This is a genomic window from Paenibacillus paridis, assembly GCF_006345825.1.
GTDB classification, from domain to species: domain Bacteria; phylum Bacillota; class Bacilli; order Paenibacillales; family Paenibacillaceae; genus Pristimantibacillus; species Pristimantibacillus paridis.
Map to the genome: position 1 here is coordinate 1 of NZ_VCIX01000081.1, position 57,671 is coordinate 57,671.

The window sequence follows — 57,671 nt, forward strand, 5'->3', positions numbered from 1 at the left end:
GCTTATCCTAAACACGTTTACCGTGACCCATACATCCGGTAGACAGCAGCAACAAGGCTTCAGCAAGCCTGATCTTTCGTATCCAGTTTTCAGGGCGCAACTTGCTAATGCTTGCATTAGCAGTCGACTCACAACTGTGGGTTTTATTTTTTGTCTATGAGGCAGACGCTAATTAGACAAGGTACCTGAATATCATTATGGCGGTCGTGGCGAAGTGGTTAACGCATCGGTTTGTGGATCCGACACTCGGGGGTTCAATTCCCCTCGATCGCCCCATTCTTAAAATGATTATGACTACATAAATTGTTGGGGATTAGCCAAGCGGTAAGGCAACGGACTTTGACTCCGTCATTCTCAGGTTCGATCCCTGAATCCCCAGCCATTGTTATGCGGAAGTGGCTCAGCGGTAGAGCATCGCCTTGCCAAGGCGAGGGTCGCGGGTTCGATTCCCGTCTTCCGCTCCAATAAGTTGGCGCCATAGCCAAGTGGTAAGGCAGAGCTCTGCAAAAGCTCTACCCCTAGTTCGAGTCTAGGTGGCGCCTCCACCTTATGATTACAAAATGTGCCCTTAGCTCAGCTGGATAGAGCGTTTGACTACGAATCAAAAGGCCAGGAGTTCGAATCTCTTAGGGCACGCCATTATTTATTCTCCAAAATTGCCGATGTGGCGGAATGGCAGACGCGCGCGACTCAAAATCGTGAGGGAAACCGTGGAGGTTCGAGTCCTCTCATCGGCACCAATATTGTTAATAGTAGCTCATTAGGTTTGATACCTAATGAGCTTTTTTGTATTTTTAATCATACATTCATAGTTAGCGGAAACACAAAATTTTAAAGAATGAGGGGGGATTTAGGTTTACAGTTATTCGTATATTATTTAGTTTACCAATAAACCCTCAGCAAAATCTGGGTTCTCCAAAAAAGGGCTGCCAATGGCAATACAATCGGCTAATTGGTCTTCAATTATACGATTGGCAAGACTACGGGTATGAATTTTTCCCACAGCAATAATCGGGATATTCAAATGTTGTTTGATTACAGCAGCATAGGGCAGCTGATAAGCAGCGTACACTTCACTAGGTTTAATAGGAAGAAGCCCGCCTGTAGAGACATGAATCGCGTCTAACATCGATTCGAGAGGTTTTAGCATTTTCGCCCACTCTTCGGCAGTTAGGCCCCCTTGGCAATAGTCGGTTGCAGAAATCCTAATCATAACAGGATAGTCATGACCAACCTCGCTTCTGATTGTAGTGAGAACTTCTTTTAAAAATCTGGACCTATTTTCTGAATCGCCTCCATAACAATCCGTTCTTAGGTTAGATAAAGGGGATGAAAATTGGTGAATTAAAAAACCATGTGCGGCATGAACTTCAATTCCGTCAAACCCTGCTTCTATGCTCCGCCTTGCCGCCAGACGATATTCCTCAATGATGTTCTTAATGCCAGCAAGTGAGAGCGATTCTGGAGTGCCATAATGTTCGTCGAATGCAATTGCACTTGGGGCAACTAAGGAATGGGTAACTTCGGGTGATGATTTCCTTCCGCCATGGGATAATTGGATAAAGACAGGAGTATGATGTTCATGAATCGCCTCGGTAATTTTCCTAAGTTGCTCTACATGCGGCTCAGTAAAAATACCTATATCGTTTTTCCATAGCCTTCCGCTTGAAGATATTGCGGTGGATTCTAAAATAACAAGGCCTACATGGCCTGCCCTTCGCTTGTAATGTTTAATATGATGCCCTGTAGGTAATGCTTCTGGCGTACCTTTATATTGCTGAAGAGGTGCCATGATTAGCCGATTTCTCAATTTCAAGCTACCAAGGAATATAGGATCATTTAATGTTAAGGTCATCTGGATTCTCCTTTACGTGGGGATAGTGTCATTTTATTATGGAAAAGGAGTGATTTAAATGATATTGTTAAGCTGATTATGGGTATATAGCTAAAATATTTCGTTATTTTATCCAATAAACCTTACATAATGAGGTGCTTATATTTATGGATCAGATTGATGCTAAAATTTTGTCCTTGTTGCATGAAAATGCTAGAATGCCCATTTCTGAGATGAGCAGAATGATCGCAATGTCACAACCGGCCGTAACAGAGAGACTTCGGAAACTAGAAGAGCAAGGAATTATAAATGCTTATCGCGTGCAATTATCACCGCAAAAGCTTGGCATGCATACAACTGCCTTTGTTATGTTCAAAACGAATAGCTGCCCGGACTTCATCACGTTTTGCGAAGAATCTCCTGAGATTGTTGAGCTCTACAGAACTAGCGGAGAGTATAACTTTTTAATGAAGGTACTAACCGAAACGACAGCATCATTGGCCAACTTGCTTGATAAGAGTAATGTCTTCGGATTCTCATCGGTTTTAATTGTTCTCTCTACGGCTTTCGAAGACAAAAATCTTTTAAAACGCGATAAGTGATAGGCAACCTTCACTCGAATGACCGATCGCCATTCTCCCGACATCGCTCATGAACGATATCGCGCAGAATTGACCGTATAGCGGTTGGGCGGAATCGTGAGTCCCAAATTACCGCGCAGCGTGTCCTCCTCGTACTCGATCCGGTAGAGGCCCCTTTCCTGTAAGATGGGTACGACCAACTCGACGAATTCCTCCAGTGCCTTAGGCGTAACGGATTGAATGAAGAAGCCGTCCGCGGCCTCCTTCTCATAATAAAGCTGGATCAAATCGGCAATATGCTCCGGAGTTCCAATAAACTCGCCTGGCGGCGATACGGAGCGCAGGGCAACTTGGCGCAGCGTGAGCTTATTCTCCAGAGCGAGCCGTTTAATTCGATCGGCACTGCTTTTGTGGCTATTGTTCCCCAGTTCGCCGAGCTCAGGGAACTGTTGATCCAGCGGGTACTGCGAGAAGTCATGATGATCGAAGAATCTCCCCAATTGATCAAGCGCACGTTCGATCGTCACAAGATTCGCAATTTCCTCGTATTTGCTTACGGCTTCCTCCTGCGAGCGTCCAACGATGACCCCTATGCCATGTAAAATTGCGATATCATCCACTGCGCGTCCATAAGCCTTGGCGCGGTCCTTCACATCCCGGTAGAAGGATATAGCATCTTCGATACTCGCATGCTCAGTCAATACGGCATCGGCCGATTTGGCAGCCAGATTCTTGCCAGCCTCAGAAGAACCCGCCTGAAAAATGATAGGCTGCCCTTGTTTTGAACGTGAAATATTGAGTGGGCCTTGCACAGCGAAGAACTCGCCTTTGTGATGAAGGGTGTGCAGCTTCGACTGGTCGAAGAACTCGCCGGTTTCCTTATTACGAATAAAAGCGTCGTCCTCCCAGGAATCCCATAATCCTCTAGTAACTTCGATAAATTCCTCTGCAATACGATACCGCGTGGGGTGGGACGGATGTGACTTCTTGCCGAAGTTCCAGGCTGAGCCTTCAAGCGGTGAAGTGACGACGTTCCAGCCGGCTCTTCCGCCGCTGATATGATCAAGAGAAGCGAATTGTCTGGCCACGTTGAACGGCTCACTATAAGAGCTTGACAAGGTACCGACTAGTCCTATTTTACTCGTGACAGCGGCAAGCGCAGACAGAATCGTGACTGGCTCAAAACGGTTCAGAAAATGTGGAATCGACTGTTCGTTAATATAGAGCCCATCAGCGATGAAGACCAAATCAAATTTTCCCGCTTCCGCAATTTGGGCTTGCTGCTTGTAGAATTCGAGGTTGACGCTCGCGTCTGCTGGCGTATCTAGATGCCTCCATAAGCCAATATGTGCACCTACCCCTTGTATAATGGCACCTAATTTAATTAATTTTCTGCTGGACATCAATAATCACGCTCCAATTCTGATTTCAACTTAGTCGTGCCTTGATCTGCAGCTAAAGGAGAGAGTGGTGGAAAAAGAAAGTAGAACTTCCGGTAATTAGCATAAAGAGGATGGATATTGTAAATCCTTACACCCAAGATGAAGTATTGATTTTAATGAAGGTTTTCCTCCTTCTTATTTGGATTTCTATACTTTATTTATCCAATAGAATTAATGGGGTAATATATGGATTATCTTAGCACTGAGTCTTTGTAATGGTCTATTCGGTTTTAAAGGAAAATCCCCGATCAAAGTTGTGATATTTAGAAGGAATGATCATTTTACCTTAATGTAGATATGTTAAATGCTTTTCTCATCTGGTATAATATCGAATTTTTGGCGATTCAAAATGGTAAGGGTTTGAGTTCTCTCATGGGTCCAAATGGGCATTTGGAGTACACATGGCGTACACAAGAAAACTTTATACTTGGAAATGTAAACAAGAGACGGAGGTTAAGAAATATGAAGAAAACGATATTTTTAGCAAGCCTGACGATTGCTGCAACGACTTTGACGGGGCATGCTTGGGCCGATCAGAAAAGCACTACGATGAAACAGCACGCTGTTATTGCCCCGGCCACACAGCAAGGCACCAACCTTTCGGTTACTGTTGACTCGGCAGCTAATCCATACGAAATTGCCGGGATTGATGACCCGAAGGCGTTTATCGAGTTTTTCAATAAATTACAGAAGGCCGTAGCTGCAAACGACAAAAAGACGGTTGCCAATTTAATCGCTTATCCGCTCCGGGTCAACCATGATGGAACGTCGGTGGAAATTAAGTCGAAAAAACAATTTATCTCCAAGTATAATCAAATCATAACGGACCAAGTGAAGAAAAAGCTGCTTGCCCAGGACGTGGATAAAGTCTTTGTCAATTGGAAGGGGATTATGATTGGCGACGGTGAAATCTGGATCAGCGTATTTGATCATAAAATTGCAGTTTATGCTGTAAATCGATAAGGGTATAAACGCTGACAGGCAAACGCGTCTCATTTCCAGATGAAAGCGTGATGTCAGATAGATGTGGAGTGTTAAATCATGAAGAGAAACATCTTGCTGGTAGAAGACGATACGTTAATGCGCGAGTTCATAACGGATTATTTCAAGAAAGAACAATGGGAAGTGCACGAGGCGGAGAACGGGAGACAAGCGCTGGATATCTTCGAGCAGACGATCGTCGATTTGGTCGTGCTGGACATCATGATGCCAGAGGTGGACGGCTGGTCAGTATGCAGGCGTATACGCCAAAAATCGGATGTGCCGATTATTATCATCACGGCGAGAGCCGAGGATGACGATCAAATCATGGGCTTTGAGCTTGGAGCGGACGAGTATGTAACCAAGCCATTTAGCCCCAAGGTGTTGGTCGCCAGAGCGAATGCCTTATTAAAGAGAACGGAAGGGACACTTGGCCGTGAAGGCGATATCGTCTCATTCGGCGATTTGGCTGTCAATAAGCGAGCCCATGCGGTAACGGTTGGCGGAGAACTGGTCAATCTGTCCCCTAAGGAGTACGATTTGCTTATTTTTATGATGAAGCATTACGGTACCGTCCTGCCCCGTGACTACATTTTGAATGCGGTATGGGGATTCGATTATTTTGGCGATTTGCGTACCGTGGACACCCATATCAAAAAATTACGGGCCAAGCTGGGCAGCGAGGAACGGTTGATCCGAACCGTTATCCGTTCTGGCTATAAATTCGAGCTTGAGCCATGAAAAGGAACAGTGTTGTAGTTAAGCTATTCGTGGTCACAGCTGCTATGATATTTGTCGTGTTTACTCTCGTCATGCTGGCGGAGGGGCTGTTTTTCGAACGGTTTTACCGAGCATCCAAAATAGACCAGCTGGAGAGCAGCGTCGTACAATTCGGACACGAGTATGCGGCAACACCTGCTGGGGGCATCGACGAATCACGACTGCTCGGCCATTTTATGAATCATCATGATGCTAGCATTTCCATCGTTAACCATCAGTTCGAGCGAGTGAGCGTCGATCCTTATTTTATCCAGCTGCTGCAAGATTCCCGAGTGATTACGATCCGTTTGTCATCGGACGGCACCATGATGAAAGATATCCCCTCGGGGCTTCGCACTGGTGACAGCCTGGTAGTAGATGGCTTCTTTATGGATGAAGAGGATACGATTATGCAGCTCGTAAAGGTGCAGCAGCCAGAGTCAGAGCTTGGGGAAGGATTAATGCGCGTGAAGGGTAAAATAACCGATCTTTTGCTTCCAGAGCAGCGGTCGTTCAATCCTTTCTATCAAGATAATCTTATCCAAAGCTCCTTGTCGGATTGGATGCAGGTGGTCGATCAGAACGAGCAGCGATTGGCTAACGGCCTGCCTGTTAAGATGGAGTGGACGGATAATTGGAGCGGGATTCAATATGCGGTTGTTATGCTCTCGCTTCCGGGAGGGGAAGCTGGGGACCGCTATGCCATTGCGATGACTTCGCTGCAGCCGGTGGGGGAAGCCGTCAGCATTTTGAAACGATACTTTATTTATTTGACGCCAGTTATTCTTGTTCTTGTGATCCTATTGTCCTTGGCATTCTCGAGATTGGTATCGTCTCCGTTAGTTAAGCTTAGCCGATTGGCCACGCGCATGGCGCAGCTGGACTTTACAATACAGCCTACGGTCCATTCCAAGGACGAATTTGGAGATTTATCGCGGAGCATGAATACATTATCCGAAAACTTAAATACAGCATTGCAGCAGCTTACCGAGTCCAATAGAGAGCTTCAAGAGGAGATCGACAAGAAACAAAGGCTGGAGCAGCTGCGCAAGGAACTAATCGGGAATATCTCCCATGAGCTCAAAACGCCGCTAGGCATCGTCAAAGGATTCGCAGAGGGTCTGCAGGATGATGTGGCGGCTGACAAAAGAGAGCGATACCTGCAGTTGATCGTGAATGAAACGGATCGAATGAATGCGTTAATTATGGATATGCTGGAGCTTTCCAAATACGAAGCGAAAGCGGTCCGGCTGCAATTCACAGAGCTATCGCTGGCAAAACTTATTCAGAATGTGGCGGACTCCTTTTCCTATCAGCTTGAAAGCAAGCAGCTTCAAGTAACGATTCAGGAGGCTGGGGAACTGATGGTAAAGGCAGATGCCAGACGAATGGAGCAGGTTGTTCAAAATCTGCTCAGCAATGCTATCCGTTATGGATCAGATCACAGCATCATTCGAATAGACATACAAAGATTATCGCCCGGGAAAATCATAACTCATATGGAAAACGAGGGGCCTCCGCTAGCCGAAGACGATTTTGAACGAATATGGGAGCAATTTTACCGGGCAGAACGCTCTCGCGACCGAAGATCCGGTGGGACCGGATTGGGGCTGGCCATCGTGAAAAATATTTTGGAGCTGCATGGAAGCGAGTTTGGTGCTAGGAACACGAACCGAGGCGTTTCATTTTACTTTACACTAGAGGAGGCGGAGACGAGAAAATGAATAAGAAACCAATGTTCAATGGGTTGGCTGTATTGCTAGTTCTGCTTTTGATCAGTGCTTGCGGGACCAAAGCGAACACGGAAGCGTCTGAAAGTGTACCTTCGCCAATTGGCCAGGAGGAAAGTGCGGCGACGAATGATTCCGTGAATACGGAAAAAGAAATTTTGATCATTATCGACCAGACGCCTAAACCGATTGAGGGCAACAGCTTCGATTTTCATGTTAAGCAGCTGCCCGAAGGATATTCTTTGTCAGAAATGCAGTGGAAATCCGATAAGAACCAGATCGTAAATACGCTGCAGGAAGCGGCTGAGCATGGGGGCAATGGAGGAGACGGGTTTTATATTAGCGGAAATGGACAGTTTTCAGGATTTATGTATCCAGACACAATGAAAGATGAACAAGGAGAGGTCACATTTACGTTCCGTAATGAGCAGGGCAAAGCATTAACTTGGAAAAAAGAGATCACTTTAAAATAAAGGAAACTTCATGCTTCTAAAAAGCCCTTGCGATCCATGCGATCATAAGGGCTTTTTTTGATACGAGCCAACAAGGCGCTGGATATCCATTTAGACGAGAAAAGAAACAGACATCTTTAAAGCCTCCTGCCTAGGCTATCCCTATTTTCTGAACGTCCGTTCGTAATCCTCAAACCGTATTTTCCGAATTTGTTTCCGATCGGCTGTTCGGGCGATTACCCCCTCTGATTTCCCCACTGCATCCATGCCTACCATGGTCTGCTCGAACGCTTGCAAGAAAGCAAAGGTATCCTCAAGCGTTGTGGGGAAATTTGCCGCAGCTTCCTGGCTCAACAAAGGGGCGTAAGGGAGCTCAGCGGCTTGAACAAATGCCAATTTATCGTTTTCTGTGTAAAAAGGCTGGTTTCCGTGATCGCGCCATTCGGCTATCTTTTCCTGAGGCAAGGCTAGCAAGCGCTCGAGTTCCTCTTTAGGAAGGGAGAAGATATCAAACACGCGGCTTCCTTGTGTTTTGCTCTCCGTGTAATGTTTGGCTGCCTTCGTCTTCCCTCCATAGGATTCCTGATAAACCACCGTCAATGCCCAATCGTTCTGGCTGAAAATAAGCCCAAGCAGCCGCTCCGCCACAGGCTTAAGAAATTCAGCAATATTACCGTAGGGATTGCCAATCCGGTCTCCTTTTGCATATAAGAGCTCTTCTCTCGAGCCTATCAGATAATCGACTTCCTTGTTTTCATTTTGAAAAAAGATGATCCTCGCGTTCTCTCCGTCTACTTTCTCATAAACATAAATGGAGTCGGCTTCGTGAAGATAGCCGCATTCCTCCGACAGTTCTTCTGTTAATCGGCCTTTCTCGCCCAGCTTGTGGTAGGTTAGAATACTCGGATACTTGGTTAACGAATTTATTTTTTTCAAGTCCATGATGGTGATCCTCCAATACCCTTATGATCAAGATATACCTATCGTTTGAATTATACATTAGCATACATTTGGCTAAAAATAAGGAAATTCCTTCTAGCGAAGCCAAACCTATAATGCATTTCGTGCGTCTTGTACGAAAAGGGGAGGGCATGCGATTGTATTGACGGAACCGAAAGACTTGCATCCGGAGAACGTATTTATACGTATATTAAATGGAGTGAGGCCTGAGACGTACGATATGAATGATAATCAGCTCATCAAAAAGAGCATGAAGATTCACGCCTCGAGCTGGTAATCGATGATTTGCGTTCTATGCTGCAGTAAATTCAGGTTTACTAAGCTAGTGGAGCCTGTGCTTGTATGTCTACCTAATTTACTTATAATTAATCATATGAAGAAATGCAATCGGATAAGGAGTAGATACGGGATGGGAAACAGAACCTTTACGCTGGCTGAGGCCAATGAGCTGCTGCCGCAATTAAAAGTGGACTTGAAGCAGCTTCAACAATTAAAAGGCGAGTTTGAAAGCCGATACGTGGATTATCACAAGGAGAAGGCTGCTTATGAGCAGGCCTTTGCAGGCTTGCCAGGCGGAAAGGACCCTTTCTTCGAGCAGGAGAGCCAGCTGGAATTTATGAAGATGGAGGCTGATCTGCTGATCGATAATTTTGCGCGGAAAGGCGTGCTCCTGAAAATGGTCACCCCGGGCCTGATCGACTTTCCAGCCGTTCTGGATGGCGAGGATATTCTCATTTGCTGGAAGGAAGGGGAAGCGCACGTAAGCCACTATCATGGCCTGCATGATGGCTTTAACGGAAGGAAGCCGTTTCCGCAGGAGTGAGTTTGGGAAGCCATGAATATAGATGCATGCTGCAAGGGCCGGTAGAGGAACGATCTACTTGGCCTTTTTTGCGTGCCTTTCCTGGAGCAATGGGAATACGTGGGATGTTTAGAGTATGAAACATTTCCCATTTTTTATACGTCATGTAACTATGTGAATAAAATGAATAGAATAGGCAGGTGCCGCATGAGAAAGTGGATGAAATCTACTGCAATTTTGTTGTCAGTATGGCTTGCTTACTCCGGAGGAACCGCTGGCGCAGAGTCCGCCTTAAGCGAGGCAGCTTTCGACGAAGCCATATTGCCGGATACTGTGGCTAAAATGTACCGCATACCGCATGAGCTAACCTTTGAGCTTAAAGGAACCAAGGGCTTGCTTGATGGCCAGCCAATTAGCGTAGACCAGCCGATTTTACGCGATGGACGCGTATATGTCCCCGTTAGGACGTTAAAGCAAAGCGGCGCTGCGGATGTGGTTGAATGGAATGCGGTCAAACGTGAGGTTAGGGTAGTCATCAACAAGAAGCTTATGCCGTCTTTTGGGGAGCTGCGTTACCGGATCGGTTCTGACAAAATATATTCAAGTGACGGGACAGCGTTTCAGCATGAAACGATTCCGGTTCCTTTTATCTCAGGCGGACGTGCTTACGTGCCGATAAGGCCGCTTAACACTTTTCAAGGCATTGCGGTTGCGCTCGATAAAGGAGTCGTTACATGGAATTGGAGCGAGAAAATCATCGAAGTGCAGAAGCGTGAATGGTCGACCGCCGAAGCGCAGACGACGTTTACGATACTTTATCAGAAGGATATGAATACGCCCCAATTTTTGAGCTCGCTTGGGCCAGGGGGCTGGTATGGCTCAAGCTCTGGAAGCAAAGTCATTGAAAAAGATATTAAGCTGGATGGACGCCTCTATAACCGGGTCAGCTTAACCGCAGAGCTGCGACCAGGCGTCAATCCGCTCATCCTCACGGCTGTATCGGCAGGTGAAGAACAGGTTACCGTGTATCGCAAGGTTAATCCTTCGGAGCCGATACCGGTTGCTTTGACACTAGATGCCGAGGGATATACGAGACTGACTGCTCCAACGCAAGGGTATGTTAAGCTTAAAGCTGGCGAATCCCTTACGATTGCAGGGGAGCTTCTTCAGTCAGGCCCATTATTTGACGAAGTGACTTTAAGAGCAAGCAAATATGATCCTGCCGTGCATGGTTATGTAGAGAATTTTTTTGTTAAAAGTCCAATTAAGAACAGCAACTATTCGGGCGAGCTTAAGTTTGAGAAGCCGGGCAGCTATTGGGTGGACCTAATCAGTCCGAAATATATGCGTTCCATTGATCTTGGTCCGTATGGGAATCGCTGGGCTGTCATTATTGTAGAGGTTGAATAATGGAGTAAGAAAGAAGAGTTCCGATGGTCATACGATCGGAACTCTTCTTTGCTTATTGGAGGACAAACTCTGCCGTTACCGGGTTGTGGTCACTGAATGCAAACTTCAGATCCGTACCCTGCAGACGGTTCATTTCAATATTGGCGGAAACGAGAAACCCGTCGATGACCGCTCTGAAGTTAACGCCCTCGGCATAAGGGATATCAAGCGTCCGCACGGTTGGAACGCGGTTATCGACCATCCATTTGAATCCTTCAAATTGAAAGTCGTCAGGAAATTTCTGCAGCCAATTTGGCCAGTCCTGCTTCGTTTCGAAGCTTTGCGAATCGGTGCCGGGAAGGGCGTGGTTCCAATCGCCGCCAACGATGATATAATGGCCTTTTCCTGTCTCCTTCTTGAGATAAGCGGACAAGTAATCGAGCTGCTGCTTGCGAATCTTTCCTTCCTTATCGAAAGCTGACAAATGCAAATTGACCAGAATCAGCTCCTTGCCGTTATGAACAGGGAACCTATTCGCGATAAAGGCGCGGTCGAGATCAAGCTGCTGGACCGGCCAGCTTTCCTTCCCGGGGAGATCGTAGCGCTCGCTGCTCGTGCTCTGGAAGGAAGACAGCGTTAGCAAGCCGCTATGTACTTTCCCCATGGGCTCAAAGAGCGGTACGGGCACCCAAGGCACTTTGTAGTTGTAGGCAAAAGAAGAGCTGTAGTCTTTCAAGGCTTTGGAGAAAAATTCGGCCTGATCGATCTTATAGCTTCGAGAAGACTGAACGTCCACCTCCTGAAGCAAATAAAAGCTGGAAAGGCTGCTGTTTATAAATGACGCGATGGATGCGAGATTGGCTTCCGTCTGTTTCTTGCTGCTGGCGCGCGAATGCTTACCGCCGTCCATGAAAAAATCTTGTTCGCTGTCCAAGCCGGCGTAACCGATGTTAAAGGTCGTTACGGTAAACGGCTTGCCTTGCTCCAGAATCGCTCCGGTCTGATTGGATATTGAAAGCTCGGTCACTTCTTTCGGTTTATAATCAGATAAAGTAATATACAGTAAGAAGCCTCCAACCAGGAGAGCTGCGGCCAGGACGAGCAGGCTCGCTATTTTAAGTATTCTTTTCCCCATACAATTCACCTCTCCCTTATTCTTATCCTTCCTTTAGGATACAGGAAAGCTGGTGAAAAGGGACCAACGTTTAGAAGAAAACGAATGTTTTTTAGCACGGCATGATGGCAGTTGTAAACCAATATACATGTTTTTTCCAATTGGTGGAGGTGAGAAACGATGTCCGGTGTCATTACGAAAGCCATTCATATCTTGGACCTTCTGCTCCCCGAAGGAACAGAGAAGGAACTGAGCGTTACGGAAATGAGCCGAGAGCTGGGTATGCCCGTGCAAAGCGTCCACCGCATACTCAGCTCCTTGATGGAGCATGGCTTCGTCGCTCAGAATGCGAAGACGAAGAAGTATAAGCTGGGCTTGTCCATTATGAAATATGGCTTTCTAATGTGGGACAGCCTCATGCTGCGCACGATTGCGAGGCCCTTTATGGAGGAGCTCTCCCAGAAGACGAAGGAAACGGTATATCTCGCTACTCGTGAGAATACGGAAGGCGTCTACATTGATTCCGTAGACTCGCCGCAAATTTTGAAAATATCGGAGCCGATCGGGCTCAAGCTGCCTTTGTTCATCGGCGCTTCCAACCGGGTCATTCTTGCCTACCTGCCGAGGAAGATGCAAGAGCAAATGCTGGAAGAGGCAGATTGGGGGTCCTTGCCCACTCTTAAGCCGCTGACGCGGGAGTACATCGAGAAGGAAATAGAGAAGATTCATAGGTGTGGCTACGCCGTAACCTCGGGAGAAGCAACGGAGGGAACGACCGGCATTGGCGCACCGATATTCTCCTATGAGAATATGGTCATTGGCTCTCTAAACGTCGCCGGTCCGACCTTGAGGTTTACGGAGGATACGGTTGAAAAAAACAGCTTCCTTGTTAAGAAATATGCGGATTTGATCTCAAATGAGCTGGGGTACCGCTACAAACTGAAGCGTTGAAATGAAATAGTTGATTAGTTTCCCACTATTCGGGAAAGTGATATTACCTCTATCGGATAATGAGATTATAATAATCTTCAATAAACGCAGCATGCGCGTATTGGAGGCGAGTAGGATGAACAATATCGTTGCTTTCCGGCATTTTTCATTTGATGACGACTTTGCGTTTCGTTCATGGGCCAACGTGAATGGGTATCGTTTGTCTGTATATGATCCCGCAATTGCAATTCCGTTTGATTTACTCGATGACTTGGATTTGCTTATTATTTGCGGCGGGCCAATGAGCGTCTACGAGGAAGAGCTTCATCCTTGGCTTGCAGATGAGAAACGCTTTGTCCAAGATGCCATCCAGCGCGGCAAAAAAGTGCTGGGAATCTGCTTCGGCGCTCAAATGATTGCCGAATTGCTGGGCAGCCCCGTGTATCGCAATGCGCATAAGGAAATCGGTTGGCACACAATCAATCGTACCCAGGAGGAGCATCCCTGGTTCGACAACTTGCCGCAGCAATTGGTTTCGTTTCAATGGCATGGAGATACCTTCGATCTGCCAGAGCATACGCAGCTGCTTGCTACTGCAGAAGCTTGCAGGGTACAGGCATTTGCTTACGGGGAGCATGTACTGGGTCTGCAATTTCATTTGGAGACGACGCCTGCCTGCATGGCAGCGATGTTCGAGCATTGGTCCAGCGAGCTTATTGCTGCGCCATACATACAGTCTGAATCTCAGATTCGCAGCCAGTTTGGGCAAAGCGAGCTATCCATCCGAATGCTTCACGGGATATTGGATAGGATGGTCACTGCATGATGGACTAAGTCGCCGGGTACGGAAGAGAAGAAAGCAGACATTTCAATAGACCATATAAAGGTAGATACGTTTTGACTACAACCATAATTATTGAAAAGGAGAGTTCCAACATGAAGAGAAATCGACTAGGGCAATCAGAGCTCTACGTTAGCGAGATTGGGCTTGGCTGCATGTCGCTTGGGACGGATAAGGAGAAGGGGATCGCACTGGTGCATCAGGCGCTCGAAGGAGGAATAAATTTTCTCGATACGGCAGATCTGTATCATGAAGGGCTGAATGAGGAAATCGTCGGCGAAGCGGTTGACGGCAGACGATCAGAGGTAATTATAGCGACTAAAGTAGGCAATCGGTGGGAGCCTGGCAAGGAAGGCTGGACATGGGACCCGTCCAAAGCCTATATCAAAGAAGCCGTGAAGGATAGCTTAAGAAGGCTTCAGACCGATTATATCGATTTGTATCAACTGCACGGAGGTACGCTGGAGGACCCGATTGAAGAAACCATCGAGGCGTTCGAGGAGCTAAAGCAGGAAGGACTGATTCGGTATTATGGCATCTCTTCCATTCGTCCGAACGTCATTCGGGAGTATGCGCAGCGGTCCAATATCGTAAGCGTAATGAGCCAATACAGCATTATAGATCGGAGACCTGAGGAGCAGGTGCTGCCTTTGCTAGAAGAGAAAGGAATAAGCCTGATTGCACGCGGTCCGGTAGCCAAAGGGATCCTCACCCGCACAGGGGCTGCGAAATTGGCCAAAGGTTATCTGGAATACAGTGAAGAAGAGCTTAGTGAACTGTATGCGACGCTGCTGGAGCAGGGGGGCAGCGGCAGAGACCTGGCGCATACGGCTATTCGCTTCGCGCTGGCCAGCCCTACGGTTGCTGCGGTCATTCCCGGAGCAAGCAGCATGGAGCAGCTGCTGCACAATATAGCAGCGAGTGCGGCAGAGGAGCTTTCTGCAGCGGAGCTTGCGCAGATTAGAAAGATAAGCAAAGGCAGCGGTTATGCACAGCACCGATAGATTGCCAATTCATTAGGAAGTGGGCCGGATGAAGCTGCCAGGGCGTAGCGCATACGGTTTGAAAGCGTGAAAGATGAGGGTGAGCCTATGCCTAAGCTCACTCTCTATGTTATGCTTAGTGAGGAAGGTTTGACTTTAACAACTGTATGAAATAAAATTACAGTATCCTTCTTGGGAGGGAGTTATGTAAATGAACAGCGAATTTACGGTAGCGGTTCACAGCTTAGTGCTGTTAGCTTATTTACCTGACCATATGGCCAGCAGCGAGACGATTGCTCGGAATGTGTCTACGAATCCGACGCGGATCCGCAAGATTATGAGCTCCTTGCGCAAGCACGGTTTTGTGAAGACGAAGGAAGGCATCGGCGGCGGCTATATTTTGAACTGCGAGCCAGGTGAGGTTACACTCGCCCAGGTTTACCGGGCGCTCTCCGGAGGTACGCTGAAGCCGCACTGGTGCTCGGGCAACCCGGAAGAGGATTGCCTCGTATCTGCAAATATCCAAGTCGTCATGGACCACTTCTTCTATGAGGCGGAGCAGCATTATGAGGCGTATCTCGAGCAGAATACGCTGCAAACGGTGCTGGAGAAGATCCGGAAATGCCAACAGCAACAAAAAAACGCAGCAGGTGTAACGGATATAGGGCACTAGCGTTATTATTTGTGCAGGTGCTTAGGAAGCGATAGCGGTAATGGATTGAAGACGATCCTTTACCGCTAATGAATTGGATCTAGCTCTATAACAATGCTGGCGCTCAACTGCATCCGGGGCTTGAAAGCCAGAGGATCGACCGAATTTGTTTGTTTTCACGTTCAATATGTATCAAATATTCATACAGTTAAGGAAGATTATTGCCTTAAAAAGGCCGTTTTTTAAAACTTTGAAGTAAAGGGTGAACGTAATGTCAGAACAAACGAGCAGTAATTCGACTTTTAATATCCCATTATCGGTTCTTGATGTGTCTCCAATCGTTGAGGGAGGCTCTGTGGCTGAATCGCTAAGCAATACGCTGGACTTGGCGCAGCATGCGGAAAAATGGGGCTATAACCGTTATTGGCTGGCTGAACACCATAACGCTGCCAGCATTGCCAGCTCGGCTACGTCGATCGTTATCGGCCACGTAGCTGCAGGCACGTCGACGATCCGGGTAGGCTCCGGCGGCATTATGCTGCCTAACCATGCGCCGCTTGTGATCGCCGAGCAATTCGGCACGCTAGAATCTTTATTTCCCGGCCGGATTGACCTTGGACTTGGGCGCGCGCCTGGAACAGACGGCTTAACAGCAGCGGCACTGCGCGGGAGCAGAAGAAGCAACGGACAGGACTTCCCGGAACAGCTTACTGAGCTAAGGGCGTTCCTGGATCCGTCTAGATCGGAAGTGGGCATGCCCGTACGTGCGATTCCCGGTGAAGGACTCGATATTCCGATATGGCTGCTCGGCTCCAGCGATTTTAGCGCCTTGCTTGCAGCGGAGCTTGGTTTGCCGTTCGCGTTCGCGGGACATTTCTCACCGACGTTTACGGTGCCGGCTATGAATCTTTACCGAAGCAGCTTTAAGCCCTCGGCGGTTCTCGATAAGCCAAACGGAATGGTGGCAGTCAACGTAGTCGCGGCAGATACGGACGAGGAGGCGGCATATTTGGCAACGTCCATGCAGCAGCTGTTTCTATCCTTTATCCGCAATACGCGCGGGCAGCTACCTGCTCCTGTACGTGATATGGATAGTTTATGGACAGCGCAGGAAAAGATCGCTTTGCAGCAGCAGCTCGGATCGTCGATCGTCGGCGGGCCGGATACGGTACGAAGCAAGCTGAAACAGTATATTGAGGCGACAAAAGCGGATGAAATCATGGTCGCGGCCCATATCTTCGACCATAAGGCACGCCTTCGTTCTTATGAGATTATAGCAGGGCTGTAATAGCGGCTTCCTTTAATATCGGCAGTGATGCTTATTCTTATCCTGCTTGCCATAAGAAGCAAATATCAATAAAAAAGAGTGCAGCGGATCGCCCGTTGCACTCTTTTTTATTGAAATATAGGAACGTATATTATTTCGCTGTCTCTTCCCTAGATTTCTCGGAATGAAACGCGCTGGGCTGCCAAAGGACGGCGACAGCCGTTTCTCCTTCCTATAGGTCTATTCCGGATCAACAGGCGGACGTTGTCCGTTGCGAAGCTGGCGAATCGAATAGCCAAAGTCCATCTGAAGATGAGGATAGTCAGGGAAGTTTTTCCAATCTCCGCCCCAAGAGAAGCCCAGTTTCTTAGCGATGGCGACGACCTCCATCCAATCTGCCTTTCCATTCTTATTGCCGTCGTATTCCATGTCCCATACGACCTCGCCTTTCTTCGTGCGCAGCGCAAAATCGATAGCGAGACCGTAATTGTGATAAGAGTGGCCGCCCTGTACTTGGGTCACTACTTGGCCTTCGGCCGTTCTGCCCTTAGCATAAATGGCATCTTGCTCCTCACTCGAGCGGAATCCATCCGAAATAAGTATATCGATGCCGGCGCTTGCCGCTTCGGCGATTAGCTCGTTTTGCTTAGCGAATACGATCGGGTGCAGCCCAGTGACGGGGGGCGCAGGGGCAGGAATGGGATCAATTTCGGGCAAATAAGGCTCTAAGGTGAGAATGCTTTTCCATAATAAAACGGAGCTTAATGCCAAAATAATAAACAGCAGCAGCCGATTTCGTCTGCGCTTGTTGCGCGCAGCCAGTTCAAGCTGAGCTTGCCCCATGGGCAGGTGATGCTGCGAAAAACGGTTCCGTTCAAGCATGCTGAATCTCCTTAAGCTTGGTATCCGCTCATTTTATCATATTGCTCCTTCGTCCGCCCTAGCCCTGGGTAGGGGTTGCATCAGAATGGGTTGACTTTTCATCAGTTTAGTTCTAAACTGATGAATATAACAAAGAGGCGAGGTGGTCAGATGGAGCAAAACGGTACAAAAGATTTCTTGTCTGGACGCGATCAGCGATTAGGCCTAATGATATGGTACCGCCTATCGCGGGTGTACAGTCAAAGCTTGCGCGATACTCACCAGCATCTGAAACAGTGGAGCTTGTCCGCTGCACAATTCGATATTCTTGCTCAGGTAGGCGCGCATGGGCGGTTGACGCAGCAGCAGCTGGCTGACAAGCTTTTTGTTACCAAGGGAAATATTACGCAGCTGCTAAGCAAGCTGGAGGAACTTGATCTCGTCAAGCGGGAGCAAGAGTGGAAAACCAAATACGTCTCGCTATCTGCAAAGGGGCAGGCCCTATTTAATGAAGTTGTACCATTACAGGAGTATTACCAGGCATCACAATATAATGCTCTAAATCAGGAAGAGAAGAAACAGCTGCTCATGCTGCTCAAGAAAATTCAAAATTAAGGGCATGTGGCCATCTAAATCGATCGTGTTTGGGTTTATAAAATTGGAGGAGGTTTATATTATGCAGCTTAAAGGCATTCACCATGTATCGGCTATCACAGGGACAGCTTCGGGCAATTTCGAATTTTACACACAGCTATTGGGACTTCGTTTGGTCAAAAAAACCGTTAACCAAGATGAGACCTCGGTTTATCATTTGTTTTATGGGGATGAGAAAGGCAATCCGGGAACGGAGCTCACGTTCTTTGAATTTCCGATGACCGCCAAAAACCGGGAGGGCACGAGCAGTATTTCTTCCCTCTCCCTTCGCGTAGCCAATGATGAGGCCCTTCGTTACTGGAAAGAACGCTTCGAGCAGTTTGAAGTGGATCATGACGAAATAACCGAACGAGCGGGACGCCAGACGATTGCATTCCGAGACTTTGAAGGACAACGCCTAGTTCTAGTTTCTGACGAGAACAATAATGGCGTAGCAGGCGGGGTGCCTTGGGAGAAAAGCACCGTGCCTGCGGCATACGGCATTCTGGGTTTGGGCCCCGTCCAGCTAACCGTCAAAAATCCGGAGCCGACTGTACTCGTGCTGACTCAGCTAATGGGCTTCAGGGAAAAAGGGAAGTATCCATCGACAGTGGCAGGCCAGCCGGATATTACCGTATTTGAAACAGGTGAAGGCGGCAGCGGGGCAGAGGTTCATATCGAGGAGCGCAATGATCTTCCGCGTGAGCAGCAGGGCTACGGCGGCGTTCATCACGTTGCTTTCCGCGTAGACAATGACGATGAGCTGCGCGAGTGGATCGAGCATATTCGCGGTGTACGCATTCCGAATTCCGGATTCGTCGACCGATATTACTTCCGTTCTTTGTACTTCCGTGAGCCAAATGGCATATTGTTCGAGTTGGCCACCGACGGCCCGGGCTTCGATACGGATGAGGATATCAATCATCTTGGCGAATCGCTTGCATTGCCTCCGTTCCTTGAGCCGCAGCGTGCGCAGATCGAAGCAAGATTGAAACCGCTGGAAACGAAGCCAGAAGCGTAAGCGTCAAGAATGGTAAAGTAGTATAAAGCGAGCGCTCCCCTTTTGACGGGGAGCGCTCTTTATTTTTCTATTGGATACCAGGGAAGCTCCAGCGTTCTACCATTATTTTTGCAATGAGTAATTTTTCATAGTTTGATATGCTTCGGAGATGCGGTTCTTTGGGAGGGTCTTCATGAAACGGGCATATCATAGATTCGCGATGGTAACCATTGCGTTACTAACCGTATTTACAACGATGGGAAAGCCAGTAGACAGCTTGAGCAGCTTGCCCTTCGATGATATTGGAAACAGCTATGCGAAACAGGAAATCATAGATTTATATAATCGAAAAATCATAACGGGCACGACAGAGAGAAGCTTCTCTCCAGCCCAATCGATATCCCGAGCGGAATTTGTTGCGATCATCGACCGATTGCTGGGTTTGGAGCCGGTAACGTCCCCGGTCTCTCCATTTGCCGACGTTCCCAAGCAAGCTTGGCATTACGGCTGGATCCAAGCAGCTGTGCAGCTTGGCTTGGCAGACGGCACTAGTGCTACCGCCTTTGCGCCGTCCATGCCAGTTACGCGGCAGGAGGCCGCCGTTTTATTGGCTAGGGCGCTAAAACAAGCAGGAAGCAAAGCAGAGGCATCGCTGGCCTTTGGCGACAGCAGCCAGATTGCTTCATGGGCAAGCGCCTCTGTAGCGGCTGTACACAAGCTAGGATTAATCAAAGGTGATGAGCAAGGTGATTTCCGGCCGACAAAGCCGATCACAAGACAAGAGACGGCGGTTATGATCTATCGGGTGCTCCAGAATAAAACCTGGGAAGCGGAGCTGAAAGCAGCGCCGACAGAGTCAATAAAGCTTGGCTGGCAGTATGGCCAGACCACGAAAGAGTATCAGAACAACGTGCTGAAATCCAATGTGAATACGCTATCCCCGCGCTGGTATTTTACAGACGCTTTAGGCAATATAGTGGATAACACGGACTCCTCACTCCTTACATGGGCTAAGCAGCACAACAAAAAAGTATGGGCGATGGTTGGCAATCGCTCCGATCAGGCGGCTACGCATCAGATGCTGTCGAGCTCGGCCGCCAGAAGCAATGCGGTCACTAAACTGGTTGCTTACGCCAAATCCTATAAACTCGATGGACTCAATATCGATTTTGAAAATGTTGCCCCGCAGGACCGCGCGGCCCTCACTGCGTTTATGACGGAATTAGCGAAGAAGCTCAAGCTCCTTAGCGTTACGCTTTCTATCGATGTATCGCCAGACAGAGGGACCGACTGGACGGATGCTTTCGACTTTGCAGCACTAGGCAAGCTTGTGGATTACGTTGTTTTGATGGGCTATGACGAGCATTGGGGAGGAAGCTCGGAAGCTGGTTCTAATGCTTCTCTAGGTTTTGACAAGGCTGCTCTGGATAAGCTGTTGAAGCATGTAGCTGGCGGGAAAATTATTTTAGCGGTACCGCTCTACAACCGCGATTGGGATTTGAATAAGGACGGAAGTGTAGCCTCAACCGAATTTATCTCGCTCACCCAGCAAAATGCGCTTATGGCCCAATTTGCCATCAAACCGGTGTGGGACGCGAAGATCGGCCAGTATACGGCCGCTTATTTAAAAAATGGCGTGCGCCACCGTATGTGGCTCGAAGACGGGCGCTCATTAACCGCTAAGTACAAGCTGGTTGTGGATGCGGAGCTTGCAGGCCTAGCTTACTGGTATGTAGGCGGGGAAAGCGCGGATATTTGGAGCAGCATGAGAAATGCCGACCGTTTTTTGAATTATACATTTTCATCGTGAAAGGTCTTGCTATATAAGCCTAACCAATGATTTTAGACTTAAAAAGTTTCTGAAAGCAGGATTTCAGACGGAAGCACAGTCGGTCCATGATAGCCATTTGTAATGGGGCAGTTCCTCCATGGATATTCGTGAATCGTATTCTCGTCTTCAGACGGCCGTTGGTGGATCTCATCGTTTATTCATCATTTTTTAAGTAAGGAAACTATTCGCGCAAGATCTAATCTAGCCAGCGTCCCCGGGAATGGTCAGCGTATGGCTAGGTATTGGAGAAATAGATCTAATTTTCAGATCTAAACTGGCGAAAATAGCCGAAATGGATAAAATAGATCTAAACTAGCCCAGTGGCCCCAAATGGGCAGCGTATGGCTGGGTTTTGGAGAAATAGATCTAATTTTCAGATCTAATCTGGCGAAAATAGCCGAAATGGATAAAATAGGTCTAAAAAATAGATCTAATCTAGCCAGTGTCCCCGGGAATGGGTAGCGTATGGCTGGGTTTTGGAGAAATAGATCTAATTTTTAGATCTAATCTGGAGCATATAGCGGAAATGGATAAAATAGGTCTAAAAAATAGATCTAAACTAGCCCAGCGGCCCCAAATGGGCAGCGTATGGCTGGGTTTTGGAGAAATAGATCTAATTTTTAGATCTAATCTGGAGCAAATAGCCGAAATGGATAAAATAGGTCTAAAAAATAGATCTAAACTAGCTCAGAGGCGCCCACTGGGCAGCATATGGCTGGGTTTTGGAGAAATAGATCTAATTTTTAGATCTAATCTGGAGCAAATAGCCGAAGTGGATAAAATAGGTCTAAAAAATAGATCTAAACTAGCTCAGCGGCCCCAAATGGGCAGCGAATGGCTAGGTATTGGAGATATAGTCAAAGTGAACGAAAGAAATGAAGGATATTCGAAGCGGGAAGATCGAATTTGAGAAATGAAGGGTTCACCTTAGCCAATTTAAGAATATGGCTGCAACCGCGACTCATACAATGTTTTACTTACGCAGCGACCAAAACGAGAAGCTTTTGGTCAAGTTATATAGAATAACAATAAAGGTATGCGCACCTGTGCGGCGCATGCCTTTTTTTGATGCCAAACGGCTTTTTCTCCGCACATACAACGTAGGTCAGCATTCTTCCATCCGATTTGCAACGAAAAATAGATTGGTATTTTCCGAACTGGAAATTGCGCGAAGGCCCTGTGTAGAATAAAGGATAGGAAAGCGGAAAATGCTGGATGATTCTACATCTCGTAAACAGGCCGCTGGATGAAGAAAGAGAGGATCCATATATGAAAAAGTTTGCAGCATTATTTCTTTCGCTAGCTCTACTATTCTCGTTCGTTACCAATGTGCAAGCGGAAGAAAAGCCGATTTCGGTTTGGCTTGAAGATCAGCAGGTACTGCTTGGCGAACAACAGCCGATTATGGAGCATGGCACGACGCTCGTCCCTGCAAAGCAGATCCTTGAAAAGTTTGGCTTTGAAGTCACATGGGACCAAGACAATAAAGTCATTACGGGTAAGAAAGAAGGACTCGTTCTTTTATTCCAAATCGGCAATCTGGGGGCCGTAGTCAATCAATCCGAGCAAGGTTTGCTTGTCGCTCCGAAGCTCATCAAGGGAACGGTCTATATTCCTCTGCGTACGGTCAGCGAGGCTTCGGGCTATGAGGTATCCTGGAATAAAGAACAGCGGGCCGTTACGATTGAAGAAAGAGAACCGAGCCGCGGCTTCCTTTGGAAAACCGAAAATGCAGGCAATACCGTCTATTTGCTAGGCTCGATACATATTGCGAACAAGGCCATGTATCCGCTGCGGCCTGAAATTCAGAAAGCCTATGATGCCTCCAACTTTTTGGTCGTAGAGGCTGATATTACGAAAATGGATGATGAGGCTGTTCAGCAGCAAGTGCTGGATATAAGCGTTTATAAGGACAACACGACGCTAAAGGATCATATTTCAGCCGAAGCGTACAAGAAGCTGGGTGAAATTTTGCAAGAGAACGGCTTGGAGACCCATGCGCTCGATACCTTCAAAGCGTGGAACGTTTCCACCGCGCTGGATTATCTAACTTCGGCCAAATCAGGCTTCGATGCAGGCATTGGCATTGACGCACATTTCCTGCAGCAGGCCAACGTAAGCCAGCTGCCGATTCTGGAGCTGGAGTCCATTGAATACCAGCTTAATATGTTTAACAATTTCTCGGATAAGCTGCAGGAGGAAATGCTGAATTCTTCCATAGAACAATATTACGCGGAAAGTTCAAGTATCGATGCGTTATCGGAAATGTGGGCAACAGGCAACGAGGAGCAGCTGCTCGAACTGACCCAGTCCACGATGACGAACGACGAGTTTTACAAAGCGCTTCTTTCCGACCGGAACGTACCGATGGTGGATAAAATTACAGGATACCTGAATGGCGGCGAGAAGAAGACGTACTTTGTTGTTGTAGGGGCGGCTCATATGATTGGGCAGGACGGCATCGTACCGCTCTTAGAGAAAAAAGGATTTAAGGTTGAACGCCAATAACGAAGCGGCTGAAAAACCGAAAAAAAGGCAATCCCGCGAGCCGTGGGATTGCCTTTTTCATGAATAGGTTTATGCGATTGTATGTGTTACTTACGAAGCCTGCCCTTGCTGCTGCTTGAGCTTAAGCTCGACAAGCAGCGCATGGAGCTGCTCCGTCGCTAACCCGTGAAGCACGAGCCGAAAGCCGGCTTTCAGCGTCGTCAGCGGCACCATGGGATGCTTGTTATTAATGAGCGCGAGCCGATCGTTGCTGCCGATGATTTTGGAGGCGAGAATACCGATGGTCTCATCAAGCTGGAGCGAGTTGGTCGCCCGCCAAAAATCATTGTCCGTCAGGAACATTTGATAAACAGGGGTGAAGCATTCGATTGCTGTGGTCAGATCCATAAAGTTAGTCCAACGGTTTGGCATTTGCTCGATCGGCAAAGGAGTCGATGTAATCGACCCGAATTGGAGCTGCTCCTGCTTCGTTACTTCAATCCCCTTCTCACGCAGCTCGCGGTTTAGATTGATGACGAAGTTGTATAGGTTGAGATCGTGAATGAGAAAGAGATCGTCTTTTACCGGTTCTAGGTGAGTAGGCTTTAGCGGATTCATCTCGATCTGAACGCCGGGCACATTGTCCCGAATAAAGCCGAGCACCTCGGAGCCGAGATAAAAGTGTCGCAAAATCATAAAGTTTGCGCTTGGGCTGACAAAGGTTTTCATCCCAAAATGAAGCACCCGGTGCAGCAGCCTGGAGGATGTGAACGCTTTTGGGACTATGATTTTGTAGAGCTGCAATAGAATAATCATCATCCTTGCGAACGGCCGGAGCACCGGCAGCAGAAATTGCCTCGATTTGCTGGCGCAATCTTTGAGATAAGCGGCCTTTGCTTCCTCATTGAAGGGAATGCTTTGGTCCATGTAGATGGCTAAAAACGGATTGGGATCGTTTTTGTCATGCGGCATGTTATTGAAATAATCGGCGTTGCTCATACATTACCCAGCTCCTCTAGCTGCAGCAGGTACAGACGGGCCGTCGTTTTGGCTGTTTTCACGATACGCACTGCAATGTCCGCGGTCAGCATCGGATGCTGAACGACGGCCTCCAGCCGTTCGAAATGTTTTTCGTCGGAGTCGCTATGATAAAGCAAGAAGGATACCTCTTCATCGCTAAGCCCAAGCTGGTCACGGATCATCTCGCCCCAGTAGCGCGCCATTCGGCAGCCAAGCCCTTCAATGATCCACATGGCTCCGATGAGGTCGACGGGATTATCGCGGCTAGCCCGCTGGAATAAATAAGCCGAGAGCGCCTCGCTGCCAATATTTTTCTCGCCCGATTGGATTTTGCTTAGCTCACCGCCGACGGCAACGTAATTGCGCTCGAGAATTTGAAAGTCGCGATGCTCATCGCGCGCATGGGCAATGAACGTGGAACGAAGATCGATATGCTCAATGGCGATATAGGACGCGGCGCGGGCGATCCACTGCGAACCGTCAATGACTTGCTGGCGGATATTTTCCATCAAGGCCTTGTAATCGCTGAGCGTGAATTTCTGGTTATACAGCTTATGGATGACCGGGACCTGTGCGAGCTTTTGCTCAAAATCGATCCATACCTGAACCAGCTGCCTTACCAGCTGCGCTTGCACATGATCAGCCTCGTCGTACTCCAAATGCGGAGCTTCAGGCTCACGCTCCTCGAACACAGGCTGAGATGCAGCGCCACTGGGCTCAATGGCTGAGCCAACGACCGTCAGCAGCATATATGAGGTCTGGAATCGGCCGCTCTCGGGCACCATGCACAGCACTTTCTCGCCTGGCTGTAAATGGCCTTCATTCAACAGCTCCTCCAGCATGATATAGATCGACGCCGCGCCAGTGTTTCCCTTCGTGTACAAATTTGTAAACCATTTCTCCTCAGGGATGGTAAGCCCGCCGAGCTGCAGCAGCCTGAATATTTCCTCGCGGAAGAAATGGGAGGAATAATGGCAGACCATCCAGTCAATGCCCGCAGGGTCAACCTTGCCTTCATCGACCAGCTCGAAAAAACGGTTCACGCCAACTTTGGGCATTTCATTCACCAGCCGAATATCCTGCTTTAAATTGATGGCGCCGTCATCGGCAGCCTCGTGAATGGAGCGATAATCGAGCCAGCTTGCCTGTTCGAGGTTTTCCTTGTTGCTGCCTGCATACATGCAGACGTCATAGAGATTCGCGTAAGACTTATTATCGATCCATTCGATGCGCAGCGATAATCCGCTGGCGGATGGCTGGTGCTGCAGCACCGCAGCGCCGGCGCCGTCGGAGAGCATAAACCTAAGAAAGTCGGTGTCGAACGGAACGGGACGCTCGGCAAGTCCTGCCTGCGCTTCGAATCGCGTATGCTTAAAGACGCGGCTCGGAAACTCGCTGGCGCAGGAGATGGCGGTCTGCTGCTCGCCCGACTGCACATGCAGGTAAGCATTCTTCATCGCCTGCATCCCGCTTGCGCAGACGCCATGGTGAGTGGCGACCTCCATCACGGGGAGGTTGGCTTCTGCATGGACCATGCTGGCAAAGCCCGGAACAAGCAAATCGCCTTGCGTCGTGCCGACAGCGAGAAAATCAATGTTGTCCTGCAAGGCCTCTTTGTTTCTCGTAAGGGCATCATGGATAGCGAGACTCGCCATTTCCGCATTGGTGTAAAGGCTCTTTTGTTGTTTGTCCAAGGCGTAGTGGCGAAAGCGTATTTTATTTTGATCGAGGATGCGGCGCATGGATTTTGAGCTTTTGCCACCGATTTTGCCAAGATAATCTTCGATTTCATCATTGCTGACAGGAGAGCCGGGCAAAAACTTCCCGATGCTCGTAATATAAACTGGATTCATGAGGCACCTCCATAGTGTAGTTGTGTATAGGGTATATAATCGCCGATTCGGTCTTTGCAGCCTAGTACTAACTTTATTTGGTACCTTATGTAAACTTGGGCTTGAATTCGAATTCAATAGTCCGATATAATAGACGCATATTAAAACTGATGACTGACGGAGGTAACCCTGCCGATGAAGTAATACACGATTCCTGTAAACAACTTGTTTAAGTACAAGCGGCGTTCTCGATTTGCGAGAACCGGTCAGGGATACGTGTGTCGATTTGGGGTCCTAAGTAACATGAATCAGTTGCGATATACAGGTGATGTTTACCCGCTTTTCAGCGGCGTGACGCATCCTTTGTTTTCGTTTACCTGATTTTCCCCATGCGTATTCGACCGTGTGCCGCTGGCCACGGTTTTTTATTATGTTCGGAGAAATGGGGAATGTCTTGTGATGCTATTAAAGATTAAACAGGTAAATAAAGAATTTGACGGCAAGCTGCTATTTGAAAATATTGAATTTGAGGTAAAAGAAGGCGAGCGGCTCGCGCTGTTCGGCCGTAATGGAATTGGCAAAACGACACTTTTGCAAGGCTTGACGGGCCGGCTCGCCTTCGATGGCGGCGAGGTACAGCGCCTCTTGCCTCTGGAGGAATGGGGCTGGCTGGATCAGCAGGCGCAGCTCGACTCCTCGCTCACTTTGCTGGAATTCGTACAGGCGGGTTCGGCTGAATGGTTTGAGCTCAAGCAAAGCATGGCTGCGCTAACGAAGCAAATGCAAGACGAGGAGGCAGGCGAGGAATTGCTAAACCGATATAGCGAATTATATGAGCGATATGTCCAGCTTGGCGGCTATGAAGGGGAGGTAAAAGCGGAGCAATGTTTGAAGCAGCTAAGCTTCGATCCGTCTTTATGGGGCTTGCCATTTGCGCAGCTTAGCGGAGGGCAGAAGACGAAAGCCCAGCTGGCCTCCCTTATGGTTAGGGAACCGAAGCTGGTGCTGCTGGATGAGCCAACGAACCATTTGGATGCAGAGGCGCTGGCTTGGCTGGAGCAATGGGTGCAGACCTATCCGGGAACGGTGCTGTACGTCTCGCATGACCGGATGTTTATCGACCGCACGGCTACCTCCATTTTGGAGCTGGTGGCTGGAGGCTGCAGGCGGTATGCGGGCGGCTATACGGCATATAAGGAGCAAAAAGAGCTGGAACGGAGAACGCAGCTGGCACAGTACAAGAAGCAGGAGCTGGAGCGGGAAAAGCTGCTTGATAGCATCAGGATGTATGCGGAATGGTTCCAGCAAGCGCATAAGGCGGCGGGTCAAAATGATTTTCTTCGGTCAAAATCGAAAAAGAACGTCTCGCGGCTGCATGCCAAGGAAACCGCACTGGAGCGGCTGGAACAAGGAAAGGTGAATAAGCCCCGCGAGGAATCGGAACTGCGGATGCTCTTGGAGACGGATGAGTTTGCGGCTCCCTCGCTGCTTCGCATGGATAATGTAAGTTTTGCCTACGAGGGCCATCCCCCTCTATTAAGCATGCTCAGTCTTACCATTGGCCGCGGCGACCGCCTCGCCGTGCTTGGGCCAAACGGCGTTGGCAAGTCGACGCTGCTGAAGCTTGCGACGGGCAGCTTAATTCCGGACGAAGGCAAGGTGGAGCTGCATCCGCAAGCGAGGATAGGCTATTTCGAGCAGGAGCTCAGTAAGCTTGATCTTGCAACGACCATATTAGACAGCCTTCTTGCACTGCCCAATATGACCCAATCGCATGCTCGGACGATTCTCGGCTGCTTCTTATTTTCCAAGGAGGATGTCTTCAAGCGAATCGGCGATTTGAGTATGGGCGAGCGCTGTCGGGTAGCCTTTCTAAAGCTCTACTTTGGCAAAGCAAATCTGCTCGTCCTCGATGAACCGACGAACTATTTGGATATCGGCACGCGTGAGCAGGTGGAGGAGGCGCTGCTTCACTATCCGGGAGCAGTGCTGCTGGTGACTCATGACCGCTATTTCATCCGTCAGGCAGCAAACCGTTTGCTCGTGATGGAGGGAAGGGGGAAGGTTAGCCTGTTCCCAGGCTCCTTTGAGGAATATAGCTCTAAGGACCGAAGCCGATTATTGTCCCCTGAGCAGCAGAACGACCAGAATGAACGGGAAATGCTGGAGCTTCGGCTGACGCAGCTGATGGGCAGCGCGCAGCCGGAAGAGCCTTCGGAGCAGCAAGCGCTTTTGGAGGAGATTCTAAAGCTTCGTTATCAAATAAGCGAAATGCAGGCTATGAGCAATGGCTGATGATTGATTAGGCGCAGCGAGTCCGTTTGTTTGCAGCATCGAGCGGTGAAAGACGAACCAGAACGTCTGCATTAAGAAATAAAGTTAGCGGGAAGGAAGATACGGAGTGGCATTCAGCAGATTCATTATTTTTGCAGGGCTCGTACTCATGCTTGGTGGCTGTGCTGCCACCAGCCCAGATAATGGAATGGGGCAGGCTGCCCCTACCGCAAATGAATATGTGGTAAATGAGGCAGAAGACGTTATCGCGAAGCGGGGGATCGTACAAAACAGTGAGCAATTGGATGCGTTTATTAGCGGTTCTTTAGATCGGGTCAGGGTTGTTCATTACACGAAGGAGGCGGACCCGATCTTTTATAGCCTCTCCAGAATAGAAGAGCAGATCGAGGTCCGTTACGATACTTCGCAGGATAAATTTGGTTCGCCTACAGTCAAGACATATCGGTGCGAATCGCTAATAAAAGAGCAAGCCAAACAAAGCTATACGTACAAGCTGAGTGGCTGCGGCGGCGCACAAAAGTCGATCTCGCTGATTGATGTCCCTCTCTCTCCTTCAACCTAATCAAGCCTTTTATTTCAAAAGCGAATACACATGGTCTACCGACGCCATGGCGTATTCCTTTTGAAGGGGCTCGCCATTTTCGAGCAGCACGAGGCAAGGTACGCTAGCGATTTTCCATTGCTCGCGCAGGCGAGGCGCATAATTGATGTTCAGCTTGTAGAGCGGAACAGAAGTGCCTGTGAGCTCAGCAATTTCCAGCATGCGTTCGCCGAGCTTGCATGTGCCGCATAGCGGAGTGAAAAAGTAGACGGCTGTTTTGCCGCTGCCGCTGGACATAAGGTTAAAAAGGGATTTTTCATCTATTTCTTGAATCGTCATCGTCGTGCTCCTTTAGGTTTATAGTTGTAATGTACTTCATTCACCCGCATATCTCAATCACACCATGTCTCAAGCAGAGACGCGGAAAATAGAGAATGTATTTGACGATGATAATCATTATCAATTATAATGGAAAAAAAGCGGTATCCTGGAGAGGAGAAACGAAAAGATGACAGCTCAAGCAGAGATGGATATATATGATGTTACGATTATCGGCGGAGGGCCGGTAGGACTGTTTACAGCCTTTTATAGCGGGATGAGGGAGCTAAGGACGAAGATTATCGAGTCTGCCCCGCAGCTTGGCGGCAAGGTGCAGTTCTATCCCGAGAAGGTCTTGCATGATGTGGGCGGCATTGCTGCCATTACAGGTGCAGATTTTATCAAACAAGTGGAAAAGCAAGGACTGACCTTTAAGCCGGAAGTGGCGTTGTCCCAGCGAATTGAGCAATTGGAGAGGCTTTCGGACGGTTGCTTCCGCTTAATCAGCCATACGGGGGAGACGCATTATTCGCGTACCGTTATTTTGGCGGTTGGGCATGGCACGTTCGTGACCCGCAAGCTTGACCAAGAGGGTGCGGTCGGTTATGAGGGAAACAGCCTTCATTATGCAGTGAACAGCCTCGATCATTTTCGGGGCAAACAGGTACTAATTTCCGGTGGAGGCGATTCGGCAGTAGACTGGGCGAATGCGCTGGAGCCCATTGCAGCGCAGGTCACGGTCGTCCATCGGCGCGATCAATTTGGCGGGCATGAGAGCAACGTTACCCAAATGAGGAACTCCTCTGTAGACATTATTACTCCGTTTTGGCTAAAAGAATTGCATGGCGACGGTGAACAGGTAAGCTGCGTGACGATCGAGCATTTGGAGACAAAGGAAACGCGTGAGCTTTATGTAGACGAGGTTATCGTTAACCACGGCATTACGGGAGATCTAGGTCCGATCAAAAAATGGGGCTTGGAACTGCAAGAAGACAAAATAGTCGTTGATGTCCATATGAAGTCGAATATAGATGGTGTTTTTGCGGTAGGCGACGTCGTCACGTTCCCTGGCAAGCTGAAGCTGATCGCTGGCGGGTTTATGGAAGGTCCTAATGCTGTGAACAGCGCGAAAAAATATTTGGCGCCGCAGGAGGAAGTGAAAGCATTATATTCCACACATCATGAGAAGCTTATTGCGATGCATGAGCAGAAGGATAAAGAACCCGTGCGTTCATAATGGAGAGCGTACTACGAAATGCAAGCAGACGGGCCTATGCGAGGGGGCTTTGTCTGCTTTATTTAATTTTTGGAAAGATACAGCGATAATAAGAATAATCCGTTAATGAGGAGCAAAGCGGCAAAAATAAGGCCGGTTTTGTTCTTTTTTATAAAGTCCATGCGAACACCTCGCGAGTGTGTATTTACTAATTATAATTATCCCCCTTATGATCTGATTTTTCCACCCTTTTTTTAGAAAAATAGTGTCTGCTTTATTAACGCCGCGTATCCTGTTTTGCACTTTGCTTAAAAGGGTACATGCTTATGATGCGAGTGAATTCGACGGTATCTCCTGAATGTTTCTTATTTTTGAAGAAATTTGTAATTGGAACGAGGAATGTTATAAAATTAAAGGTAGCGCAGGTCTTGAAACGGCAATTGCCGCAAGGCTGCTAACCTTATAATGTTTTTGTGTAAAGAAGAGGTAATTATCAGGTTTTGTAGAATAATGTAGAGACTGCATTTTTTTTGGAACCTACCTGTCGATTAGGCGTATTGATGGATAGAACGCTGGTCATCAATGAAGCAATCTATGGTTCTCTTCGCAACACTCAAGGAAAGGGGGTGCAAATCTAATGGCTATCTCTCTCGTTAAGGGTCAGAAGGTTGACCTCACGAAGGGCAACGCCGGACTCAGCAAGGTGATCGTAGGACTAGGCTGGGACCCTGCCGCGGTAAAAGGCGGATTTTTCGGAATGAAGAAGGCTGCTAACGTCGACTGTGATGCTTCCGCATTGCTGCTTGATGCAAACGGCAAACTATCCGGTGAGAAAAATCTCGTTTGCTTCTACAATAAGCAAAGCGGCTGCGGATCTGTCGTTCATACGGGCGACAATATCACAGGGGAAGGCGATGGCGATGATGAGCAAATCATCGTACAGCTTGACCGAATTCCGGCTACGGTTGAAAGAATTCTCGTCGTGGTCAACATTTACGAATGTGAATCCAGACGTCAGGATTTTGGAATGATTAAATCCGCGTTTATCCGTATCGTTAACCCGGTTAACAACCAAGAGCTGATCCGTTTTAACTTGACGGACAACTACGCTGGCAAGACAGCGCTCGTTGTCGGTGAGCTTTACAGGCACAATGGGGAATGGAAGTTCAATGCAATCGGAGAAGGCACTCATGCTGCCCATATCGATATTCTTGCTCGTCAATACCAATAATTCTATTGAGAAAAGAGGGCATTTCAAATGGCAATTAGCTTATCCAAAGGACAAAAAATCGATCTTACGAAAACAAACCCAGGTCTTACGAAAATTACAGTTGGTCTAGGCTGGGATACTAATAAATATGACGGCGGGAAAGACTTTGACCTTGATGCTTCCGTATTTTGCTTGAATGCACAAGGTAAAGTAGGTTCTGATTCCGACTTTATCTTCTATAACAATCCTAAGAACAGCAACGGCTCCGTAGCTCATACTGGCGACAACCGCACAGGCGAGGGCGATGGGGACGATGAGCAAGTTAAAGTTGACCTTGCCGCAGTTCCTGCGGAAACGGACAAAATCGCATTCAGCATTACGATTCACGATGCGCAAGCACGCAGCCAAAATTTTGGACAAGTTTCCAACGCATTCGTTCGTATCGTTGACGAGCAAAGCGGCACGGAATTGATCCGTTACGACTTGGGAGAAGATTTCTCCATTGAGACGGCGGTTATCGTTGGTGAGCTTTACCGTAATGCAGGCGAGTGGAAATTCAGCGCGATCGGCAGCGGCTTCCAAGACGGATTGGGCGGCTTGGCGCGCAACTACGGTTTGGCTACTAGCTAATTATTGACAACTACCCGTAAAGGGTCGCCGGCGGCGGCCCTTTTTTTGAAAAAGAAATTATTGGATTCACGTTCCGAGTGGAGGCGTGAATCGCCATAGCCGCTTAAGGTTAGCTATAGCTTGTGCTAGTTGGTTAAGCTTGTTGCTGCCGAATGCGGCTATCAAAAAAATGGGCTGGATAGGCTCTGCTTTAGCGTAAGCGTTCAGAGCCTTGCAGGCGTTAAGGAGGAATAACACGATGTCCATTAATCTTTCCAAGGGACAACGGATTGATCTTACCAAAACTAACCCAGGCCTTACCAAGGTTGTGCTCGGTCTTGGCTGGGATACAAATAAATACTCTGGTGGCGGCGAAATCGATCTGGATGCCAGCGCTTTTCTGCTGCATCAGGACGGTAAGGCCAAGGATGAGAAGGATTTTGTATTCTATAACGCATTGATCGCCTATAACGGCGCAGTTGAGCATACCGGGGATAACCGTACGGGCGAGGGCGACGGAGACGACGAGCAGGTCAAAATCGACTTCTCGAAGGTGCCTGCCCACATCCAGCGGATTGGGATTACCGTAACCATTCATGATGCCGAATCCCGGCACCAAAATTTTGGACAAGTATCAAATGCCTTTGTGCGTTTGGTTGACGAATCCTCAGGCAGAGAAGTACTTCGTTATGACCTCGGGGAAGAGTTCTCTATCGAGACAGCGATCGTTTTCTGCGAATTGTACAGGCAGGGTTCCGACTGGAAGTTCCAAGCGATCGGCTCAGGCTTCTCTGGCGGACTTGCGGCGCTTTGCCGGAACTATGGATTAACCGTGTAATGAATAAGAACGTTTAGGGTGGCAAGGCTGATACCAGCCATCCTAATCTATTTTACGGAAAGGCGGTTTACGCATGGAGCTTGCATTAATGAAAGGCCAGAAGGCGGATATTACCAAAAACAACCCATCCGTTAAAAATCTTGTCGTCGGTATGGGATGGAGCAGCGGATCGGGCATTGATGTTGATTTCTCGGCCTTTTTATTGCGTGCCAACGGAAAGGTTGCAGGAGACTCGGATTTGATTTTTTACAGCAATCCCAAGGATGCCAGCGGTTCTATCGAACTAGTTGGGGAGAACAAACGAAATTTAGCAGGAAAAGTAGACCAGGAGCAAGTCGTAGTTCGCATTAACGAGGTGCCTCAAGCGATTGAACGTATCTCTTTTACGCTTACCATTTATGATGGCGAAGCGAAGAGACAAAGTTTTTCTAGCGTGAATGACGCTTATATCCGCGTCGTTGACGAAACCACAGGCCGTGAGATCTTGCGGTATGACATTGGAAAAAACTTCTCTATCGAAACTGCGATTGTCGTAGGAGATTTATATAGATATAATGGCGAATGGAAGTTCAACGCCATTGGATCAGGCTATTCCGGCGGGCTTGCCGCGCTATGCAATAGCTTTGGTATCGAAGTAAAGGCCGATGCGCCAACACCGCCGCCAGCTCCTGAGAAAGCTCCAGTTATCCCGCCTAAACCGCCTGAGCCGATAATTACGGAACCGAAAGCAGCGCCAGTAAACCTGAGCAAGATTTCCCTCACCAAGCGCGGGGATGCCATTAACTTACAGAAGGGCACGGGAGCACTCGGTGAAATCGTTGTGAACTTGAACTGGAACCAGAAGAAAGCATCGACTGGATTTTTTGGTCGTTCAAGCTCCGGTGTCGACCTGGATGTCGGCTGCCTGTACGAATTGAAGAACGGAATGAAGGGCGCGGTACAAGCCCTCGGCAACAGCTTCGGTGACTTCTCGAGAGCGCCATACGTTTCCCTCGATGGCGATGACCGCACGGGTTCAGTGACAACGGGCGAGAATCTTCGCATAAACGGGAATAAAGTATCCGAAATTAAGAGAATTGTCATTTATGCTTATATTTATGAAGGAGCAACAAACTGGGCAGAAGCGGCAGGCATTGTGACGATTAAGCAATCTGGCGGACCTGACATTGAAGTTCGCATGGACGAGCATAATAATCGCAAAGGGATGTGCGCGATTGCCATGGTAGAAAATGTAGGTGATCAAACCTTCAGTATTCAGCGGCTTGTGGAATATTTTTCGGGACATAAGGAGCTCGATGAGGCCTATCGCTGGGGCCTAAAATGGGTGCAAGGAAGCAAATAATGCATATTGCGGAGGTTTTCACAGATGGTTGATTTTTTTAACAACATCATAGCCAATTTCGGTAACTTTTTTCACTGGGACAACTTGTCAGAAGTTTTTACGAACCCAACCAACTGGGGCATCATTGCAACGCTCGTGCTCTTAGAGGGCTTGCTCTCGGCGGATAATGCGCTGGTTCTAGCGGTAATGGTTAAGCATTTGCCGAAAGAGCAGCAGAAGCGCGCGTTGTTCTACGGGATCATTGGAGCCTATATTTTCCGATTTATTGCCATCGGTGTGGGTGTGTATCTGGTTCAAATTACGTGGATTAAAGTGGCCGGTGGATTGTACTTGCTATGGATTGCATTAAGTAATCTCTTCCATCTCGAATTCAAGCTTGCTCGCGTCGGCAATGTACCGTTGATTCCGTACATTGGCAAGAAAAACAATGAAGAAGAAGCAGAAGTTAAAAACAAAGGTTATGGTTTCTGGCGTACCGTGCTTGCCGTAGAAATTATGGATATTGCCTTCAGTATCGATAGCGTTCTTGCCGCATTTGGCGTGAGCGAAGAAGTGTGGGTATTGTTCCTTGGCGGTATTCTCGGCGTGCTCATGATGCGTGGCGTCGCTCAAGTCTTCCTCAAGCTGATCGACAAATTTCCTGAGCTGGAGAAAGCAGCCTTTATCCTCATCATTGTCATCGGTCTGAAAATGATCGGTGGAGCGTACGGCTTACATGTTCCGCATGCCTTGTTCTTTGGCCTGATTATCGCAGTATTCGCGGGAACTCTCATTTATAGCGCTATGCGCAAAAAAAGAGAGTCCGAAGCGGCTTAATCGGCAAATAATTTTACTATTCGAAATATCCCTCAATGAGTCTCGAGGGATATTTTTTCACTCTCAGCTTGCGTTACACCATTTTTAGGAGGGATAACTTTGAGGTATTTCAACTATCTTACCAATGAAGAAGAGCAAAATTTCTTTTATTCCCTTCCGACTCAGTTCAATAATTATGCTGACAAAGAAGTTATTGCTCACGCGGTTGGTGCCGCGCTATATATGCCGGCAACCAAGGATAACATAGCAGATGATTTGGTAGCCGTTAAACACGAGGGACTCGTGTCAATGGTGATAGACCTTGAAGATGCAGTAGGCGATAACCAGCTGGAGTATGCAGAAGCAACATTGAAAGCAACGCTCTTGAAGATTGGTCGCTACATTGCGGCAGGCTTATTACGTTCCGATGATATCCCGCTTATTTTTATTAGAGTACGCTCCGTAGAACAGCTCAAGCGGCTGCTTTCCTTCTTCGGAGAAGAAATCGCCTATGTGACCGGAATCGTATTTCCGAAATTTAACGTGGAAACCGGCGGCGAGTATTTGAGGCTCCTCTCCGATTATAACAAGCGTAAATCCCCAGGCAGCTCCACGCTATATGGCATGCCCATTCTCGAGAGTTCGGATGTTATTTACCGCGAGAAGAGAGTGGAGACGCTCCAAGGCATTTCGGCACTCCTTAATGAGTATAAGGAATATGTGCTAAACGTTCGAATTGGCGCTACTGATTTTTCAAGCTTATTTGGGCTTCGTAGAAGTCCCGATCATACGATCTATGATATTGGCGTTATACGAGATTGCATCGCGGATATCGTTAACGTATTTGGCCGGATGGATAATCATTATGTAATATCAGGACCGGTATGGGAATATTTCAAGAGCGACCGCGTTTTTAAGCCACAGCTTCGGCAAACGCCTTTCGAGGAAAGCATGGGGCGGCATGGACGTATTTTGCGGATGGACTATATTAATAAATATGTGGATGGGCTTATCCGAGAGGTTGCTATGGACAAGGAAAATGGCATTCTCGGCAAAACCATTATTCATCCTACCCATATTAAGCCGGTACAGTCGATGTTTGTCGTGACGCACGAGGAGTATATGGATGCTCTGCACATTATTGAAAACGGACAAGGCGATTTAGGCGTGATGAAGAGCCGCTATTCGAACAAAATGAATGAATTCAAGCCGCATATGACTTGGGCCAGACGAATGATGATCAGATCGAACATATATGGGGTGCTAAATGAAAACCAAAACTTCACCTGCCTGCTTGCAGCAGAACGAGAGTCAGCAATCGTTTAATATTATTGGAGATTTAGAGGTTACGATCAAGGTAACGAGTAATGCATTCGACCTTCCGCTGGAGCAGCTGTTCCAGATGGCAGCGAGAATCAATAAGAAACGAAGCTTCTTATTCGTTAGCAAGGTGCTCGGCAAGCATATTCCGGTCAGGCCTCATGTTTCTTTACTATCAGGCGCGGCACTCGGTTTATTGTATCAGCAGTTCAGAGGGGAGCCGCTTTCGATTCAGATCGAGCAGCTGCTGCAGGCGTTCGAGGCGCCGGATTCCGCAGCCCCTAGCTATGAACAGATGAAAAGCAGCAAAATGAAATTGGCTGAAAAAACGTTGTTTATCGGATTTGCGGAAACAGCAACGGCGCTTGGCCACAGCATGTTTGATATGTTCGAAGGACAGGCATCCTATTTGCATACGACTCGCGAGAGTATCGGGTACATGGCCTCCTGCATTGATTTTGAAGAAGAGCATTCCCATGCGACGACACATCGCTGTTATGCCGCAGATGCTGCATTATTCGAGCAAGCAGAGACGATTGTTCTGGTAGACGACGAGATGACTACGGGCAAAACGACGATTAATATCATTCGTGATTTGCATGAGAAGTATGGCAGAAAAAGCTACGTCGTAGCAAGCCTGCTGGATTGGCGTTCAGAGGAGCATAGGGAGCGCTTCAACGAGCTAGAGCATGAGCTGGGTGTAAGCGTAAACTGCTTATCGCTGGTATCCGGACAAATCGAGGTACAGGGCGCCCCTGTGGAAAGCACGGATTATTTGGTTGAGCAGCGCGGGCAGGAGACGGAGACTACGATTGACTTCCTTTATGTCAATCATTGCTTCGCAGGCCTAGCGGCTGCGGGAGACGAAGTTCCTTACTTGCTGAACACGGGCCGTTTTGGCCTGACGGCAGAGGAAAGCTTGCTGCTGGATCAAGAAGTGGACAGGGCTGCGGCTTATCTAGAGCAGCATAGAACAGGCGGCAAGACGCTTTGCATGGGAACTGGCGAATTTATGTATATCCCCATGCGAGTAGCGGCAAAGCTTGGTCCTCAAGCATGGTACCAGTCGAGTACGCGAAGCCCGATTCATCCTTATATCCACCCGGATTATGCTGTCCATTCCGCATTTCGTTTTGCCTCCCCTGAGCATTCCGATGTGACGAATTTCATGTACAACATCCCGCATGGGCATTATGATGAGATGTTTTTATTTCTGGAACGCGAGGTTGCTACAAGTCGGTTGGAGGAGCTGAAAAGCATTCTTCACTCGTTAGGCATCCCGCGTATCCACATTGTCTATTTCAGTTGCAAACGGCTGGAGAAGCCAGCTGCAATCGGCAGCTATGATCCGGATGATGTTATCTTCTTGCTAAAGGATCTGAGCGGAGTTGCCTTGGAGCAGCGCACCGAGGATCGGGAGACTGCCATGCAGACGGGCGGCCATTATTCCGAAAGCTTGCCGATCGAATATCAGCCTACCGCTGAATATATCCGGCTGTTTGAGCTGACGCTGAATGATTCCGCTGCACGGATAGCGAGAGCCGTCGGCACGGTGTCGGAGATGATCATCAAGAAACACGGATTTGATGTTGTGCTCGCGTCGCTCGCCCGAGGCGGCACGCCGATCGGTGTGTTGATCAAGCGTTACGTGAAGCAAATGTACAAGGTCAATCTGCCTCATTATAGTCTGTCGATTATACGCGGGAAGGGCATTGACGAGAACGCGTTGCTTTATATGAACCAGAACCATCCTGGCAAAGCCGTGCAGTTCGTTGACGGTTGGACGGGAAAAGGAGCTATCCGCAAGGTGCTGATTGACGCTTGTGCACAGATGAAGCGAAAATACGGCATCGAGCTGAATGATGAGCTTGCCGTATTGGCGGACCCCGGCTATTGCGCGGGTACCTTTGGCACGAGAGAGGATTTTCTCATTCCGAGCGCTTGCCTGAACTCAACGGTTTCGGGGCTGATCAGCCGCACTGTGCTGCGGGACGACCTTATTGGGCCGAATGATTTTCACGGGGCTAAATATTACAAGGAATGGGAAGCGTCCGACTTATCTCGTGTCTTTGTAGACAAAATTGCCGCTTATTTCGATGAGACTGTGAGCGAATCTAAGGAAGAAGCCAACCAAATGGAAGCCAGCCCCAGCCAAATGGCGATCACTTGGCAAGGGATGCAGGATATTGCCCGTATCCAAACGGATTTTGGCATTACCGATGTTAATTTAATTAAGCCTGGCGTTGGGGAGACCACGCGTGTTCTTCTCCGCAGGGTTCCGTGGAAAATTTTAGTGGACCGGCTCGATAATCCTAACTTGAAGCATATCCTTCTGCTTGCGCAGGATCGCGGCGTACCTGTCGAGGAATACAAGAATATGACTTATTCATGCTGCGGCATTATTAAAGCCTTGAAGGGGGAAACGGAATGATTTTTGCGAGCGATCTGGATCAAACGCTTATTTATTCCGCAAGATCCAAAGGCGAAACGGCCATTGAAGAGATGGTTCCCGTCGAGCTGTACGAGGGCAGGCACATTTCCTATATGACGAAGCCTGCCATCGAGAAGCTGAAGGAGCTGGCGAGCTTTGTCCGTTTCGTTCCCGTGACGACCCGCATCCCGGAGCAGTTTAACCGTATATTCGGGATTAGGGAGCTGTTCGAGCCGGAGTATATCATCGTAAGCAACGGGGGAACTATTCTGGTTCATGGGCAAGTCGATCAGGAATGGCAAAGCTTCGTCCGCGATGCAGTTAAGCAGCATTGCGCCGCGCATACGGAAATCGCAAGCCTATTCGCCAAAATCTCAAGCGACCATTGGGTCAAATCCAGTGATCTCTGCGATGAGCTATTTTATTCCATTAAGGTGGAACGGGACCGCTTGCCGCTTGAAACGCTGGAGGAGCTGCGCGTGGAGCTTGCTGCGCATGGATGGAGCTATTCGCTTCAAGGGCGGAAAATTTATTTGGTGCCGGAGAAGGTTAGCAAAGGGGCGGCTATTCAATATGTGAAGGAGAAGCTTGGTTCAAGCTTCGTCTATGCCGCAGGTGACAGCTTGCTCGATGAAAGCTTGCTGCTTGCTGCGGACTTTGCACTTTCGCCTGCCCATGGCGAATTGGGTCGAACCTACGATACGCATCCCCATATTCAATTTACGGAAGCCAGAGGAGCGCGTGCTTCGGATGAGCTGCTTGGCACTATTTTGGAGCATGCACGCAGATCTTGAGCACTAATCAGTATATTATTCTTAATGACATGGGAGAAGGTAGACAGACATGACACGCGTATACATGAATCGTTGGTTTTCGGTAGCGTACCACTACATTAATATGATTCGTAATAATCCGGATGGCGAAGCGTTTGAATTTTTTGGCACTCATCCGGATATTAATCATATGTCTTTGCTTGCATCCGATCATATCGGGACAGAGCCGGCTGTTTTTGGCCTGGAGTACGTGAATTTCTGCGTGGATTTCTGTAAGACGAATCGGATCGATATTTTTATTCCCCGCCTGCATATGGAGGAAATCTCCCGATATGTTCATCTATTCGACGAGATTGGCACGAAGGTCATGGTTTGCCGCGATATGGAGCTGCTTGATGCTATGATTGAGAAGGATAAGTTTTACGAGGCGGTGCGGGATAAAGAGCTGGTGACGATTCCAGATTATCGTGTCGTCCGTACCGCGGAAGAATTCAAACAAGCCTATGAAGAGCTTGTAGCGGAAGGACATAAGGTCTGCTTTAAGCCTACAGTATCCGAAGGAGGCATGGGGTTCCGCATTATCGACAACGAGCGTGATCCGCTGCGTGACCTATATGGCTATGTGACGCTGACCACGACGTTTGACCAAGCTTACCAGACTTTGTCACTGACGGAGTCCTTTGAACCGTTGATGGTGATGGAACTGCTCGATGGCACGGAATACAGTATCGATTGCGTGGCTACCGCTGAGGGCGAACTGCTTACCGCGATACCCCGCCGCAAATCGACGGGGCGCACCTATTTGCTGGAAGAATCGCCAGAGTTGCTTGATATTGCAAAGCGAATCGCCGTGTCGCTGCGTATTCCGTACGCCTTTAACATTCAAGTTCGCTATAGTAACGGCGTGCCAAAATTGCTGGAAATCAATCCGCGCATGTCCGGCGGCCTCTATATTACCTGCCTCTCCGGCGTAAACATGCCTTATTTGGCCGTTCAAGCGCTGCAAGGAAAACAGGTAGCACCGCCTGTTCCGCAATTCGGCATTCAGGCCGGCTATGTGGAGCAGCCTCTTATTATGAAGGAAAACATTTTGCCAATCACCAACTAATGGGTCATAACAGGCAATGTGTGTGAAGCTAATCTAATATGCGATATCATTAAGCGGGTTAAGCGAATAACGCCTAAACCAACTAAACCAACTAAACCAACTAAACCAACTAAATAAGCTGAATCAACTTAATATGATGCTGAATCCACTAAATAGCGTTATCCACGAAGAAGGCGGCGAGAGTCCCTTCTTTTTCTTTGGTTGTTTTCGTACAGATTATTACTTTCTTAACCATTACCTGGGATAGATCTACTTTTTAGACCTATTTTGACTAAAGCAGCCAGTTTGGGAGAAATAGGTCTGCTTTTTAGATCTAAATGGCTCTGGAATGGCGTTTTAGCGGCAAATTGGTGGGTTGAAGCTGGGATAGATCTACTTTTTAGATCTATTTCGTCTAATCAAGCCAGTTTGGGAGAAATAGGTCTATTTTTTAGATCTAAATGACTCTGGAATGGCGTTATAGGGGATAATTGGTGGATTGAGGCTGGGATAAAGCGGGAAGATCGTTCAGGAGAACCGAAGTGTTCGCCTCTGAAGAGGGATTCTGGCCTTAAGATGCCTTAGTCAAGCAAAGGATCTGGTTACAAGCGCGAGCGTCTAAAATGATCTATTCGCGCAGCGACCAATAAGAGAAACTTTGGTTCAACTTATGCCGGAGATGATTTAGTGCTGCACTGTATTTGTATTGAAAAGTGCGATTCCACCTGCTCATGACTGAATTGTTTGAATTTTTGTGCTTTTAAAAATTGACTTCCCTATATGAAAAACGAGATAATTGATTTATGGAGACTAGCATAGACTTGAGGATAAGCTAGCTTAAATGGAGGTGCAGCAATGAATGTAACGAATAAAGCCTTAGGCATAGCGATAGGCAGCTACTTGGTCTCGCTAGTTGTTTATTGGGTTTCTTCTCCCTATATAGCTATAGCCATACCAGCAGCGGGAATGCTAGTCGCGCTTTCGCTGAGGCAGCGAGGCCGGAAGGAAATCCAGCCTCCTACAATAGAGCATGAGCAGCAAAGAACGGTCAATTCTCCCCAGTCGCCACCTGAATTACGATCTTCATCCCCGGCTCCTGCTGCGGCACAGGCCGAACCACCGGCATCGCAGCCGGTCATTCAAGATCCGGAGCTTGCTTCTGCTCTAGAGTACATTGGCATTATCGAGGATATGATTTTGCTCGAGGGTGAGAAAAATAATTTGGATGATGAAATTGTTCAGAAGACGCTGGCTTTGCTTGCGCGTCTCAACCGCTTGATTCCGGATTTGGTCGCCTTGGGCGATGCAAGCATTAATCATAACATCGTGCGCTTAATAAGAAAGGATTTGAATTCAACGATTAATCCCTTTTTGCGGTTAAGCGGCGAAGCGAAGCGCAAAAACAGGCGGCTTTTGCTAGATGGCATCAAAGATATCGACTCCAAGCTTACCTTCTACACGAAAACAATTGAGCAGAAGGACCTGATGGAGCTGCATACGAAAGCAGAATTAATTCAACAACGATACCGGCTTACAGACTAAACGATTGTTTTACCGAATGACTGCACGTTTACTAGCCAACCTTCCGTTGTACTAATTCAATGGAGCCTGATGGACTAAATGGCCGTATTACTGATTAACGAAAGGGGAAATGGACAATGGCACAACAACTCGTACAGATAAGAAACGAGGATCTTCAGAAGCTGGAGCAGGAAGTACAAAGCACGATGCAGAAGGTAGCGACTACGGATGCGATGCATCTCGATACGCTAATGGATGAAATCACAAAAAAAGGGCAAAAGACGCTGGAGCGCTCCGGACAGACGCTGACGATGCTGGAGAGACCGCTGTCTGACCTTATGTCCGGCAAACGATCCGAGGTAGCAAGCAACATGCTTAAGCTGCGCAGCGAGGTGGAGGACTTAAGCCGAAGCAAGCAATTGACGCTTGTGCAGAAGCTGATGCGGAAAGCGCCGATGAAAAACTACATTTACAAATACCAATCGGCTAAAACGAATGTACAAGTGATCGTAAAGTCGCTGCGCGACGGTCGCGATAATTTGGAAGAGAATGTCGTGCATATGAGAAATCTAAAGCGCAGCAGTTTGGATAACGTATATGATTTGCAGCTGCTTGTAGAATATGGAAACCGCCTGAAAAAGATGTTTGAGGACGAGATTGCGAAGCCTGAGAATGAACATCGGAAAACGCATTTGGAGCGGGGCCTTCGCAAGGTCGTGACCAAGCTTCAGACGTATACGGAAATGATCATGCTGTATCAGCAAGCAATTGCGGCAACCGATATTATTAATGATACGAATGACAAGCTGATGGATGCCCTGGACAGCTCCATTGACAAAACGCAGCATCTGATGTCGGTATCGGTCTTGATCGCAAGCGCAATCGATGATCAGATGAAAGCGATCGAAGCGGTCAATTCGACGAATGAGATGTTAGGCAACCAATTTGCCGAAAATGCGCGACTGCTGAACGAAACAAGCGAAAAGGCCAATCAAGCGTTGACCAAGCCGGCAATGAGCATGGAGCTGGTAGAGCGGGCAATGTCCGATTTGTTCTCAGCCATGGATAAGTATGAGAATTCGAACCGCCAAATCATCCAAACGGTATCGCAGCAAACGGAGAAAATGACGCAAATCAACCAAAAGGTCGGCCAGCGTTTAGGAATTCAAGGCGGGGCAACAGCTCAATCGGAGCTTCCGAGTTCAGCAGCCAAAGGCTTTTTGGAGTAATAAACAACTCATGCATAACGGACGAGCTCTCTTGGGCTCGTCTTTTTTTGCATAAATAAACACAATAATAAAGGCAATATAGGAGGGAATGCCAAGCTCTCCGCGAAACGACTGTTTTTGCTATTCGGGTAACTGTGGCCGGCGATGTTCCGCTTTTGGAGTCTAAATATGAATAAAATGGAGGATATGGCTCATAAAAAGAGTGCTAGCGGCATAGCCTTAAAGAAAAAACGAGGTGATTACGCCATGATTAGCGGGATTGTCTTAGCAGCGCTACTTGTCGTTTTAATTGTCGTCGCAAGCTCCGAAAGAGCAGAAGCCATCGCGGAACAGACGGGCGTTTTTTGAAGAGGCTAGTAGCGGCTATCTCTGATTTGGTATAATCTTAATTATATTATACTAGCTGATCGGAGGTAATCCATTTGGAGTTTACCTATGAAATTATTTCGGAGTCAAATATCAATGTTCGTTATATATACGGCGGAGAATGGTTTACCTTCAATCTGTTCTACCGCGAGCAGCAATGGGTCCTTCATCCTTTCGATTCCTCGCTTATCCGCAACAAGGATATGAGCAGGCTCGTCATTGCCGATCTGCTTCAGCACCGGCCGTTCCAGGTCATGCTTGCTAAGGAGGGAATCATTCTCTCGGAGTTAAATACTTCGATTCCTCTAGGGCACCAGGAAGCCGAATACGAGGAGCTGCCGCGGCTTGGCGGCCGCTCCGACCGTATTTTTGACGAGGAGCCTCGCCCGTTAGATCAACCGCTTGATATTGAGCGGCTTATTGAGGAAAATGACCTGGAGGATTTGATTCGGTTTGAGGTCGAGCTCATGGAAACCCGTCAAAATATGTACAATCAAATATTGCATCGGATGTTTATGGCTGATTTGGGACCCACTGATCCGGAGTTTCAGAAAATACAGCAAATCGTCAAAGCCTACGGCGAAGCCAAAACAAAGCTTCTAGGCATCGGTTCCTAGCGGCATGAGGGGACTCTGCAAGTTCTAATCGTTTCGTGCCGCCGCTTCCTGTATAATAGGAGCATTGACTGTTTTTGGAGGAGATTTGGTTGGCACAGCTTTATTACAAATACGGCACGATGAACAGCGGAAAATCATTTGAAATTATTAAGGTTGCCCACAATTATGAGGAGCAGGGTAAGCAGGTGCTGATCTACTCGCCTTCCGTTAGCGCGCGAGGCGGCGTAGACCGAGTGGGCTCACGAGTCGGATTTGAGCGGGAAGCGATTCCGGTGCTGGATACGACGAATCTATATGACAGCGTGAAGGAGCGCGTGGCTGCGGCGGTTCCTTCCAAAATCTATTGCGTGCTGATTGATGAGGCGCAGTTTTTGAAGAAGCACCATATCCTAGAGCTTACGCAGGTGGTGGACGAGCTCAATATACCGGTGATGGCATTCGGGCTCAAAAATGATTTTCAAAACCAGCTGTTCGAGGGCAGCTACAACCTGCTCGTTCAAGCGGATAAAATTGAAGAGATCAAGACGATCTGCTGGTTTTGCGACCGCAAGGCGACGATGGTCATCCGTTATTTGGACGGACAGCCGATGAATGCGGGAGAGCAAATCCAGATCGGCGGCAATGAAGATTACAAGCCGGTATGCAGGCGCTGCTACAATGAGGCGTTTCGCAAAGAGTAGCGGCTCATCGGCCGGGTGGCCAATCGTTATTTCGAATAAGCGGTACCTCTAACAAAAAAGAACCTCCAATGCCTATTTTCCTGTGGCTGTGGAGGTTTTTTTTTGCAATATAGAAATGAAACGCGCCGCGCCACTAAAAGATGGCGATAACCGTTTCACCGTCAAAGCTACTTCAGCGTCTTAAGGACGCCGAAGGCGCTTTTGCTTGCCTTATGCCCTTACAGGCTGAACTCGCTTGGGTTCAGTCCCAGCGTGTTGCAGATGTCGCGAACGGCAGCCTGCTCTTGCAAATCGAAATCGCCGTCTGCGGCGCCGATAGCGCTGCACACGCCGACGATAACGCGGCCGACTTCCGGTTTGCTGCGGAATTTGGCAATCGCCTTAAGCGCTTCTTGCTTGCCGATCATGCCGTCAAACTCAATGTTGCCGACGTAATGGTTAAAACGGTTAATCACATCGGTCATATCAAATACCTTTAGCTCTTCGCTGCGGCTGATATAGCCGGCCATCTTTTGTTTTTCGGCGGAATCGATGGAACCGTCAGCTCCTGCAACGATTGCACAGCCCGCGACGACCGCGTCCAGAAAATCTTTATTTTTTAATTTCTTGACCTGATCGTTTAGTCCTTGCTTGGTGCTTTGCAGCCATGAAGAAAATGAGCTCATTTATCGCAGCCTCCTATTGTTCTTTTTTGATGCTATAGCTCTATTGTAGTTTCAAATGGTACCAATTAGCAAATTTTGCGGAACATTGTCTGTTTCTGCTGAACGACGCGAGGATATGGAACCGTTTGCAAATTACGAAAAAACAACGCACATGATCGCAAGAATGCGCCATATTTTCAAACCGCCATCACTTTTATACTTGGAGATAATCTTGTCTATGGCTGCCATTCGCGAGGTGAAGCAGTCGTGGCATAGAGACCGCTATTTCAGTCTTTGAGGAGGGTTTGGCTTGAAAAGAAAGATATCCATGATGACGGCAATGCTGTTGGTCGTTTCGCTTATGACAAGTTTATTGTCGGTTGGCGCGGCGCCTTTGACACAGTCTGCGGGATTGCTTCCGGCCTATTTGGATCCAGCGAAGAGCGTGGATGCCCGGGCAGCGGACTTGCTGTCCCGAATGACACTGGAGGAACGCGCAGGACAAATGATACAGCCGGAGAAGTCCAATATTACACCGGAGGAAGTAAAGCAATATTTCATCGGTTCCGTGCTAAGCGGCGGAGGATCATTCCCCGGCGGCAGGCAGCAGGACAGCACGCGGGAAAACTGGCAAACGCTGATCGACGGCTACCAAGACGGAGCATTGTCCACGCGGCTGGGCATTCCGCTGCTGTATGGCGTGGATGGCGTACATGGCCATAACAATGTGAAGGGCGCGACGTTGTTTCCGCATAATATTGGCCTCGGAGCAGCAAACAATGCTGAGCTGATGAAGCAAATCGGAGCAGCAACGGCCAAGGAAATCCGGGCAACCGGTGCGAATTGGGATTTTGCGCCGACGATCGCCGCACCGCAGGATATACGCTGGGGCCGTACTTATGAAGGCTACAGCAGCAATCAAGCGATTTCCAAGGTGCTCGGCGCGGCCTATATTCAGGGACTGCAAGGAGCGACTGCCGAGGAGCGCAGCCAGACGAAGCATGTTGCGGGCGCTGCGAAGCATTTTCTAGGCGAGGGCTACACGGATAACGGCACGAACCAAGGAAACGTAACGAAATATACGGAGGATGAGCTGATCGCGAGTGATCTGGATATGTACAAAGCTGCGATTGATGCAGGTGTACAAACGGTGATGGCCTCCTACCATAGCATTCAGGGACTCAAAATGCATGCCAACCAGAGGCTGCTCACCGATGTGCTGAAAGGTGAGCTTGGCTTTAAGGGTTTTGTTATTTCGGACTACAACGCTATTCAGCAAATTACCCGCAATCAGGAGGGTCAAGCGATTAGCGGCTTGAGGAATCAGCTGATGGTGTCCGTCAACGCAGGCGTGGACATGTTCATGCTGACGGGTGATTGGAAGGCAAGCCTGAATCATCTCATTAGCCTTGTGAAGGAAGGCAGCATTACGGAGGAGCGGCTTGACGATGCTGTGCTGCGGATTTTGAAAGTGAAAATCTCATCCGGTTTGTTCGAGCATCCGAAGACCGATTCGGACTTGACCGGTGAATTTGGAACCCCCGAGCATCGCAAGCTTGCTCGCCAAGCGGTTGCGGAATCGCTCGTGCTGCTGAAAAACGATGTTGTGAACGGTACGCCGATTATGTCGCAGCTGAAGGATATGGACAAGATTTTCGTTGCCGGCAAAAATGCGAACGATATCGGCAACCAGTCCGGCGGCTGGTCGATCACCTGGCAGGGCGCTTCCGGTGCGATTACAACCGGAACGACAATATATGAAGGTTTAAAAGAAGTTGCAGGTGCTTCGAAGCAAGTGACGTATAACAAACACGGCCGCGGAGCCGCGGGGTATGACGTAGCGATTGCGGTTGTTGGCGAAACGCCTTACGCCGAATCGGCGGGTGACCGCACAAGCCTGAACCTTGACGAGGAAGACCTGGCTACGATCGCGAACATTCGCGCAGCAGACCCGAACATTCCGATTGTGGTCGTGCTCGTATCCGGCCGTCCGCTTACGATTGCAGATCAAATGGATGACTGGGATGCCTTGGTTGCCGCCTGGCTGCCAGGAACAGAAGGCCAGGGCGTCGCTGACGTGTTGATTGGCGATAAGGAGTTCAAAGGGAAAAACCCGATGAACTGGCCGTTCTATTTGACGAATTATCCAATTACAGCACAGAACAGTGCCAACCTGTTGTTCCCTGTAGGTTATGGTCTGGCGAGCGGAGAAGCGACACCGGAGCTGCCTGCCAAGCCTGTGCAACCGGAGCTGCCATCTCTGCCGATACCGGGCAAGGTGGAAGCAGAAGCCTTCTCGGCGAAAAGCAGCGGTCTGAACACCGAGGATACGCAGGATACCGGCGGCGGCAAAAACATCGGTTGGACGGCAGCTGGCGCGTGGCTGGATTACGCCGTCAAGGTGAATGAGCCGGGAACATACAGCGCAGCTTTCCGTTATGCAGGCAACGGCGGAGCGACAGGCATGAAGATCAAGACAGAAGGCGGAGCGACGCTGGGTACATTGAGCGTAGGCTCTACAGGTGGCTGGCAAAGCTGGCAAACGGCTACTGTAGATAACATCGTGCTCAGTAAGGCAGGCCTGCAAAAGCTGAGGCTCGAATTTATCGCAGGAGATATGAACTTTAACTGGGTTGAATTTACGCGTACCGGTGATGTGCCGGCAGGCGGTGACGGTGGGGAGCCGGGGCCGGGCAATGGCGGCGAAGGAGCAGTTCCTCTCATTAACGGAGCCGTCGAGTCATGGATTTCGAGCGAACGCGATGCGGGCGACCGCAAATGGTATTACGCCGACCGCTATCATACGGGGGACAAGAAGCTGGAGAAGCAGCCGAATTTGGCGCTTTCGCTTCCGAACGGTTCGGCAGCAACTGCCATTACGATTGATCCTGACAAACAGTACCAAACGATGCTGGGCATCGGTTCGTCCATGGAGGAATCAACGATTCATAATCTTGTGAAAATGTCGCCAGAGAAGCAGACGGAGCTGCTCCGCAAGCTGATCGACAAGGACAGCGGCATTGGTATGAGCCTAATTCGTTTAACAATCGGAACCTCGGATTTCACGGCGCAGAAGTTCTATTCGTATAACGATTTGCCGCCGGGCGAGACGGATGTGGAACTGAAGAAGTTTTCGATTCAGAAGGATATCGATTTCGGCATCATTCCCACGGTTAAGAAAATCCAGGCGATCAATCCGGACGTGAAGTTTTTTGCTTCGCCGTGGAGCCCGCCGGGCTGGATGAAGACGACGGGCAGCATGATAAGAGGCCAGGTGAAGGAAGAGTACCTTCCTGTGCTTGCAACCTACTATGTTAAATATTTGGAGGCTTACGCGGAGCATGGCATCTACTTCGAAGGCATGACGCTGCAAAACGAGCCTTTGCTTGAAATTGATTATCCAAGTACAGCCATGTCTTGGCAGCAGGCTTCGCGCCTCGCCAAGCTGCTTCGCGCAGAGCTGGACAAAAACAGCAATGCCAAAATCAAAAACGTGAAGCTATGGATGTTTGACCATAATCCGGGCGACACGATGGCGTATCCGGCTCAAATTTTGGGCAACCCGGTCGAAGGGGCTTATGACGCTATTGAAGGAACGGCGTTCCACGATTATGGCGGCGAGCTGTCGATGATGACAGAGCTACAGAAGCTGTTCCCGGCAAAAAGCGTATATTTGACCGAGCGTGCCGTATGGGGAACGACCGGCGCTGACCGGATCGCGCAATATTTCCGCAATTACGCAAAAAGCTACAACAGCTGGGTGACGATGCTCGACAGCGATATTTCAGCGCATCAATGGGTCGGCATTCCCGATCCAACGCCTGTCGTGCAGGATTCTTCCAATCCTGATGCTTACTGGCTCCTGCCTGAATATTATTTGATGGGCCAGTATACGAAATTTGTTAAACCAGGTTACGTGCGGATAGACAGCAACTACGGCTCTGCGGCAACGGTAACGAACGTTGCTTTTGCAAGCCCGGACGGCAAAGAGATTGTAACGGTCGTCATTAATCAGACGAACGATCCGCAGCCGTTCAAGATTTTGGTTGACGGCTTGCAAATCGATGCGGTCATTCCAGCGAAATCGGCAGCTACTTACCGCTGGAACCGTACGCCAATCACGGCTGTTCCAGCAGCTATTGACGCTACGCGCTTCGCATCGGCGGAAGGCGCATACCAAGTTAATGCTGGGGGCTATCTGGGCTCCTTTGCGCCAAATGGTACGGCTTCGTTCGATTACGTAATGAGAGTAGCGGAAGCTGGAGAATACGATCTCGATCTTGCGCTTGCCGGCTTCCAGACGGACGGCTCGGTAAGTTTTAAGCTGAATGGGGAGCCTCTCGTAACGCTTCCGGTTAAGCAAACGACGTACCAATGGGAATATTTTGCGAATCAGCGCGTTCGCACTTCGCTTCCGGCAGGTACGCACAAATTGACGATGTCCGTCAGCAAAAACGATTACAACATTAAGAGTATTGCCTTCTCCAAAGCAGAGACGGCTCCGGTACAGCTGCCGGCGCTTATAGAGGCTAGCAAATTCACGGCTGCGCACAACGTGCTCGTTAATGGCTCGGCTGTAAGCTACGCTGATCCAAATGATTGGATGGAATACGTTGTTCAAGTGCCGGAGGATGGTGAATACGGCATCACGTATCAGTATTCGACGACGAATGACGGCGCCAAGGCGGAGCTTGCTGTGGAAGGCCAAGTTGCGGCAACGACTGAGCTGCTTAACAGCGGCAGCTGGGATACATGGGCTACCGCTTCGGATACCATTGCTTTGACGGCTGGCATCCACACGCTGCGCGTAAGCGTCGCAGACCAGGGCTTTAATTTGAATGCAATTGCGATTGGTCCGGCAATACTTGCTGACGCTTCTGCGGTGACCGAAGGCGCGGAGGCAGGCAAAGAAATTAAAGTAACGCTGCTTAACGATCGTTATAAGGAGGAGCTGACCGCCTCCAATTGGTCGATTTCGGGGTATGCGGGAACGGTGGTCGAAAGCGTCTACCGTGCGGATGACCATACCGCGAAGCTCGTGATTGGCGGATCAGCAGCCCGAGATTATGATACGGACCAGACGGTCACGGTAACTGCCAGCGTGTACGAGGCAGCATCCGGAAGCGTGGGCCAGCCCATGAAAACAAAGGTCGTTTTCAAAGCTATCAATGATCCTGAGACACTGACCTTGTCCGAGAGCAGCCTATCTTACGGAGTTAACGGCAAAGAGCTTACCGTTACGCTCAATGGCGGCACGTTCGTGCCGGATAAGCTGAGTGCCATTACGCTAACCGGAACGGCTGTTTCATTAGGCGGCGTATCGCTTCGGGGAGCTGAGCTTCTAAGCCCTACAAGGGTGAAGCTAACCTTGAATTGGAACGAAAAGGTTTATTACAACGAATTGGCGCTGCAGGTGAACGTTCCTGTACAGGCATATGATGATTCAACAGGCGGTTCGGCGTTAACCGCAGCAGCAGCGCTGCTGGGAACCGAAAACGTTAAAACGCCGATGGACCTGCTTGCCTTCGATTCATTAGACAAGTTCAACCGAATCAATGGATTTAACGTGACAGGCACAGGAAGCGCAAGCCGGTTGACGCAAATCGACGCTGGCGATTACGCTGACTATTTGGTAAATGTGCCTGCTGCTGGCGAGTATGTCGTCACTTTTAAAGCGACGTCGAACGGCCAAGCTATGAATGGCATTATCTTGGAGGCGCAGGATGGTGCCTTACGCAGAACGCTAACCGTGCCGAATCTTTACAATCAGGTTGTGGAAATGCGTGCGGTTATTGCACTAGGGGAGGGACCCCAAAAGCTTCGCCTTGCCGCCGGAGCTTCCGGCTACGAGCTCAGAGGCATTAAGTTCGAGCCGTATGCCATTCAAGTCATGGATGAGAGCGCAACTATGAAGATCGAAGCGGAAAGCTATAGCCGTGCTGACGCGGCTGCCGTTCAAAGCCAGATGAACGGCGAAACGCTGCTGTTCAAAAACGTAGGCTTTATCGCCGCTGGCGGATCGCTATATTATGATGTGAATATTGCAAAAACAGCCTTTTATAAAGTGAGTTACCGTTATGCAACGCCGCAGAGCGGGGTGAGCGGAACCCTTTCGGTCAACGGTGAGAAGCTGTCGACGACGCCGCTTGGCGCAAGCGGCGGATGGGACACGTACACCGAGGCTTCCGGCATTGTGAAATTGGCCGAGGGCGCTCAGGAAATTCAGTTTACTAGCAACAATGATGGAGCTAACCTGGACTGGTTCACGCTAGAGGAGACGGAAGAGACGGCTCCGGTCGAGGAAGGCAGTGTGGCCATTCCGCAGGCATCGCTTAAAGCGGGCACCTACAAAGGCGCTCAGCGGGTCGTTTTAACCTCTGTTACTGAGGGAGCAGCCATTTATTACAAGACGGACGGCACGCTGCCAAGCAGCGGGAACGGCCAGCTGTATACAGGAGAGCTGGCGCTTAAGGACTTGGCGGTGCTTCGCACCATCGCGGTGAAAGCAGGCATGAAGGACAGCTACGTAGCGCCATTCACGTACATCATTACGGATGGCGAGGAGCCGCAGGTGCCAACGCCAACTCCGACGACGGCACCGACGCCTTCCCCATCAGCGGCACCGACACCGACGCCTACAACGGGTGGGCCGGTAGCCACGCCGCCAGCCGCAACGCCTACGGCGACTGCCGGTGGCTTGAAGGTTATTGCTGCGCCTACACCAGCGTTGGATGCGGCCAGCGGCTTAGGAAAAACATCGATTAGCCAATCTCAAATTGATGCTGTAGTGAAGCAGGGGCAAGTGGGGAATGTACAACAAGTGAAAATCGAGGTTTCGGCAGTGAGCGGCGCGAAAGGCTACGAGGTGCAGCTGCCTAAGGAAGCCATTAGCGAAGCTAAGCTGTCTGTGCAGTATGAGATTCACACGGATACAGGTACCATTATCGTACCTAGCCACATGCTGAATTCGCTTCCTGCGGGTGCGAAGAACGTGTCTATCGTTATTGCGAATGCCGACAAGGCCAAGCTTAGCGAAGAAGCGCGCGCCGCAATCGGCAGCCGCCCAGCCGTCGAGCTTAACCTTTACGTAGATGGCGTTAAGGTGGAGTGGAGCAACGCAGATGCGGCCGTGCATGTATCGCTTAACTATGCATTAAGCGCGAATGAAGCGCCGAGTGCGGAGCATGTGACCGTATGGCATATCGATGGTGCCGGCAAAATCACTGCCGTACCGAGCGGCAAATACGACCAATCCAAGGGCGCAGTTGTCTTTACGGTCAATCACTTCAGTGCCTATGGCGTTGTGCTCGTTCATAAATCATTTGATGATTTGGGCAAGCATGCTTGGGCAAAGCAAGCTATCGAAGTGATGGCGTCCAAGGGCATCATTAATGGCGTGTCGGACAAAACTTACGCTCCTGCTCAAAACGTGAAGCGGGCAGATTTTATTACTTTGCTTGTGAAAACGTTAGGTCTGAGCGCGAATGCGAGCGGAAATTTCAGCGATATTGCGAGTGATGCTTATTATTATGATGCGGTAGCAATAGCTAAGAAGCTTGGCATCGTGAACGGACGTTCGGATGGCTCATTTGATCCGAATGCTTCGATAACCAGGCAGGAAATGTTTGCGATGACCGCTAGAGCGATAGAAGCTTCAGGGAAGAAGCTGGATGCAGGGAACGCCGAGCAGCTCGCAGCATTTTCAGATTTAGGGAAACTGGCAGCTTATGCGGCTGACAGCGCGTCTCTGCTGGTAGCGAACGGAATCGTGAAAGGTGACGGCACGAAGCTGAATCCGCTTGGACATACAACGCGCGCGGAGGCAGCAGTGATCATGTATGCGATTTATAACAAGTAGGCTTTAATGTGGATAGAAAGAAACAGACGGTGGCCTAAGCCATCGTCTGTTTTTTTTTGTCCATATGACTTGGTCCGATTCGACGTTTCTATGAAAAGTTTTTCAAAATAGCCTTACGCCGTTCACTCTATGAATCTCTCGAATAGGATGAAGGTATCAAATGGTAGGAGTTGATCTTGTGTCTTTCTATTTCAAGCTCCGCACGTATGTGGGGAGAAGCGTTGAGGTTGTCCTCTCGAATGGCGAAGTGATTGCGGGCGAATTAATCGCAGTAGGCTTCTCTTATGCTGTTGTTCAGGCATTAACGGTACCTGGCTATGGCGGCACAGAGGATGTGCTCATTCGCTCAAGGGTTATCCATTATGTCCGCATCTTATAGGCAGGGCTGTACCGACGGGGGGAGAAGACGGGACCTGATCGGGCAGCTGCGGGAGGGGACGAGGCTGCTGCCCCCTATTCGAGAGGGAGTCGACTTTTCCTTAAATACAGACGATTCGGGCGGGGATCGACTGTCCGTCGTGATACCTGCTCAAAATGAAGAAGCCACGATTGGGCGCGTCATTCAAGAGGCAGCAAAGCTTCATCCATCCGAAATTATAGTTGTGGTCAATGGGAGCACCGATCGCACGGAAGCCATTGCTTGTCAGCTTGGAGCATCGACGATTGTTTTCGAAGAGCCGCTGGGAACGGATGTGGGGAGAGCCATTGGCGCCTATGCAACTACCGGTGATCGTTTGTTGTTTGTGGACGGTGATTTTCATATGCCATGGAAGGAGCTCTTCCCCTTCTCGGAAGCAGTGCGGAATGATTGCGATGTGGCCGTTAATAAGCTGGATCACCATCTTGGCATGCGCGCTCCTTGGAACTCGGTTACGGCACTAAAGGTAGCGCTGAATATAGCACTCGGCCGCGGCGATCTTGCTAATGCGTCGCTCGTTCAAGTGCCCTTTGCCATGAATAGGCGGGCGCTTGCGATTATGCCATGGCACTCGCTGATCTGCCCGCCAAAGGCTTATGCGATTGGCGTGATGGGAGGCTTACGGATAAAGCCGGTACACCAGGTTGAGGTGGATCGAATGAACCGCTACCGGCCACAAAAGCATGCCAGGTCAGGACTTAATCAATCCCTGGCCGCCATGCAAATCATTGGCGATCATCTGGAAGCGATGTATGCGATGAATGGTAAAGAGAGAATGGAGGAAAAGGGATGATGGAGCGGGAACCAGGAAAAGTGAGTGTCGTGATTACGAACTACAATCGCGGGCCTTATCTCATCGAGTGTCTGGACAGCTTGCAGCGGCAGACCTATATAAACAAGGAAATTATTATCATCGACGATGCTTCGACCGATCGGTCCGTCGATGTGGTACAGGCATGGTGCGAGGCAAATGGCATTGCGGGCACGGATTCCGTTGTTGTAGTGCGGCTGCCGCGAAACGCTGGGTTTTCAGGAGCGATGACGACCGGATTTTTCCTTGCCCGCGGAGAGTATATTGCCGTTCAGGACGCAGACGATTTCTCTCATCCACAGCGGCTGGAGAAGCAGGTAGCTTATTTGGCTAACCATCCGGAGATGGCGCTAGTTGGAACCAATTATGCAGCCTTTGAAGAGGGGGAGCAGAGGCAATACGAGCCTGCCAAATGGCTTCACTATGGCGATCAGATCCGCAAGGCTTACCAAAATGGAGGCCACTGCATCTGTCATGGGACGATCATGTTCCGCGGCGAAGCGTTCGATCGCATCGGGGGACTGAGCCGACGAATCGTTGGCGCAGAGGACTACGAGTTTATCGTTAAGTTTTTGAACAATCAACAGCAGATTGCGAACATTCCAGACATTCTGTACTACTACCGTTTGCATACCCATCAACGGTCTTTGGCTTATTACAATAAGAAGGAGTGAAGCAAACATGACAAGCCCGTCGTTATCCGTGTTAATGGCTCTGGACAGTATGGATGCCGGCGGTACGGAAACGCATGTATTGAGCCTGGCCACTGCACTCATCCGCAAAGGACAACGCGTGAGCATCGTTTCTGCGGACGGCCTCATGCGTTCCCGGTTCGAGGCGGCCGGCTGTGCGGTCTTTCTGCTGGATTTCGCAAGGGCCAGTCGAGGAGAGCAAGCGTTGCAGATCGATATCTTGCTGCAGCTGATGCGAAATCAGCGCATTGACTGCGTGCATGTGCATCAAACCCCGTCAGGGCTGCTCGTCGCAAATGCGGCAGCACTGCTAGGCATTCCAACGGTATTTACAGCTCATGGCACTTATTATCCGCCAGGCAGCTTGAAAACGATACTTGGTTTATCCAAGGAAGTCATTAGTGTCAGTGCTCCTGTCCAGCAGTATATGGAGAGGTTTGGCTTTGCCTCTACCGTCATACCGAACGGCATCGATGTACAAGAATTTTATCCGGCGTCAGGCTCCCAGCTGCGGGGAGAGCTTGGCATCGCAGAGGATGCGGTTGTCCTCGTCTACGCCAGCCGCTTGGCGTGGGGTAAAGCTACCGCATGCGATACCTTGCTTAGAGCAATGAAGGATCTGCATCGCTACGGCTGGCACCGCCTGCAACTCATTGTCGTCGGCGACGGCCCCAAATATCAAGCGATCAAGGAGCTTGCCGCGTTCATTGAGGAAGAAAGCGGGGAGACGTTTATCCATGTGATTGGCCAGCAAGCGCAAATGCGAGAATGCTACAATGCGGCAGATATCGTGGTCGGCACAGGCCGTGTCGCGCTCGAAGCGATGGCTTGCGAGAAGCCGGTGCTCGCGATTGGCAACCACGGCTTCTTTGGCTGGGTAGAGCCGTCGAATTACGGGGAAGCCTGGTCGCATTATTTTGGCGATCACGGTTCTTACTCCGCTTACTCAAGGTATTTATTTGCCAATGAAATTGCCGAGGGCTGCCGCGATTTAGAGCGGCTGCGAGCGATCGGGAAGGACGGGAGGCGCTGGATCGAACAGGAGTTTCATGCCGAGCGGGCCACCGAGCAGGCGATGCTGGTGTATCATTCGGCCATAGGTCATTCACGATGAAGGGCGGTATTTTATGAAACGGATTTTATATGTAGGCTGGCTTGGATTTAACAATATAGGTGATGAATTAATGTGGCTGTTGTTCCGCGATCTATGCCGGTCGTATTTGCCTGACAAGCATTATGACGTTATTCCTTCGATTCCCGGTGTCGATATTCGTAATCCAGGCCCTTATGATACGGTGGTGCTTGGCGGCGGCTCGCTGCTTATTCCAGGCTATATCGACGTTGCCTATCAAGCGGCGGCTAAAAAGAAAAACGTGATCATTTGGGGAAGTGGCCACGACCGCCAGGATTACCCTGTTTTTGATGCAGCGGGGAAAATCACGACGAATCTAGCGTATACAGGAGAAAACCAAGCGACAAATGGCAAGCTAATGGAACTGGCGCAGAAATCGGTTTTTTTCGGAGTTCGCGGACCGTTGTCTCATCAGTTTCTGGAGCACTCCGGCGTTCCCAAAGCACAGACGATCATAAGCGGCGATCCTGCCTTCTTGCTGCCCGCCCCGTCGCCGGTCCACCCATCCAAGAAGTCACGGACGATCGGCGTTAACTGGGGTACTGCT

49 protein-coding genes, 6 tRNA genes and 1 pseudogene (1 of these 56 running past the window's edge) are annotated in these 57,671 nt (G+C 49.1%); 47 read left to right on the forward strand and 9 right to left on the reverse strand.

Annotated features, from left to right (window positions below; translation table 11 throughout):
* Positions 1-200: 200 nt before the first annotated feature.
* The 6 genes from FJQ58_RS09990 (at position 201) to FJQ58_RS10015 (ending at position 740) form a co-directional block, all read left to right on the forward strand.
* Positions 201-276: transfer RNA gene (locus FJQ58_RS09990), tRNA-His, on the forward strand.
* Between the two features lie 31 nt (positions 277-307).
* Positions 308-382, forward strand: a tRNA-Gln gene (locus FJQ58_RS09995).
* A gap of 7 nt (positions 383-389) precedes the next feature.
* Positions 390-464 (forward strand) — tRNA-Gly (locus tag FJQ58_RS10000).
* A 7-nt stretch (positions 465-471) separates the two neighbouring features.
* Positions 472-545: transfer RNA gene (locus tag FJQ58_RS10005), tRNA-Cys, on the forward strand.
* 17 nt (positions 546-562) lie between these two features.
* Positions 563-639, forward strand: a tRNA-Arg gene (locus tag FJQ58_RS10010).
* Positions 640-658: 19 nt separating this feature from the next.
* Positions 659-740: transfer RNA gene (locus tag FJQ58_RS10015), tRNA-Leu, on the forward strand.
* 137 nt (positions 741-877) lie between these two features.
* On the opposite strand, the gene FJQ58_RS10020 is transcribed toward FJQ58_RS10015, so the two are convergent.
* Positions 878-1,855: an oxidoreductase gene (locus FJQ58_RS10020; protein WP_139992881.1), complete on the reverse strand. Its 978-nt coding sequence runs from the start codon at positions 1,853-1,855 to the stop codon at positions 878-880.
* A gap of 146 nt (positions 1,856-2,001) precedes the next feature.
* Between FJQ58_RS10020 and FJQ58_RS10025 the strand changes: the two genes are divergently transcribed.
* A complete protein-coding gene (locus FJQ58_RS10025; RefSeq protein WP_139992883.1) occupies positions 2,002-2,436 on the forward strand; it encodes an Lrp/AsnC family transcriptional regulator in 435 nt (144 codons plus the stop codon).
* A 47-nt stretch (positions 2,437-2,483) separates the two neighbouring features.
* Here the strand turns inward: FJQ58_RS10025 and FJQ58_RS10030 are convergent, their stop codons facing one another.
* On the reverse strand, positions 2,484-3,818 hold the full coding sequence (locus tag FJQ58_RS10030; RefSeq protein ID WP_139992885.1) for an LLM class flavin-dependent oxidoreductase: 1,335 nt from the start codon (positions 3,816-3,818) through the stop codon (positions 2,484-2,486).
* A gap of 501 nt (positions 3,819-4,319) precedes the next feature.
* On the opposite strand from FJQ58_RS10030, the gene FJQ58_RS10035 reads away from it, so the two are divergent.
* The 4 genes from FJQ58_RS10035 (at position 4,320) to FJQ58_RS10050 (ending at position 7,800) form a co-directional block, all read left to right on the forward strand.
* A complete protein-coding gene (locus tag FJQ58_RS10035) occupies positions 4,320-4,820 on the forward strand; it encodes a hypothetical protein (RefSeq protein ID WP_139992887.1) in 501 nt (166 codons plus the stop codon).
* 78 nt (positions 4,821-4,898) lie between these two features.
* A complete protein-coding gene (locus tag FJQ58_RS10040; RefSeq protein ID WP_139992889.1) occupies positions 4,899-5,579 on the forward strand; it encodes a response regulator transcription factor in 681 nt (226 codons plus the stop codon).
* On the forward strand, positions 5,576-7,321 hold the full coding sequence (locus FJQ58_RS10045) for a sensor histidine kinase (protein WP_139992891.1): 1,746 nt from the start codon (positions 5,576-5,578) through the stop codon (positions 7,319-7,321). Before FJQ58_RS10040 ends, FJQ58_RS10045 begins: the two co-directional genes overlap by 4 nt.
* Positions 7,318-7,800 carry a hypothetical protein gene (locus tag FJQ58_RS10050; protein ID WP_139992893.1) on the forward strand — a complete coding sequence of 161 codons (483 nt, stop codon included), beginning with the start codon at positions 7,318-7,320 and terminating at the stop codon, positions 7,798-7,800. Before FJQ58_RS10045 ends, FJQ58_RS10050 begins: the two co-directional genes overlap by 4 nt.
* 141 nt (positions 7,801-7,941) lie before the next feature.
* Here the strand turns inward: FJQ58_RS10050 and FJQ58_RS10055 are convergent, their stop codons facing one another.
* A complete protein-coding gene (locus FJQ58_RS10055) occupies positions 7,942-8,721 on the reverse strand; it encodes an RNA ligase family protein (protein WP_139992895.1) in 780 nt (259 codons plus the stop codon).
* Positions 8,722-9,148: 427 nt separating this feature from the next.
* On the opposite strand from FJQ58_RS10055, the gene FJQ58_RS10060 reads away from it, so the two are divergent.
* Positions 9,149-9,562 (forward strand): DUF2203 domain-containing protein, encoded by a 414-nt coding sequence (locus FJQ58_RS10060; protein ID WP_139992897.1) that lies wholly within the window; start codon positions 9,149-9,151, stop codon positions 9,560-9,562.
* A 186-nt stretch (positions 9,563-9,748) separates the two neighbouring features.
* Complete coding sequence (locus FJQ58_RS10065; protein WP_162341406.1) at positions 9,749-10,951, forward strand: stalk domain-containing protein; 1,203 nt, start codon at positions 9,749-9,751, stop codon at positions 10,949-10,951.
* Between the two features lie 52 nt (positions 10,952-11,003).
* Here the strand turns inward: FJQ58_RS10065 and FJQ58_RS10070 are convergent, their stop codons facing one another.
* Positions 11,004-12,065 carry an endonuclease/exonuclease/phosphatase family protein gene (locus FJQ58_RS10070; RefSeq protein ID WP_139992901.1) on the reverse strand — a complete coding sequence of 354 codons (1,062 nt, stop codon included), beginning with the start codon at positions 12,063-12,065 and terminating at the stop codon, positions 11,004-11,006.
* Positions 12,066-12,224: 159 nt separating this feature from the next.
* On the opposite strand from FJQ58_RS10070, the gene FJQ58_RS10075 reads away from it, so the two are divergent.
* The 5 genes from FJQ58_RS10075 (at position 12,225) to FJQ58_RS10095 (ending at position 16,738) form a co-directional block, all read left to right on the forward strand.
* Positions 12,225-12,995 (forward strand): IclR family transcriptional regulator, encoded by a 771-nt coding sequence (locus FJQ58_RS10075; RefSeq protein WP_139992903.1) that lies wholly within the window; start codon positions 12,225-12,227, stop codon positions 12,993-12,995.
* A gap of 115 nt (positions 12,996-13,110) precedes the next feature.
* Positions 13,111-13,800 carry a type 1 glutamine amidotransferase gene (locus tag FJQ58_RS10080; RefSeq protein ID WP_139992905.1) on the forward strand — a complete coding sequence of 230 codons (690 nt, stop codon included), beginning with the start codon at positions 13,111-13,113 and terminating at the stop codon, positions 13,798-13,800.
* A gap of 110 nt (positions 13,801-13,910) precedes the next feature.
* Positions 13,911-14,819 (forward strand): aldo/keto reductase, encoded by a 909-nt coding sequence (locus FJQ58_RS10085; protein ID WP_139992907.1) that lies wholly within the window; start codon positions 13,911-13,913, stop codon positions 14,817-14,819.
* Positions 14,820-15,009: 190 nt separating this feature from the next.
* Positions 15,010-15,471, forward strand: a complete 462-nt coding sequence (locus FJQ58_RS10090; protein WP_139992909.1) for an RrF2 family transcriptional regulator — start codon at positions 15,010-15,012, stop codon at positions 15,469-15,471.
* Between the two features lie 250 nt (positions 15,472-15,721).
* The gene (locus FJQ58_RS10095; RefSeq protein ID WP_139992911.1) at positions 15,722-16,738 is read left to right on the forward strand and encodes an LLM class flavin-dependent oxidoreductase; all 1,017 of its coding nucleotides are present in this window, start codon (positions 15,722-15,724) and stop codon (positions 16,736-16,738) included.
* 219 nt (positions 16,739-16,957) lie between these two features.
* On the opposite strand, the gene FJQ58_RS10100 is transcribed toward FJQ58_RS10095, so the two are convergent.
* Complete coding sequence (locus FJQ58_RS10100) at positions 16,958-17,599, reverse strand: M15 family metallopeptidase (RefSeq protein WP_238403948.1); 642 nt, start codon at positions 17,597-17,599, stop codon at positions 16,958-16,960.
* Between the two features lie 150 nt (positions 17,600-17,749).
* Here FJQ58_RS10100 and FJQ58_RS10105 point away from each other — a divergent pair, with 150 nt between their 5' ends.
* The 5 genes from FJQ58_RS10105 to FJQ58_RS10125 all read left to right on the forward strand — a co-directional run bounded on the left by FJQ58_RS10105 (position 17,750) and on the right by FJQ58_RS10125 (position 23,550).
* A complete protein-coding gene (locus tag FJQ58_RS10105; RefSeq protein ID WP_139992913.1) occupies positions 17,750-18,193 on the forward strand; it encodes a MarR family winged helix-turn-helix transcriptional regulator in 444 nt (147 codons plus the stop codon).
* 61 nt (positions 18,194-18,254) lie between these two features.
* Complete coding sequence (locus FJQ58_RS10110; protein WP_139992915.1) at positions 18,255-19,232, forward strand: ring-cleaving dioxygenase; 978 nt, start codon at positions 18,255-18,257, stop codon at positions 19,230-19,232.
* 172 nt (positions 19,233-19,404) lie between these two features.
* Positions 19,405-21,021, forward strand: coding sequence for an S-layer homology domain-containing protein (locus FJQ58_RS10115; protein ID WP_238403949.1), 1,617 nt, complete (start codon positions 19,405-19,407; stop codon positions 21,019-21,021).
* A 547-nt stretch (positions 21,022-21,568) separates the two neighbouring features.
* Positions 21,569-21,952, forward strand: a complete 384-nt coding sequence (locus tag FJQ58_RS10120; protein WP_139992917.1) for a hypothetical protein — start codon at positions 21,569-21,571, stop codon at positions 21,950-21,952.
* A gap of 359 nt (positions 21,953-22,311) precedes the next feature.
* Positions 22,312-23,550 carry a TraB/GumN family protein gene (locus FJQ58_RS10125; protein WP_162341408.1) on the forward strand — a complete coding sequence of 413 codons (1,239 nt, stop codon included), beginning with the start codon at positions 22,312-22,314 and terminating at the stop codon, positions 23,548-23,550.
* A gap of 90 nt (positions 23,551-23,640) precedes the next feature.
* Here FJQ58_RS10125 and FJQ58_RS10130 read toward each other — a convergent pair whose 3' ends face one another.
* Together FJQ58_RS10130 and FJQ58_RS10135 are read right to left on the reverse strand one after the other, a co-directional pair.
* Complete coding sequence (locus tag FJQ58_RS10130; protein WP_139992921.1) at positions 23,641-24,528, reverse strand: DUF6999 family protein; 888 nt, start codon at positions 24,526-24,528, stop codon at positions 23,641-23,643.
* Positions 24,525-26,402, reverse strand: a complete 1,878-nt coding sequence (locus FJQ58_RS10135) for a 3-oxoacyl-[acyl-carrier-protein] synthase III C-terminal domain-containing protein (protein ID WP_139992923.1) — start codon at positions 26,400-26,402, stop codon at positions 24,525-24,527. Before FJQ58_RS10135 ends, FJQ58_RS10130 begins: the two co-directional genes overlap by 4 nt.
* A gap of 438 nt (positions 26,403-26,840) precedes the next feature.
* Between FJQ58_RS10135 and abc-f the strand changes: the two genes are divergently transcribed.
* Positions 26,841-28,676, forward strand: coding sequence for a ribosomal protection-like ABC-F family protein (gene abc-f / locus FJQ58_RS10140; RefSeq protein WP_139993167.1), 1,836 nt, complete (start codon positions 26,841-26,843; stop codon positions 28,674-28,676).
* Positions 28,677-28,782: 106 nt separating this feature from the next.
* Positions 28,783-29,238, forward strand: a complete 456-nt coding sequence (locus FJQ58_RS10145; protein WP_139992925.1) for a DUF4362 domain-containing protein — start codon at positions 28,783-28,785, stop codon at positions 29,236-29,238.
* Positions 29,239-29,247: 9 nt separating this feature from the next.
* On the opposite strand, the gene FJQ58_RS10150 is transcribed toward FJQ58_RS10145, so the two are convergent.
* Positions 29,248-29,556: a thioredoxin family protein gene (locus tag FJQ58_RS10150; RefSeq protein WP_139992927.1), complete on the reverse strand. Its 309-nt coding sequence runs from the start codon at positions 29,554-29,556 to the stop codon at positions 29,248-29,250.
* Positions 29,557-29,725: 169 nt separating this feature from the next.
* On the opposite strand from FJQ58_RS10150, the gene FJQ58_RS10155 reads away from it, so the two are divergent.
* The 16 genes and pseudogenes from FJQ58_RS10155 (at position 29,726) to FJQ58_RS10225 (ending at position 45,569) form a co-directional block, all read left to right on the forward strand.
* Positions 29,726-30,772: an NAD(P)/FAD-dependent oxidoreductase gene (locus FJQ58_RS10155; protein ID WP_139992929.1), complete on the forward strand. Its 1,047-nt coding sequence runs from the start codon at positions 29,726-29,728 to the stop codon at positions 30,770-30,772.
* Between the two features lie 616 nt (positions 30,773-31,388).
* Positions 31,389-31,982, forward strand: coding sequence for a TerD family protein (locus tag FJQ58_RS10160; protein WP_139992931.1), 594 nt, complete (start codon positions 31,389-31,391; stop codon positions 31,980-31,982).
* Positions 31,983-32,009: 27 nt separating this feature from the next.
* On the forward strand, positions 32,010-32,591 hold the full coding sequence (locus FJQ58_RS10165; protein ID WP_139992933.1) for a TerD family protein: 582 nt from the start codon (positions 32,010-32,012) through the stop codon (positions 32,589-32,591).
* Between the two features lie 238 nt (positions 32,592-32,829).
* Entirely contained in the window at positions 32,830-33,408 is a 579-nt protein-coding gene (locus FJQ58_RS10170) for a TerD family protein (protein ID WP_139992935.1), read from the forward strand.
* A 73-nt stretch (positions 33,409-33,481) separates the two neighbouring features.
* Entirely contained in the window at positions 33,482-34,750 is a 1,269-nt protein-coding gene (locus FJQ58_RS10175; protein ID WP_139992937.1) for a TerD family protein, read from the forward strand.
* Between the two features lie 24 nt (positions 34,751-34,774).
* A complete protein-coding gene (locus FJQ58_RS10180) occupies positions 34,775-35,566 on the forward strand; it encodes a TerC family protein (protein ID WP_139992939.1) in 792 nt (263 codons plus the stop codon).
* A 99-nt stretch (positions 35,567-35,665) separates the two neighbouring features.
* The gene (locus FJQ58_RS10185) at positions 35,666-36,871 is read left to right on the forward strand and encodes an HpcH/HpaI aldolase/citrate lyase family protein (protein ID WP_139992941.1); all 1,206 of its coding nucleotides are present in this window, start codon (positions 35,666-35,668) and stop codon (positions 36,869-36,871) included.
* 76 nt (positions 36,872-36,947) lie between these two features.
* Positions 36,948-38,111 (forward strand): annotated as a pseudogene (locus FJQ58_RS32560) (phosphoribosyltransferase family protein); the annotation flags it as partial.
* Between the two features lie 30 nt (positions 38,112-38,141).
* The gene (locus FJQ58_RS32890) at positions 38,142-39,296 is read left to right on the forward strand and encodes a cysteine protease StiP family protein (protein WP_238403967.1); all 1,155 of its coding nucleotides are present in this window, start codon (positions 38,142-38,144) and stop codon (positions 39,294-39,296) included.
* Positions 39,293-40,090: an HAD family hydrolase gene (locus FJQ58_RS10195; protein ID WP_139992945.1), complete on the forward strand. Its 798-nt coding sequence runs from the start codon at positions 39,293-39,295 to the stop codon at positions 40,088-40,090. The genes FJQ58_RS32890 and FJQ58_RS10195 overlap by 4 nt, the downstream gene beginning before the upstream one ends.
* A gap of 49 nt (positions 40,091-40,139) precedes the next feature.
* Positions 40,140-41,177 carry an ATP-grasp domain-containing protein gene (locus FJQ58_RS10200; protein WP_139992947.1) on the forward strand — a complete coding sequence of 346 codons (1,038 nt, stop codon included), beginning with the start codon at positions 40,140-40,142 and terminating at the stop codon, positions 41,175-41,177.
* 834 nt (positions 41,178-42,011) lie between these two features.
* A complete protein-coding gene (locus FJQ58_RS10205) occupies positions 42,012-42,698 on the forward strand; it encodes a hypothetical protein (protein ID WP_139992949.1) in 687 nt (228 codons plus the stop codon).
* Positions 42,699-42,814: 116 nt separating this feature from the next.
* Entirely contained in the window at positions 42,815-43,906 is a 1,092-nt protein-coding gene (locus tag FJQ58_RS10210; RefSeq protein ID WP_139992951.1) for a toxic anion resistance protein, read from the forward strand.
* A gap of 168 nt (positions 43,907-44,074) precedes the next feature.
* A complete protein-coding gene (locus tag FJQ58_RS10215; protein WP_139992953.1) occupies positions 44,075-44,254 on the forward strand; it encodes a hypothetical protein in 180 nt (59 codons plus the stop codon).
* Positions 44,255-44,328: 74 nt separating this feature from the next.
* Positions 44,329-44,889, forward strand: coding sequence for a hypothetical protein (locus FJQ58_RS10220; RefSeq protein WP_139992955.1), 561 nt, complete (start codon positions 44,329-44,331; stop codon positions 44,887-44,889).
* An 89-nt stretch (positions 44,890-44,978) separates the two neighbouring features.
* Positions 44,979-45,569, forward strand: coding sequence for a thymidine kinase (locus tag FJQ58_RS10225; RefSeq protein ID WP_139993168.1), 591 nt, complete (start codon positions 44,979-44,981; stop codon positions 45,567-45,569).
* Positions 45,570-45,787: 218 nt separating this feature from the next.
* Here the strand turns inward: FJQ58_RS10225 and FJQ58_RS10230 are convergent, their stop codons facing one another.
* On the reverse strand, positions 45,788-46,234 hold the full coding sequence (locus FJQ58_RS10230; protein ID WP_139992957.1) for a tellurite resistance TerB family protein: 447 nt from the start codon (positions 46,232-46,234) through the stop codon (positions 45,788-45,790).
* Positions 46,235-46,523: 289 nt separating this feature from the next.
* On the opposite strand from FJQ58_RS10230, the gene FJQ58_RS10235 reads away from it, so the two are divergent.
* From FJQ58_RS10235 to FJQ58_RS10260, 6 genes are all read left to right on the forward strand, one after another.
* On the forward strand, positions 46,524-54,071 hold the full coding sequence (locus tag FJQ58_RS10235) for a glycoside hydrolase family 3 N-terminal domain-containing protein (RefSeq protein WP_238403952.1): 7,548 nt from the start codon (positions 46,524-46,526) through the stop codon (positions 54,069-54,071).
* A 160-nt stretch (positions 54,072-54,231) separates the two neighbouring features.
* Positions 54,232-54,450, forward strand: coding sequence for a hypothetical protein (locus tag FJQ58_RS10240; RefSeq protein ID WP_139992959.1), 219 nt, complete (start codon positions 54,232-54,234; stop codon positions 54,448-54,450).
* On the forward strand, positions 54,434-55,282 hold the full coding sequence (locus tag FJQ58_RS10245) for a glycosyltransferase (RefSeq protein ID WP_162341410.1): 849 nt from the start codon (positions 54,434-54,436) through the stop codon (positions 55,280-55,282). The genes FJQ58_RS10240 and FJQ58_RS10245 overlap by 17 nt, the downstream gene beginning before the upstream one ends.
* Positions 55,279-55,974: a glycosyltransferase family 2 protein gene (locus FJQ58_RS10250; RefSeq protein ID WP_139992963.1), complete on the forward strand. Its 696-nt coding sequence runs from the start codon at positions 55,279-55,281 to the stop codon at positions 55,972-55,974. Before FJQ58_RS10245 ends, FJQ58_RS10250 begins: the two co-directional genes overlap by 4 nt.
* A gap of 7 nt (positions 55,975-55,981) precedes the next feature.
* Complete coding sequence (locus FJQ58_RS10255) at positions 55,982-57,106, forward strand: glycosyltransferase (protein ID WP_139992965.1); 1,125 nt, start codon at positions 55,982-55,984, stop codon at positions 57,104-57,106.
* Between the two features lie 13 nt (positions 57,107-57,119).
* Positions 57,120-57,671, forward strand: partial view of a polysaccharide pyruvyl transferase family protein gene (locus FJQ58_RS10260; RefSeq protein WP_139992967.1) — the 5' portion only. 507 nt of this gene lie beyond the right edge of the window; the window shows 552 of its 1,059 coding nt (coding positions 1-552); it begins with the start codon at positions 57,120-57,122; its stop codon lies beyond the right edge, outside the window.

Bases quoted from the DNA above. Each gene is read 5' to 3' on its own strand.
- FJQ58_RS10160 (WP_139992931.1), top strand. From the start codon at position 31,389: ATGGCTATCTCTCTCGTTAAGGGTCAGAAGGTTGACCTCACGAAGGGC.
- FJQ58_RS10060 (WP_139992897.1), top strand. From the start codon at position 9,149: ATGGGAAACAGAACCTTTACGCTGGCTGAGGCCAATGAGCTGCTGCCG.
- FJQ58_RS10090 (WP_139992909.1), top strand. From the start codon at position 15,010: ATGAACAGCGAATTTACGGTAGCGGTTCACAGCTTAGTGCTGTTAGCT.
- FJQ58_RS10230 (WP_139992957.1), bottom strand. From the start codon at position 46,234: ATGAGCTCATTTTCTTCATGGCTGCAAAGCACCAAGCAAGGACTAAAC.
- FJQ58_RS10155 (WP_139992929.1), top strand. From the start codon at position 29,726: ATGACAGCTCAAGCAGAGATGGATATATATGATGTTACGATTATCGGC.
- FJQ58_RS10035 (WP_139992887.1), top strand. From the start codon at position 4,320: ATGAAGAAAACGATATTTTTAGCAAGCCTGACGATTGCTGCAACGACT.
- FJQ58_RS10250 (WP_139992963.1), top strand. From the start codon at position 55,279: ATGATGGAGCGGGAACCAGGAAAAGTGAGTGTCGTGATTACGAACTAC.
- FJQ58_RS10105 (WP_139992913.1), top strand. From the start codon at position 17,750: ATGGAGCAAAACGGTACAAAAGATTTCTTGTCTGGACGCGATCAGCGA.
- FJQ58_RS10025 (WP_139992883.1), top strand. From the start codon at position 2,002: ATGGATCAGATTGATGCTAAAATTTTGTCCTTGTTGCATGAAAATGCT.
- FJQ58_RS10065 (WP_162341406.1), top strand. From the start codon at position 9,749: ATGAGAAAGTGGATGAAATCTACTGCAATTTTGTTGTCAGTATGGCTT.
- FJQ58_RS10240 (WP_139992959.1), top strand. From the start codon at position 54,232: ATGGTAGGAGTTGATCTTGTGTCTTTCTATTTCAAGCTCCGCACGTAT.
- FJQ58_RS10120 (WP_139992917.1), top strand. From the start codon at position 21,569: ATGGATAAAATAGGTCTAAAAAATAGATCTAAACTAGCCCAGCGGCCC.
- FJQ58_RS10165 (WP_139992933.1), top strand. From the start codon at position 32,010: ATGGCAATTAGCTTATCCAAAGGACAAAAAATCGATCTTACGAAAACA.
- FJQ58_RS10040 (WP_139992889.1), top strand. From the start codon at position 4,899: ATGAAGAGAAACATCTTGCTGGTAGAAGACGATACGTTAATGCGCGAG.
- FJQ58_RS10055 (WP_139992895.1), bottom strand. From the start codon at position 8,721: ATGGACTTGAAAAAAATAAATTCGTTAACCAAGTATCCGAGTATTCTA.
- FJQ58_RS10075 (WP_139992903.1), top strand. From the start codon at position 12,225: ATGTCCGGTGTCATTACGAAAGCCATTCATATCTTGGACCTTCTGCTC.
- FJQ58_RS10255 (WP_139992965.1), top strand. From the start codon at position 55,982: ATGACAAGCCCGTCGTTATCCGTGTTAATGGCTCTGGACAGTATGGAT.
- abc-f (WP_139993167.1), top strand. From the start codon at position 26,841: ATGCTATTAAAGATTAAACAGGTAAATAAAGAATTTGACGGCAAGCTG.
- FJQ58_RS10110 (WP_139992915.1), top strand. From the start codon at position 18,255: ATGCAGCTTAAAGGCATTCACCATGTATCGGCTATCACAGGGACAGCT.
- FJQ58_RS10245 (WP_162341410.1), top strand. From the start codon at position 54,434: ATGTCCGCATCTTATAGGCAGGGCTGTACCGACGGGGGGAGAAGACGG.
- FJQ58_RS10080 (WP_139992905.1), top strand. From the start codon at position 13,111: ATGAACAATATCGTTGCTTTCCGGCATTTTTCATTTGATGACGACTTT.
- FJQ58_RS10150 (WP_139992927.1), bottom strand. From the start codon at position 29,556: ATGACGATTCAAGAAATAGATGAAAAATCCCTTTTTAACCTTATGTCC.
- FJQ58_RS10200 (WP_139992947.1), top strand. From the start codon at position 40,140: ATGACACGCGTATACATGAATCGTTGGTTTTCGGTAGCGTACCACTAC.
- FJQ58_RS10135 (WP_139992923.1), bottom strand. From the start codon at position 26,402: ATGAATCCAGTTTATATTACGAGCATCGGGAAGTTTTTGCCCGGCTCT.
- FJQ58_RS10210 (WP_139992951.1), top strand. From the start codon at position 42,815: ATGGCACAACAACTCGTACAGATAAGAAACGAGGATCTTCAGAAGCTG.
- FJQ58_RS10085 (WP_139992907.1), top strand. From the start codon at position 13,911: ATGAAGAGAAATCGACTAGGGCAATCAGAGCTCTACGTTAGCGAGATT.
- FJQ58_RS10020 (WP_139992881.1), bottom strand. From the start codon at position 1,855: ATGACCTTAACATTAAATGATCCTATATTCCTTGGTAGCTTGAAATTG.
- FJQ58_RS10115 (WP_238403949.1), top strand. From the start codon at position 19,405: ATGAAACGGGCATATCATAGATTCGCGATGGTAACCATTGCGTTACTA.
- FJQ58_RS10215 (WP_139992953.1), top strand. From the start codon at position 44,075: ATGAATAAAATGGAGGATATGGCTCATAAAAAGAGTGCTAGCGGCATA.
- FJQ58_RS10195 (WP_139992945.1), top strand. From the start codon at position 39,293: ATGATTTTTGCGAGCGATCTGGATCAAACGCTTATTTATTCCGCAAGA.
- FJQ58_RS10205 (WP_139992949.1), top strand. From the start codon at position 42,012: ATGAATGTAACGAATAAAGCCTTAGGCATAGCGATAGGCAGCTACTTG.
- FJQ58_RS10170 (WP_139992935.1), top strand. From the start codon at position 32,830: ATGTCCATTAATCTTTCCAAGGGACAACGGATTGATCTTACCAAAACT.
- FJQ58_RS10050 (WP_139992893.1), top strand. From the start codon at position 7,318: ATGAATAAGAAACCAATGTTCAATGGGTTGGCTGTATTGCTAGTTCTG.
- FJQ58_RS10070 (WP_139992901.1), bottom strand. From the start codon at position 12,065: ATGGGGAAAAGAATACTTAAAATAGCGAGCCTGCTCGTCCTGGCCGCA.
- FJQ58_RS10125 (WP_162341408.1), top strand. From the start codon at position 22,312: ATGAAAAAGTTTGCAGCATTATTTCTTTCGCTAGCTCTACTATTCTCG.
- FJQ58_RS10130 (WP_139992921.1), bottom strand. From the start codon at position 24,528: ATGAGCAACGCCGATTATTTCAATAACATGCCGCATGACAAAAACGAT.
- FJQ58_RS10100 (WP_238403948.1), bottom strand. From the start codon at position 17,599: ATGCTTGAACGGAACCGTTTTTCGCAGCATCACCTGCCCATGGGGCAA.
- FJQ58_RS10175 (WP_139992937.1), top strand. From the start codon at position 33,482: ATGGAGCTTGCATTAATGAAAGGCCAGAAGGCGGATATTACCAAAAAC.
- FJQ58_RS10030 (WP_139992885.1), bottom strand. From the start codon at position 3,818: ATGTCCAGCAGAAAATTAATTAAATTAGGTGCCATTATACAAGGGGTA.
- FJQ58_RS10045 (WP_139992891.1), top strand. From the start codon at position 5,576: ATGAAAAGGAACAGTGTTGTAGTTAAGCTATTCGTGGTCACAGCTGCT.
- FJQ58_RS10095 (WP_139992911.1), top strand. From the start codon at position 15,722: ATGTCAGAACAAACGAGCAGTAATTCGACTTTTAATATCCCATTATCG.
- FJQ58_RS10180 (WP_139992939.1), top strand. From the start codon at position 34,775: ATGGTTGATTTTTTTAACAACATCATAGCCAATTTCGGTAACTTTTTT.